This window comes from Andreprevotia lacus DSM 23236, from assembly GCF_900176275.1.
GTDB lineage: Bacteria > Pseudomonadota > Gammaproteobacteria > Burkholderiales > Chitinibacteraceae > Andreprevotia > Andreprevotia lacus.
In genome coordinates, this window is record NZ_FWXD01000019.1 from 1 (window position 1) to 56,812 (window position 56,812).

Annotated in this window: 55 protein-coding genes, 2 pseudogenes and 1 riboswitch (1 of these 58 cut by a window edge); of the genes and pseudogenes, 43 read left to right on the forward strand and 14 right to left on the reverse strand. The window is 64.1% G+C overall.

The window, feature by feature from the left end:
- Positions 1-240 precede the first annotated feature (240 nt).
- Positions 241-837 carry a hypothetical protein gene (locus tag B9A19_RS14950; RefSeq protein WP_084091631.1) on the reverse strand — a complete coding sequence of 199 codons (597 nt, stop codon included), beginning with the start codon at positions 835-837 and terminating at the stop codon, positions 241-243.
- Positions 838-971: 134 nt separating this feature from the next.
- On the opposite strand from B9A19_RS14950, the gene B9A19_RS14955 reads away from it, so the two are divergent.
- From B9A19_RS14955 to B9A19_RS15045, 19 genes are all read left to right on the forward strand, one after another.
- The gene (locus tag B9A19_RS14955; RefSeq protein ID WP_084091633.1) at positions 972-1,364 is read left to right on the forward strand and encodes a GntR family transcriptional regulator; all 393 of its coding nucleotides are present in this window, start codon (positions 972-974) and stop codon (positions 1,362-1,364) included.
- Positions 1,361-2,218: an ABC transporter ATP-binding protein gene (locus B9A19_RS14960; protein WP_084091635.1), complete on the forward strand. Its 858-nt coding sequence runs from the start codon at positions 1,361-1,363 to the stop codon at positions 2,216-2,218. Before B9A19_RS14955 ends, B9A19_RS14960 begins: the two co-directional genes overlap by 4 nt.
- Positions 2,219-2,268: 50 nt before the next feature.
- Positions 2,269-3,531 (forward strand): hypothetical protein, encoded by a 1,263-nt coding sequence (locus tag B9A19_RS14965; RefSeq protein WP_139798876.1) that lies wholly within the window; start codon positions 2,269-2,271, stop codon positions 3,529-3,531.
- A gap of 123 nt (positions 3,532-3,654) precedes the next feature.
- On the forward strand, positions 3,655-4,992 hold the full coding sequence (locus B9A19_RS14970; RefSeq protein WP_084091639.1) for an SWIM zinc finger family protein: 1,338 nt from the start codon (positions 3,655-3,657) through the stop codon (positions 4,990-4,992).
- Positions 4,980-6,548: a DUF5691 domain-containing protein gene (locus B9A19_RS14975; protein ID WP_084091641.1), complete on the forward strand. Its 1,569-nt coding sequence runs from the start codon at positions 4,980-4,982 to the stop codon at positions 6,546-6,548. Before B9A19_RS14970 ends, B9A19_RS14975 begins: the two co-directional genes overlap by 13 nt.
- Positions 6,545-7,639 carry an ATP-binding protein gene (locus tag B9A19_RS14980; protein WP_245804353.1) on the forward strand — a complete coding sequence of 365 codons (1,095 nt, stop codon included), beginning with the start codon at positions 6,545-6,547 and terminating at the stop codon, positions 7,637-7,639. The genes B9A19_RS14975 and B9A19_RS14980 overlap by 4 nt, the downstream gene beginning before the upstream one ends.
- A 14-nt stretch (positions 7,640-7,653) precedes the next feature.
- Positions 7,654-8,379 (forward strand): DUF4241 domain-containing protein, encoded by a 726-nt coding sequence (locus tag B9A19_RS14985; RefSeq protein WP_084091645.1) that lies wholly within the window; start codon positions 7,654-7,656, stop codon positions 8,377-8,379.
- Positions 8,379-10,724 carry a DUF5682 family protein gene (locus B9A19_RS14990; RefSeq protein ID WP_084091647.1) on the forward strand — a complete coding sequence of 782 codons (2,346 nt, stop codon included), beginning with the start codon at positions 8,379-8,381 and terminating at the stop codon, positions 10,722-10,724. Before B9A19_RS14985 ends, B9A19_RS14990 begins: the two co-directional genes overlap by 1 nt.
- On the forward strand, positions 10,721-11,884 hold the full coding sequence (locus B9A19_RS14995; protein ID WP_084091649.1) for a vWA domain-containing protein: 1,164 nt from the start codon (positions 10,721-10,723) through the stop codon (positions 11,882-11,884). The genes B9A19_RS14990 and B9A19_RS14995 overlap by 4 nt, the downstream gene beginning before the upstream one ends.
- Before the next feature lie 20 nt (positions 11,885-11,904).
- Positions 11,905-12,363 (forward strand): hypothetical protein, encoded by a 459-nt coding sequence (locus B9A19_RS15000; protein WP_084091651.1) that lies wholly within the window; start codon positions 11,905-11,907, stop codon positions 12,361-12,363.
- A gap of 29 nt (positions 12,364-12,392) precedes the next feature.
- On the forward strand, positions 12,393-12,908 hold the full coding sequence (locus B9A19_RS15005) for a macro domain-containing protein (protein ID WP_084091766.1): 516 nt from the start codon (positions 12,393-12,395) through the stop codon (positions 12,906-12,908).
- Between the two features lie 108 nt (positions 12,909-13,016).
- Positions 13,017-13,493, forward strand: a complete 477-nt coding sequence (locus tag B9A19_RS15010) for an OmpA family protein (RefSeq protein ID WP_084091653.1) — start codon at positions 13,017-13,019, stop codon at positions 13,491-13,493.
- A gap of 87 nt (positions 13,494-13,580) precedes the next feature.
- Positions 13,581-14,081, forward strand: a complete 501-nt coding sequence (locus B9A19_RS15015) for a MarR family winged helix-turn-helix transcriptional regulator (protein ID WP_084091655.1) — start codon at positions 13,581-13,583, stop codon at positions 14,079-14,081.
- A gap of 22 nt (positions 14,082-14,103) precedes the next feature.
- Complete coding sequence (gene pal, locus B9A19_RS15020; RefSeq protein WP_084091657.1) at positions 14,104-14,643, forward strand: peptidoglycan-associated lipoprotein Pal; 540 nt, start codon at positions 14,104-14,106, stop codon at positions 14,641-14,643.
- Between the two features lie 485 nt (positions 14,644-15,128).
- The gene (locus tag B9A19_RS15025; RefSeq protein ID WP_084091659.1) at positions 15,129-16,400 is read left to right on the forward strand and encodes a ferritin-like domain-containing protein; all 1,272 of its coding nucleotides are present in this window, start codon (positions 15,129-15,131) and stop codon (positions 16,398-16,400) included.
- A gap of 244 nt (positions 16,401-16,644) precedes the next feature.
- The gene (locus B9A19_RS15030; RefSeq protein WP_084091661.1) at positions 16,645-17,112 is read left to right on the forward strand and encodes a hypothetical protein; all 468 of its coding nucleotides are present in this window, start codon (positions 16,645-16,647) and stop codon (positions 17,110-17,112) included.
- A complete protein-coding gene (gene bufB / locus B9A19_RS15035) occupies positions 17,112-18,062 on the forward strand; it encodes an MNIO family bufferin maturase (protein WP_084091663.1) in 951 nt (316 codons plus the stop codon). The genes B9A19_RS15030 and bufB overlap by 1 nt, the downstream gene beginning before the upstream one ends.
- Positions 18,043-18,882, forward strand: a complete 840-nt coding sequence (locus B9A19_RS15040; RefSeq protein WP_084091665.1) for an HvfC/BufC family peptide modification chaperone — start codon at positions 18,043-18,045, stop codon at positions 18,880-18,882. The genes bufB and B9A19_RS15040 overlap by 20 nt, the downstream gene beginning before the upstream one ends.
- A 26-nt stretch (positions 18,883-18,908) precedes the next feature.
- Complete coding sequence (locus tag B9A19_RS15045; protein ID WP_139798877.1) at positions 18,909-19,439, forward strand: hypothetical protein; 531 nt, start codon at positions 18,909-18,911, stop codon at positions 19,437-19,439.
- Between the two features lie 24 nt (positions 19,440-19,463).
- Here the strand turns inward: B9A19_RS15045 and B9A19_RS15050 are convergent, their stop codons facing one another.
- Positions 19,464-20,075, reverse strand: a complete 612-nt coding sequence (locus tag B9A19_RS15050) for a response regulator (RefSeq protein ID WP_084091669.1) — start codon at positions 20,073-20,075, stop codon at positions 19,464-19,466.
- Between the two features lie 23 nt (positions 20,076-20,098).
- Between B9A19_RS15050 and B9A19_RS15055 the strand changes: the two genes are divergently transcribed.
- Positions 20,099-21,952 (forward strand): sensor histidine kinase, encoded by a 1,854-nt coding sequence (locus tag B9A19_RS15055; protein WP_084091671.1) that lies wholly within the window; start codon positions 20,099-20,101, stop codon positions 21,950-21,952.
- Here the strand turns inward: B9A19_RS15055 and B9A19_RS15060 are convergent, their stop codons facing one another.
- Positions 21,953-23,071 carry an NAD(P)-binding domain-containing protein gene (locus tag B9A19_RS15060; protein WP_084091673.1) on the reverse strand — a complete coding sequence of 373 codons (1,119 nt, stop codon included), beginning with the start codon at positions 23,069-23,071 and terminating at the stop codon, positions 21,953-21,955.
- 364 nt (positions 23,072-23,435) lie between these two features.
- On the opposite strand from B9A19_RS15060, the gene B9A19_RS15065 reads away from it, so the two are divergent.
- Positions 23,436-23,888, forward strand: coding sequence for an Hsp20 family protein (locus tag B9A19_RS15065; protein ID WP_084091768.1), 453 nt, complete (start codon positions 23,436-23,438; stop codon positions 23,886-23,888).
- Positions 23,889-23,943: 55 nt separating this feature from the next.
- On the opposite strand, the gene B9A19_RS15070 is transcribed toward B9A19_RS15065, so the two are convergent.
- The 3 genes from B9A19_RS15070 to B9A19_RS15085 all read right to left on the reverse strand — a co-directional run bounded on the left by B9A19_RS15070 (position 23,944) and on the right by B9A19_RS15085 (position 28,369).
- A complete protein-coding gene (locus B9A19_RS15070) occupies positions 23,944-25,077 on the reverse strand; it encodes an HD-GYP domain-containing protein (RefSeq protein ID WP_084091675.1) in 1,134 nt (377 codons plus the stop codon).
- 287 nt (positions 25,078-25,364) lie between these two features.
- The gene (locus B9A19_RS22630) at positions 25,365-26,975 is read right to left on the reverse strand and encodes a carbohydrate-binding protein (RefSeq protein WP_176216957.1); all 1,611 of its coding nucleotides are present in this window, start codon (positions 26,973-26,975) and stop codon (positions 25,365-25,367) included.
- 533 nt (positions 26,976-27,508) lie between these two features.
- Positions 27,509-28,369, reverse strand: coding sequence for an oxygenase MpaB family protein (locus B9A19_RS15085; protein ID WP_084091679.1), 861 nt, complete (start codon positions 28,367-28,369; stop codon positions 27,509-27,511).
- 125 nt (positions 28,370-28,494) lie between these two features.
- On the opposite strand from B9A19_RS15085, the gene B9A19_RS15090 reads away from it, so the two are divergent.
- From B9A19_RS15090 to B9A19_RS15100, 3 genes are all read left to right on the forward strand, one after another.
- Positions 28,495-29,436: an AraC family transcriptional regulator gene (locus B9A19_RS15090; RefSeq protein WP_176216958.1), complete on the forward strand. Its 942-nt coding sequence runs from the start codon at positions 28,495-28,497 to the stop codon at positions 29,434-29,436.
- A gap of 210 nt (positions 29,437-29,646) precedes the next feature.
- Positions 29,647-30,129: an NUDIX hydrolase gene (locus B9A19_RS15095; protein WP_084091681.1), complete on the forward strand. Its 483-nt coding sequence runs from the start codon at positions 29,647-29,649 to the stop codon at positions 30,127-30,129.
- A gap of 42 nt (positions 30,130-30,171) precedes the next feature.
- A complete protein-coding gene (locus tag B9A19_RS15100) occupies positions 30,172-30,774 on the forward strand; it encodes an acyl carrier protein phosphodiesterase (protein ID WP_084091683.1) in 603 nt (200 codons plus the stop codon).
- A gap of 320 nt (positions 30,775-31,094) precedes the next feature.
- Here B9A19_RS15100 and B9A19_RS23470 read toward each other — a convergent pair.
- The 3 genes and pseudogenes from B9A19_RS23470 to B9A19_RS15110 all read right to left on the reverse strand — a co-directional run.
- Positions 31,095-31,310, reverse strand: a pseudogene (locus B9A19_RS23470) (methyl-accepting chemotaxis protein); the annotation flags it as partial.
- A 381-nt stretch (positions 31,311-31,691) separates the two neighbouring features.
- Positions 31,692-32,798: pseudogene (locus B9A19_RS23350) on the reverse strand (PAS domain-containing protein); the annotation flags it as partial.
- Between the two features lie 410 nt (positions 32,799-33,208).
- A complete protein-coding gene (locus B9A19_RS15110) occupies positions 33,209-35,287 on the reverse strand; it encodes a glycosyl hydrolase family 18 protein (RefSeq protein WP_373278026.1) in 2,079 nt (692 codons plus the stop codon).
- 749 nt (positions 35,288-36,036) lie between these two features.
- Between B9A19_RS15110 and B9A19_RS15115 the strand changes: the two genes are divergently transcribed.
- The 16 genes from B9A19_RS15115 (at position 36,037) to B9A19_RS15185 (ending at position 50,725) form a co-directional block, all read left to right on the forward strand.
- Positions 36,037-37,311, forward strand: a complete 1,275-nt coding sequence (locus B9A19_RS15115; RefSeq protein ID WP_084091774.1) for an amino acid deaminase — start codon at positions 36,037-36,039, stop codon at positions 37,309-37,311.
- 8 nt (positions 37,312-37,319) lie between these two features.
- Positions 37,320-38,189 (forward strand): MurR/RpiR family transcriptional regulator, encoded by an 870-nt coding sequence (locus tag B9A19_RS15120; RefSeq protein WP_084091687.1) that lies wholly within the window; start codon positions 37,320-37,322, stop codon positions 38,187-38,189.
- A 7-nt stretch (positions 38,190-38,196) separates the two neighbouring features.
- A complete protein-coding gene (locus B9A19_RS15125; protein WP_084091689.1) occupies positions 38,197-39,669 on the forward strand; it encodes an N-acyl-D-amino-acid deacylase family protein in 1,473 nt (490 codons plus the stop codon).
- Positions 39,670-39,685: 16 nt separating this feature from the next.
- Positions 39,686-40,075, forward strand: a complete 390-nt coding sequence (locus B9A19_RS15130; RefSeq protein ID WP_084091691.1) for a RidA family protein — start codon at positions 39,686-39,688, stop codon at positions 40,073-40,075.
- Between the two features lie 17 nt (positions 40,076-40,092).
- On the forward strand, positions 40,093-40,998 hold the full coding sequence (locus B9A19_RS15135; protein WP_084091693.1) for a sugar kinase: 906 nt from the start codon (positions 40,093-40,095) through the stop codon (positions 40,996-40,998).
- 42 nt (positions 40,999-41,040) lie between these two features.
- Entirely contained in the window at positions 41,041-42,261 is a 1,221-nt protein-coding gene (locus tag B9A19_RS15140) for a hypothetical protein (RefSeq protein WP_084091695.1), read from the forward strand.
- 11 nt (positions 42,262-42,272) lie between these two features.
- Positions 42,273-43,289 carry a hypothetical protein gene (locus tag B9A19_RS22635; RefSeq protein WP_176216959.1) on the forward strand — a complete coding sequence of 339 codons (1,017 nt, stop codon included), beginning with the start codon at positions 42,273-42,275 and terminating at the stop codon, positions 43,287-43,289.
- A 303-nt stretch (positions 43,290-43,592) separates the two neighbouring features.
- Complete coding sequence (locus tag B9A19_RS15145; protein ID WP_084091697.1) at positions 43,593-45,137, forward strand: FAD-dependent monooxygenase; 1,545 nt, start codon at positions 43,593-43,595, stop codon at positions 45,135-45,137.
- A gap of 98 nt (positions 45,138-45,235) precedes the next feature.
- Entirely contained in the window at positions 45,236-46,015 is a 780-nt protein-coding gene (locus tag B9A19_RS15150; protein ID WP_139798879.1) for a substrate-binding periplasmic protein, read from the forward strand.
- A gap of 204 nt (positions 46,016-46,219) precedes the next feature.
- Positions 46,220-47,389 carry a DUF1963 domain-containing protein gene (locus tag B9A19_RS15155; RefSeq protein WP_139798880.1) on the forward strand — a complete coding sequence of 390 codons (1,170 nt, stop codon included), beginning with the start codon at positions 46,220-46,222 and terminating at the stop codon, positions 47,387-47,389.
- A 19-nt stretch (positions 47,390-47,408) separates the two neighbouring features.
- A complete protein-coding gene (locus tag B9A19_RS15160; RefSeq protein ID WP_084091700.1) occupies positions 47,409-47,885 on the forward strand; it encodes a hypothetical protein in 477 nt (158 codons plus the stop codon).
- 96 nt (positions 47,886-47,981) lie between these two features.
- Positions 47,982-48,506: a FixH family protein gene (locus B9A19_RS15165; RefSeq protein WP_084091702.1), complete on the forward strand. Its 525-nt coding sequence runs from the start codon at positions 47,982-47,984 to the stop codon at positions 48,504-48,506.
- A 28-nt stretch (positions 48,507-48,534) separates the two neighbouring features.
- The gene (locus tag B9A19_RS15170) at positions 48,535-49,356 is read left to right on the forward strand and encodes an undecaprenyl-diphosphate phosphatase (protein ID WP_084091704.1); all 822 of its coding nucleotides are present in this window, start codon (positions 48,535-48,537) and stop codon (positions 49,354-49,356) included.
- Between the two features lie 61 nt (positions 49,357-49,417).
- Positions 49,418-49,831 carry a DUF7684 family protein gene (locus B9A19_RS15175; RefSeq protein ID WP_139798881.1) on the forward strand — a complete coding sequence of 138 codons (414 nt, stop codon included), beginning with the start codon at positions 49,418-49,420 and terminating at the stop codon, positions 49,829-49,831.
- 10 nt (positions 49,832-49,841) lie between these two features.
- Positions 49,842-50,306, forward strand: coding sequence for a hypothetical protein (locus B9A19_RS15180; protein WP_139798882.1), 465 nt, complete (start codon positions 49,842-49,844; stop codon positions 50,304-50,306).
- A 23-nt stretch (positions 50,307-50,329) separates the two neighbouring features.
- A complete protein-coding gene (locus B9A19_RS15185; RefSeq protein ID WP_084091709.1) occupies positions 50,330-50,725 on the forward strand; it encodes a hypothetical protein in 396 nt (131 codons plus the stop codon).
- A 26-nt stretch (positions 50,726-50,751) separates the two neighbouring features.
- Here B9A19_RS15185 and B9A19_RS15190 read toward each other — a convergent pair whose 3' ends face one another.
- The 4 genes from B9A19_RS15190 to B9A19_RS15205 form a co-directional block, all read right to left on the reverse strand.
- Complete coding sequence (locus B9A19_RS15190; protein ID WP_084091711.1) at positions 50,752-51,120, reverse strand: ArsR/SmtB family transcription factor; 369 nt, start codon at positions 51,118-51,120, stop codon at positions 50,752-50,754.
- Positions 51,104-51,601, reverse strand: coding sequence for an SRPBCC family protein (locus B9A19_RS15195; protein WP_217807081.1), 498 nt, complete (start codon positions 51,599-51,601; stop codon positions 51,104-51,106). The genes B9A19_RS15190 and B9A19_RS15195 overlap by 17 nt, the downstream gene beginning before the upstream one ends.
- Positions 51,598-52,068 carry an SRPBCC family protein gene (locus tag B9A19_RS15200; protein WP_084091713.1) on the reverse strand — a complete coding sequence of 157 codons (471 nt, stop codon included), beginning with the start codon at positions 52,066-52,068 and terminating at the stop codon, positions 51,598-51,600. Before B9A19_RS15200 ends, B9A19_RS15195 begins: the two co-directional genes overlap by 4 nt.
- 181 nt (positions 52,069-52,249) lie before the next feature.
- A complete protein-coding gene (locus tag B9A19_RS15205) occupies positions 52,250-53,248 on the reverse strand; it encodes an LLM class flavin-dependent oxidoreductase (protein WP_084091715.1) in 999 nt (332 codons plus the stop codon).
- A gap of 138 nt (positions 53,249-53,386) precedes the next feature.
- Positions 53,387-53,528, forward strand: a riboswitch (TPP riboswitch).
- A 31-nt stretch (positions 53,529-53,559) separates the two neighbouring features.
- Here B9A19_RS15205 and thiM point away from each other — a divergent pair.
- The 3 genes from thiM to thiD are packed head-to-tail and all read left to right on the forward strand — an operon-like array spanning position 53,560 to position 55,879.
- Complete coding sequence (thiM, locus tag B9A19_RS15210; protein WP_084091717.1) at positions 53,560-54,405, forward strand: hydroxyethylthiazole kinase; 846 nt, start codon at positions 53,560-53,562, stop codon at positions 54,403-54,405.
- Positions 54,402-55,052: a thiamine phosphate synthase gene (gene thiE, locus B9A19_RS15215; RefSeq protein WP_084091719.1), complete on the forward strand. Its 651-nt coding sequence runs from the start codon at positions 54,402-54,404 to the stop codon at positions 55,050-55,052. The genes thiM and thiE overlap by 4 nt, the downstream gene beginning before the upstream one ends.
- Positions 55,049-55,879 carry a bifunctional hydroxymethylpyrimidine kinase/phosphomethylpyrimidine kinase gene (gene thiD, locus B9A19_RS15220; RefSeq protein ID WP_084091721.1) on the forward strand — a complete coding sequence of 277 codons (831 nt, stop codon included), beginning with the start codon at positions 55,049-55,051 and terminating at the stop codon, positions 55,877-55,879. The genes thiE and thiD overlap by 4 nt, the downstream gene beginning before the upstream one ends.
- A 229-nt stretch (positions 55,880-56,108) precedes the next feature.
- On the opposite strand, the gene B9A19_RS15225 is transcribed toward thiD, so the two are convergent.
- Positions 56,109-56,812, reverse strand: partial view of a transporter gene (locus tag B9A19_RS15225; RefSeq protein WP_084091723.1) — the 3' portion only. 166 nt of this gene lie beyond the right edge of the window; 704 of the gene's 870 nt are visible here — the last part of the coding sequence; the start codon falls outside the window, past its right edge; it ends in the stop codon at positions 56,109-56,111.

Genomic DNA, 56,812 nt, shown 5'->3' on the forward strand with positions numbered 1-56,812 from the left:
CCTGCGCGAATGGGCGTATGGGTGTGCCTATTCGAACTCGACGCAACGCCGGGCGGCCCTGCCCGTATGGACGCATTTCTACAACTGGCATCGGCAACATCATGGGATTGCTTGCAAGACGCCAGCGTCCCGTCTCCCACTCGCAGGAAACAACGTCTTGACTCTTCACAACTAGGCGTGCGAAACGCAGACAGTACAAGGCGTACGGCAAGTGAGCACAACACTGGCAGCAGGGTTTTGTTAGCCGCTCCAAGCCTGCTGATCTGCTCTGCGCGCTTGCCACATGGCCCTGCCCAGCAGCACCAGCAACCATGCAGTCAGCAGCAGATAGCCCGTGCATGCCAGCACCGCCAGCAAGCCACCCCAGCGCATGATGCCCAAGGTGGCCCAGAACCAGACCAGATAGCTCGCCCCTGCGCCTGCAGCCCCCTCAACCAGCAAGCGCACCACTTGCCAGCGACGCGAGCGGGGTTGCCGCCAAAGCGCGAAGACCGCCAGGCCGCCGAAGCACAGCACATATACCCAGTCGTCCATTGATCCGCTCACCGCCCTGGCAATGATCAGGTCGTCCTGGTCAGACTCGAACAAGCCGGTCACAAACTCACCAGGCCGCCATGGCGAGGGCGCATCGGCGATGGCGGATACCGGCGCGGCAAGCATTGCAGATGCAGCCCTTGCATCCATCGCTGCGACGGCCGGAGCGCTGGCATTCACGTTGATCGGTTTTTCTTTCTTGCTCACCGAGCAATGCGAGAGCGGCAGGAAAAAGCACAACGCCAGCAACAACGCTGCCAACTGGCGCAAGCGTTGCAGTCGTTCCGGCGAAGGTTTGGGCATGAGGTGCGCCATCCGGTCAGTCTTGCGAAAAATCTACCGCTGTTGTGCACCGCTCGCAACATGCGCCGCATTACCGCTTGACCAGACAGACCGCCCAGCCTAGTGTATTAGTCAACCAATACACAAATACACTTATGTCGCTGCTGGCCGCCCTTTCCATCTCACCCGGTGCAGGTGAGCCCATCTACCGCCAGTTGATGGAGCAGATCCGTCGGCTGGTGGCCGGCGGCCAGCTGGCGCCGGATACCGAGCTGCCGTCGGTGCGCGAGCTGGCGCAGGCGCTGGCGGTCAACCCGATGACCATTTCCAAGGCCTACAGCCTGCTGGAACTGGAAGGTGTGCTGGTGCGGCGGCGCGGCATCGGCATGGCGGTGGCAGCCGGCCCGGCCAGCCAGGCGGCGCAGGCCGAGCGCCTGCAGCTGCTGCGCGGCACGCTGGAACGCGCAGCACGCGAGGCGCACGAGCTGGGCCTGCCGGCCGATGCGGCCCTCACCCTGTTTGCACAATTGCTGGAGCAACACCCATGACGAGCCCTGCCATCACGGTCAACGGTTTGCATAAATCCTTTGCGTCGCAACGCGTGCTGATCAATCTGGACTGGCAGGTGCAGCCGGGCCGCATCGTTGGCCTGCTGGGCCGCAATGGCGCCGGCAAATCCACCTTGCTGGAAACGCTGCTCGGCTTGCACCAGCCCGAGTTCGGCGATATCCGCCTGCTGGGCGATGCGCCGGCCGCCTTCAGCGCCGGCACGCTGGCGCGCATCGGCTACGTGCCGCAGCAGACCGAGCTGTTCGAGTGGCTGACCACGCAACAGCTGCTGGACTACTTCGCCGGCTTCTATCCGCGCTGGAACCACGAACGCTGCAATGCGCTGCTGGACCGCTGGCAGATAGCCCGCGAGCAACGCATCAGCAAGCTCTCGGTCGGCACGCGGCAGCGGCTGTCCATCGTGCGCGCGCTGGCACACGAGCCGGATTTACTCGTCCTCGACGAACCGGTCAGCAGCCTTGACCCGCTGGCGCGGCGTGATTTTCTGCGCGAGCTGATTGGCGACGTGCTCGACCGACAAACCACCGTGGTGCTGTCCACCCACATCCTGTCCGATCTGGAGCGGGTGGCCATGGACGTGGCCTTTCTGCACCAGGGCCGCATTCAGCTGCAGGGTGCGCTGGACCAATTGCAGGAAGAAGTCCGCCGCGTGCACGCTCCGGCCGCCACCCTGCAGCAACTCGGCATACGCCCGCTGCGCGGCGGCGCGCCGGACAGCGATAGCGTGATCGCCCGCCTGAGCGAGCAACAGCTGGCGCTGCTGCAAACCAAGCCGGATGCTTTGTTGACGCCAGTCAGCCTGGAAGACCTGTTTGATGAGGTGACGGCATGAAGCTGGTGTGGTTGACGTGGCGCATGGCCGCGCGAAAAAACGCGCTGACGATGCGACGCCCATTGACCTTGCTGACGTTGCTGCCGTTGTTCCTGCTCGGGCTGCTGAGCTTGAACTTTGGCAAGCACGATGGCGCGCTGATGTACCTGTTGTGTGTATTCGTACCGGTCGCCGTGCTGCTGATGACGGGCTGGTATGCGCTGTGGACCAGTCTGGCAACCGCCAGCAACATCACAGCATTGCTGCCACTGCATAGGCAGACCGCCAGGTACAGCGTGGCGCTGGGCTGGCTGCTTTTGGGGGCGATTTCTTCACTGCTGGCCTTGCCCTTTGCCAGCGATAAACCGTCACTGGCGCCGATCATTCCACTCGTGGCCCTGTTGTTCACGCTGACCATCACGCCCTGCAGCAACCCTATCTTGTGGCTGCGCTTTCTGGCTCTTGGGGCGGGTTTTTGGGCGATGTCGCGCCCGGAAACGGGCAGGCTGCTCTGGCTACCAATGGCCTATACCCTGCTGACCTTGCCATTGTTCCTGCTGCCGCTGAAACAAGCGGTCAAGGTCGTCAACGGGCTGGTTAACGAGCAATGGCCAAACTGGATAAAGCGCCGACCGCGCCATCCTGTCGATCTGGCCAATTCTGCGGCCAATGCGGCCTCCGGCCCCTCAATCATGTTGCTCATGGCATTGATTGATCTGATCTGGAATGGCGCAGCGCAGCGATTTCATGTCGCTTTGCCTGGCACCAGCGCACGCGGTGCATATGGCTCGCTCCCCATGTTGCTGATCCTGCCTGCCATCCTGCTCTGGCGCATGCGCGCCACTTTGCTGCAGCAAAAATCCGCTCAGACGCTGCTGCGCCTCACTCCACAGGCAGCAGATAGCAACGTGTTCAATCGCCGCCTGGCCCTGCGCCAACTCGCCTTGTACGCAGCTTGCAGTGCGGCAGCCAGCGCGCTGGCACTCATCGTGACCTGGACGCCCCAGCCGCCGCTGATCTGGCAGCACTGCGCCTATTACCTGCCGGCGCTCTGCGTGCTGGCAGCACCGCTAGCGGTGCCAGACTTCAGCCAGCTACGCCAGATGGGCTTGATGCCGGCAGTCGCACTCGGCATTGCGCCTTTCCTGCTACCCAGTGTGCTCTATTGGCAACCCGCCGAGATCGAATTCTGGGTAATCAACGCGTTGTGCATCGTCGCCGGCGTGGTGCTGATGCTGCGCCGGCTGGATCTGCAGGAAAAAGCCCCGCTGGCCTTCCCGGTGGGCTATCGCAGCGATGGCATGTTGTGGAATGCACGCACGCCGCAGCAATAGCGATCACATTTCATAAAAAGTCAGCAAAAGCCGTTACTTTCTTGCACCATCTCGCGCGCCTGCATTCATATGGCGGGGCAAAGCGTGCTAAGGTCAGCGCTTCGATTTTGCCTCTAGCACGCAATGCAACTGACCGAACAGCAAGTGCTGGCCCTGGCGCCCGATAGTGGCTCGGCCGGCAATGGCAAGAAGCTGGCGCAGGCCAAGAACTGGCCCACCCTGGGGCGCAGTACGCGGGCGCTGTGGGGCGAGTGCCAAGGCAGCGGCTCCAAGCCGTATCAGGTGCGCGTCGATCTGGCGGACTACGCCAGCAAATGTTCGTGCCCCAGCTTCAAGTTTCCGTGCAAGCACGCCATCGGCCTGCTGGTGCTGACCGCCAACCAGCCCGGCCTGGTGCAGGAAAACGGCGAGCCGGAATGGGTGGGCGACTGGCTGGACAAGCGCGGCGAAACCGCCGCGAAGAAAGAGGCCAAAGCCGCCGCCAAGGCCGAAGCCCCCGTGGACGAAGCCGCGCAGCAAAAGCGTGCCGCCAAGCGCAATGAGCGCGTGGGCGATGGTCTGGCCGCGCTGCAATTGTGGCTGGAAGACCAGATGCGCAACGGGCTGGCCCGCCTGCCGGCCGAAGGGCCGGGGCTGTTCGAGCAACAAGCCGCCCGGCTGGTCGATGCGCAGGCCGCCACCCTGGCCGGCCGCGTGCGCGCACTGGCCGACTTGCCCGGCGGCCCGGCCGACTGGCCGCAGCAATTGCTGAGCGAGCTGGGCCGGCTGGCGCTGACCATCCGCGCGTTCGAGCGCATCGACAGCCTGCCGCCCGAGCTGCAGCACAGCCTGCGCGCCGCCGTGGGTTTCACCGTCAAGGAAGAAGACGTGCTGGCCGCCGCCACGCCACAGCGTGACGAATGGCTGGTGATCGGCCAGGCGCTGGACGAAGACGAACGCGTGCGCGTACAGCGCAGCTGGCTGCAAGGTCGGCACAGCGGGCAGATCGCGCTGCTGCTGCAGTTTGCCGTCGGCACCCAGCCGTTTGCGCAACGCTGGCTGCCCGGCAGCAGCTTTGCCGCCGAACTGGCCTTCTGGCCCGGCGCCCTGCCGCAACGCGCCATGCTCAAGGGCACGGCCGAGCCGGCCGCCGCGCCCACAGCGTTTACCCACCGCCACAGCATCGACAGCCTGCTGCAGCACGCCGCGCAGGCGCTGGCCAGCCAGCCGTGGCTGGAACGGGTGGCGCTGGTGCTGGCCGACCTGGTACCTGTGCATCAAAACGAACGCTGGTACGCCGTGCAGCCCGACGGGCAGGCCCTGCCACTGGCAGCCGGCGATTACTGGCACTGGCTGGCCATGGGGGGTGGCGTGCCGCGCGATACCGCCGTCGAATGGGATGGCCACACGCTGCGCCCGCTGGGCTGGTTTGCCGATGGCCGCTATTACCCGCTGGGGGAGCAAGCCACATGGAACAACTGACCCGCCTGGCCTTGGTCGGCACCGCCAACGCACCGGTCGATGCCGCCAGCCTGCCCGCCATCACCGCGCTGTTGCCCGAGGGCAGCCGTGAACAACGCCTGCTGTGGGCGGCCGGTGCCGATGCGCTGTACCGGCAGGCCGGGCAGCGCGCAGCAACCGTCATGCCTGCCAGCCCCGCGCCGGCCGAAACCCGCCGTCCATTGCCGGCGGCGCTGCGCCCCGTTGTGGCCGAGCTGTTGTCCGGCCGTCTGGAAGAATTGCAGCCATGGGCCAGCACGCATCTGGCCGAATGCGGCTATGTGCTGCCGCCCGAATCGCTGCTGACCGTACTGGCCTTCAACCACAAGGCCCAGCGCGCCGCGTGGTTGCCGCTGCTGGGCGAGCGTGGCCGCTGGCTGGCTGCACAGAACCCCGACTGGCAATGGGTGCTGCAAGCCGCCCCTGCCCCGGCCGATGCCGCCGAGCTGGAACAGCAGTGGCAGGAAGGCACGCCGGCCGCCCGCAAGACAGCGTTGACCGCCCAGCGCCAGCGCGACCCGGCGCTGGCCCGCGACTGGCTCGCCGCCGCGCTGCCGCAGGAAAAAGCCGAACAGCGCCAGGCATTGAGCGAAGTGCTGGCAGATGGCCTGAGCAGCGACGACGAAGCACTGCTGAACCAGCTGCTGGGTGATCGCAGCCAGGGCGTGCGGCAACAGGCCGCCGGCTTGCTTGCGCAACTGCCCGCATCCGCGCTGGCGGCCCGCGTGCGCGAGCGCGTGGCGGCATGCGTGCAATGGCAGGTGCCCGATGCGCCGCAAGGCACGGTGGCCAAGGTCGGCGCCTGGCTGAGCGGCAAACGGGCCGTACCCGCGCTCAGCATCAACCCGCCCAACGAGCTGCCCAAGGACTGGGAGCGCGACGGCATCCTTGCCCAGCCGCCGCACGGCACCGGCGCGCGCAGCTGGTGGCTGGCGCAGCTGCTGGGCCTGCTGCCACCGGATGCATGGACCGCCCCGGCCGGGCTGACGCCTGCCGAGCTGCTGCCGCTGCTGAAAAAACAGGAATGGGACGACGCGCTGCTCGACGGCGTGGCCCGCGCCGCCGTGCGCTTTGGCGCGGCCGATTGGGCCGCAGCACTGCTGGCCCAGCCCGCCCTGCTCTACCGCGACCCGGCACTGGCCGATGCGCTGTGGCAAACGCTGGGTGACGAACAGCGTGGCAGCCTGATCAGCAATCTGCTGCAGGCCGACAACCTTGATGCGCTGGAGCGGCTGCTGGGCAGCCGACCCGCGCCGTGGCCGGCCACATGGTCACCGCTGCTCTTGCAAACGCTGCGCCGGCTGGACTTCCTCAAGCTGCCGACCAAGCGGCTGTCGCCCGCGCTGGAACTGCTGGGCATGGCAGCCCGCCACGCGGCGGCAGGTGACATCCCGGCAGTGGTGCAGGTGATCGAAAACGAAATCGGCCAGCTTGCCGGCCACACCGAATGGCAATACCAGCAATTGCGCAGCCGCGCCGAGCGCCTGGTGGCGCTGGCCCGCACCCGACATACCCTTCTTCAGGAGACCGCCCAGTGAACGCACCTTCCTTGAATGCCGTCCTGCGGCAGCATGCCGAACACCAATACGCCGAAGAACTGGCCGAGCTGGCCCGCCAGGACGACAAACCCAAGCCGCCCAACTGGCAGCTATCGCCGTGGGCGGTCAAAACCTATCTACTGGGTGGCAAGCTGGCCAACGGCTTCGAGGTCAGCGCCAAATACATCGGCAGCGCCCGTTTGATCGAAATCGCCGTCGCCACACTGGCCACCGACCGCGCGCTGCTGCTGTACGGCGTGCCGGGCACGGCCAAGAGCTGGGTGTCCGAGCATCTGTCTGCAGCCATCTGCGGCAACTCCACCCTGCTGATCCAGGGCACGGCCGGTACCGATGAATCGGCACTGCGCTATGGCTGGAACTACGCGCGCCTGCTGGCCGAAGGCCCGTCCGAACACGCGCTGGTGGCCAGCCCCATGCTCAAGGCCATGCGCGACGGCAAGCTGGCGCGGCTGGAAGAAATGACCCGCGTGCCGAGCGAGGTGCAGGACACCCTGATCACCCTGCTGTCGGAAAAAACCCTGCCCATCCCCGAGCTGGGCATCGAGGTGCAGGCACAGCGCGGCTTCAACGTGATTGCCACCGCCAACAACCGCGACAAGGGCGTGAACGAGATGTCGTCGGCGCTGATGCGCCGCTTCAATACCGTCATCCTGCCCACGCCAGACAGCTTTGATGAAGAAGTCGCCATCGTCAGCCGCCGCGTGGCCGAGCTGGGCCAGGCACTGGCCTTGCCGGCCGAAAAACCGGCGCTGGAGGAAGTACGCCGCGTGGTCGCCATCTTCCGCGAGCTGCGCAACGGCGTGACCGAGGACGGCAAGACCAAGCTCAAGTCGCCCAGTGGCTCGCTGTCGACCGCCGAGGCCATTTCGGTGATCGGCCACGGCCTGGCCGTGGCCGGTTATTACAGCGACGGCGTGCTGCGCGCCGGCGACATTGCCGCCAGCATCACCGGCGCCATCGTGAAAGACCCGGTGCAGGACAAGGTGGTGTGGCTGGAATACCTGAAGACCGTTGCCAAGGAGCGCGATGGCTGGAAAGACCTCTACCGCGCCTGCATGGACGTGGTCTGAACCGGAGCCGCCCCATGACGCAACGCTACCCCATCCACCCCGACCGCTGGCTGGCGCTGGCCAACCGCAGCGCCAGCTGGCAGACCGATGAAGGCCCGGTGAGCTATACGCTGCGTACCGTCGATTGCGGCACGCTGTGGCTGCAAAGCGGCCGGCTGGTGCCGTGCGACCCGTTCGTGACACTGGACCGGCACGACAATATCCAGATTGCCGTGCCACCCGGCCGCTACCCGGTGACCGTGACGGTGGCCGACGTGAGCGACGAGCAGGATGGCTCGCACGAGCGCGAGGCGTATCTGTCGCTGCAGTTGTCGAACGCCGCCAGCGTGAGCTGGTCCTTCCTCGCCCCGCTGGCCGAGGGTGAAACCGCGCCGGAGACCGAGCCGGGCGAGTTCGTCGGCGTGCCGGTCGATGCCGGCACCATTGCTTTCGTCGATGCCGATGCGGTGGCAAGGCTGATGCCCGACCCGGCCGCCACCAGCTGGTACGAGCACTTGTTCGACAACGGCGACGAGGACAGCTGGTTTGCGCTGATGGACGACCCGGAGCACCTGCGCGCCGGCAGCGCCAATATCGTGCTGCCCGATGCGCGCGATGGCGAAAACCTGATCCTGGCGCACTCGGGCTGGGGCGATGGCGTGTATGCGGTGGTGGGCACCTATGCCGCCGACGGCCAGCTCACTGGCGTGCACATCGATCTGGCCGTGGTGCCGGTGAACCTGCTGCCGGAGTGGGATTGATGGCGGTGCACTACTTCGGCATCCGCCACCATGGCCCCGGCTGCGCACGAGCGCTGCAGGCGGCGCTGGCCGAGCTGCAGCCCGACCTCATCCTGCTGGAAGGCCCGCCCGAGGCGGACGAACTGCTGGCCATGGCAGCCGACCCGGCCATGCAGCCGCCGGTGGCGCTGCTGGTTTACCCGCTGGATGCACCGCGCCATGGCGTGTTTTACCCCTTTGCCGAATTCTCGCCCGAGTGGCAGGCCATCCGGCACGCGGCCTTGCAGCAAGTGCCTATCCGCTTCATGGACCTGCCGCCGACGCATGGTTTTGCCGATGCGATAGCGCGCGAGGCTGCTGCCGAAGCGGCTACGCCGGAATCCGGAGCGGAAGGCGCCCCTGAATCCGGAGCGGAAGGCGCCCCTGAATCCGCACCGGAAACCGGCAGCGAGGCCGCCGACGATGCTGCCCCGCTGGATGTGACCGAAGACGATTTCGCCCATTGGCGCATGGACCCGGTGGGCGAGCTGTCGCGCGCGGCCGGCTATGACGACAACGAGCTGTGGTGGGAAATCGAGATCGAACAGCGGCGCGATGCACGCGAGATGTTCACCGCCATTGCCGAAGCCATGAGCGCGCTGCGCGAGCACGCCCCGCCGCCCGATCAGCGCGAGGCCCGCCGCGAAGCACACATGCGCCAGTGCATACGCGAGGCGCAGAAAGCCGGTCACGAGCGCATTGCCGTGGTGTGCGGCGCCTGGCACGTGCCGGCGCTGCAACAGCCGACCACCATCAAGGACGACCAGGCGCTGCTCAAGGGCTTGGCCAAAACCAAAGTCGCCGCCACCTGGGTGCCGTGGAGCAGTGATCGCCTGGCCTACGCCAGCGGCTATGGCGCGGGTGTGACCTCGCCGGGCTGGTATCGCCACCTGTGGCACAGCCCCGATCGCGCCGGCCTGCGCTGGATTACCGAAGCCGCACGGCTGATGCGCAAACAGGGTCTGGATGCCTCGTCGGCCAGCGTGATCGAAACCGTGCGCATGGCCGATAGCCTGGCCGCGCTGCGCGGCCTGCCGCTGCCGGGTCTGACCGAAAACCGCGATGCCATGCTGGCCGTGCTGTGCCACGGCAACGACGCGCCGCTGGCACTGATCCACCGTGAGCTGGAAGTAGGCCACCTGATCGGCAAGGTGCCGGCATCCGCCACGGCCGCGCCGCTGCAGCGCGATCTGGAAGCGCAGCAAAAACGGCTGCGCATGAAAGCCACCACCGAAATCAAGCCGCTCGATCTGGACCTGCGCGAAGACGGCGGACGCGAACGCAGCCGCCTGTTGCACCGCCTGCGCGTGCTGCAGGTGGACTGGGGTACCCTGCAGCGCGACAACAACCGCACCGGCACCTTCCGCGAGAGCTGGTCGCTGCAGTGGCGGCCCGAACTGGCCGTCGAGCTGATCGAGGCCAGCCGCTACGGCAACACCATTGCCGAGGCCGCCGGCAACCGCCTGCGCGAAGCCGCACTGCAGGCCGCCGCCCTGCCCGAACTGACCGACCTGCTGGACGACGCCGTGCTGGCGCAATTACCGCAAACCATCACGACCCTGCTGGGCTGCGTGCAGAACCAGGCCGCCGTCGCCGCCGACCTCGGCCACCTGATGGATGCGCTGCCGCCGCTGGTGCGCGTGGCACGCTATGGCGATGTGCGCGGCACGCAAAGCGGCAGCGTGCAGCCCATCATCGAATCGCTGGTCGAGCGCATCACCGTCGGCCTGGGTGGCGCGGCCAGCCATATCGACGAGACCGCGGCCGAAGTGCTGCTCAAGCGCATCGACACCGTGCAGGTGGCGCTGGATACGCTGGAGCTGCCCGCGCTGCGCGATGACTGGTTTGCCACCCTGCAGCGCATCAGCACGCAGGATGGCATTGCCGCGCTGGTGCGTGGCGGTGCGCTGCGCCTGTTGTTCGACCGCCAGCGCGTCGATGCCGCTGCGCTGGCGCAGCAAGCGCAACTTGCGCTGTCCGGCGCGGTGCCGCCGCAGCATGCCACCGGCTGGCTCACCGGCCTGCTGCGCGGCAGCGGGCTGTTGCTGCTGCAGCACGATGCGCTGTGGCAGATCATCGACGCCTGGCTGAGTGGCCTCGGCACCGAAGTTTTCATGGAACGGCTGCCGCTGCTGCGCCGCGCCTTTGCCGGCTTCAGCCGTGCCGAGCGCCGGCAGATGGGCAACAAGATCAACACGCTGGGCAGCACGCCGGTCGCCGCCGCGCAGGACGACACCCTGGACGACAGCCGCGCCGCACTGGTGCTGCCGGTACTGGCCTTGCTGCTGGGCCCGGCCACCGCGCCAACTGACGAGATCACCGCATGAGTACCACACCCGACTCCACCGATATCGACCGCCTGCAGCGCTGGCGGCTGGTGCTGGGCGAGGCCGCCGACGACAGCTGCGGCACGTCGCTGAGTGACAGGCTGCTGCGCGCCGATGCCTCGCTGGCCGCGCTGTACGACAGCGACCGCAAGGGCGGGCTGGGTTCATCCAGCCCGCATGTGGCACGCTGGCTGGGCGACATCCGCGAGTTTTTCCCCACCTCGGTGGTGCAGGTAATGCAGCAGGACGCCATCGAGCGGCTGAACCTGCAGCAACTGCTGCTGGAGCCCGAGTTGCTGGAAATGGCCGAGCCGGATGTGCATCTGGTGGCCAACCTGATGTCGCTGTCGCGCATGATGCCGGCCAAGACCAAGGATACCGCGCGCCGCGTGGTGCGCAAGGTAGTGGCCGAGCTGGAGCAGAAGCTGAAAGAGCCAATGCGCCAGGCCGTCAGCGGCAGCCTGAACCGCGCCGAACGCAACCGCCGCCCCAAGCTGAGCGAGATCGACTGGCACCGCACCATCCAGGCCAACCTCGGCCGCTATCTGCCGGAAAAGCAGACCGTAGTGGCCGAAAAGCTGATCGGCCACGGCCGCAAACGCAGCGCACTGCGCGACATCGTGCTGTGTGTGGATCAGAGCGGCTCGATGGCCGCCTCGCTGGTGTACGCCGGCATCTTTGCCGCCGTGCTGGCCTCGCTGCGCGCGGTACGCACGCGCATGGTGGTGTTCGACGACAAAGTGGTCGACCTGACCGACGAAACGGCTGACCCGGTCGACCTGCTGTTCGGTGTGCAACTGGGCGGCGGCACCGACATCAACCTCGCGCTGAGCTACTGCCAGCAGGTGATCGACCGGCCGGACAAGACCATCATGGTCTTGATCACCGACCTGTACGAAGGCGGCAATGCGCGCGAAATGCTCAAACGCGCCGCCGCGCTGAAGGCTGCTGGGGTCAACCTGATCTGCCTCTTGGCGCTGGCCGACGACGGCGCCCCCGGCTACGACCACCAGCACGCCGCGCAATTTGCCGCGCTGGGCATCCCCACCTTCGCCTGCACACCGGATCAATTCCCCGCCCTGATGGCCACCGCGATCCAGAAGCAGGACGTAGCACTGTGGGCCGCCAAGCAGGGGTTTGTGGCGCAGCGGGGGGAGTAAGGCCCCCAAAGGAGACCAGCATGCCCTTAGCCCTCGCCACCTCCCTGCCCGCGCTGCTGCCCCAAGCCATCGCCTGGGCCAGCGCGCGCGAAGCCGAAATCCTCGCCAGCGGCATCGCGCTGACCGATGCAGAATTGGACCTGGCACGCCGGGTGGGCGTGCAGGCACCAGAGCGCATCCGGCTGGCATTGGTCGAGCGCGTGCCCATGCCGGACGACCCCATGCTGCAACTGGCGGTGGAAACCACCGAGCTGCTCGGCGCCAATACGCTGGGGCTGACCCTGGGTTACGGCATCTATCTGTGCCAAGGCGCGCGCGATGCGCGGCTGGTCTCGCACGAATGCCGCCATGTGCAGCAGTACGAAGCTGCTGGCGGCATTGCGGCCTTCCTGCCGCTGTATCTGCAGCAGATCGTGCGGCACGGCTATCTGGATGCGCCGTATGAGGTGGATGCACGGCGGCATGAGATTGATGCGTAGCCCACATGGCTGACGGCGGGAGTTTGCCCATGCTCCCGCACCCCACCATCGAGGTCGTGGACGGCGATCTGCTCGATCAGCCGGTCGACGTCATTGTCAACGCCTGGAACCGCAACATCATCCCCTGGTGGCTGTTGTTGCCACAGGGGGTATCGGGGGCGATCAAGCGCCGTGGCGGCTATCGCCCTTTCATCGAACTGGGCCGGCATGGCCCGATCCCGCTGGGTGGTGCGGTGCTGACCGGTGCCGGCCGCTTGCCGTATCGCGGCATCATCCATGTGGCGGGCATCAACATGCTGTGGCGGGCCAGCGAATATTCCATCCGCCAGTCGGTGCGCAGCGCGCTGGATATCGTGCGGCGTGAGCAATATGCCTCGGTGGCCTTTCCCGTCATCGGCGGCGGTACCGGTGGCGTGCAGCAGGCCAGGGCGCTGGCATGGATGCTGGAGACGGTGAGCGACACCCGCTGCGAGGCCAGCGTGCGTGTCGTGCGATACCGGCGGAGCAGCGCCCGCGCCTTGCCGGAAACATCACACCCCGGATAGTCCGGCAGCAACGACAGCAGACGCTGTATCGAAATCAATACATTTGCATAAACATTTTTGCAAATATAGACTCCGATTCGCCTTCCGCCCGATCCCCGAGGAGTTCCGATGCACCGTTCCATCCCCATTTCCCTGCTGCTGGCGACCATGCTCGCCGCGTGCGCCCAGACCGGGCAACACCCTGCCGCCGCGGTCCAGCCCACCCCGGCACCAGCACAGGCTCGCCCTGCCCCAGCTGCGGCTCCGGCGGCTGCCACAACCAGCACGTCGGTCGCGCCGACCCCTGCGCCCGTTGTGCAAGCCGACGAACCCAATGTCGTGGCATTTGCCACCGGTAGCGACAAGCTGGACGATGCTGCCAGCGCGAAAATCACCGACCTGGTCGAGCAAGCCAGGCAGGCTAAAAAAGTCGAAGTACTCGGTTCGGCGCAAGTGAATGGCAAATTCAACAAGAAACTCGCGCTGTCACGTGCATTCGCCGTCAAGAGAGCGTTGGCTCACGCCGGGGTGCGTCCCGGCAAGATCATGGTTCGCTACAGTACAATCGAGTCGCGCGACGTCGCCACCATTACGTTCAAGCCCTGATCTGCCCCGGCCGGATCGCCGGAAGCGGGGTGTAACGTGACAGACGCCGCGCAGCATCACGCTTCCACGCCATTCCGGATCACTACCATGTCGTCTGCCACACCCCATCCGCCTGCTTCCCGGCCACTGTCTCCCGACCTTGAGGTGCTCAAGCAGTTCCGCATCATCTTCAAGTCGATTCGCCGCCATTTCGACCATATCCGCGAATACAGCGGGCTGAGTGGCGCGCAACTGTGGGCGCTGTCCTGCATCAAGGACAACCCCTGCCTGCGCGTGTCCGACTTGGCCCGGGCCATGACGGTGCATCAATCCACCGCCAGCAACCTGGTGGAAAAACTGGTGAGCATCGGGGCAATTTCACGCCAGAAATCCAGCGAGGATCAGCGCGTGACCACGCTGGTGGTATCCGGACTGGGCGAGCGCATGCTCAGCGATGCCCCCGGCCCGGTGCAGGGCATTCTGCCCAATGCGCTGGCGCGAATGGAGCCCGATACGCTGCGTGCGCTGCACGCCAATCTGGAGGCGCTGCTGGCGGTGATGGACGACCTGGAGGCCGAGGCAGCGAACATTCCCCTGTCCGACATCTAACCCCGTTCGTGGAGAGCATCCAATGAAGTACCTCGCCCCTGCCCTGTTGGTCACCCTGATCCTTGGCGCCTGTGCTACCCAACAGCAACCGGCAAACCCGCCCGTTGCCAACAGCAACAAGCAAGATAGCGGCGACAAGGTTGCCAGCGTGGACCTGACCAAGACCCAGCCGGTAAACAACACCGGCACCGACCCGCTGCACGACCCGAAAAGCCTGTTGTCCCAGCGGCTGGTGCAGTTCGACTACGACGCCTTCGTCGTAAAAAGCGACTACCGCGACCTGTTGGCCGCACATGCCCAGTATCTGGCCACCCATCCTGCAGCGCGGCTGGTCATTCAGGGGCATGCCGATGAACGCGGCAGCGCCGAGTACAACCTGGCGCTGGGACAAAAGCGTGCCAATGCCGTGCGTGAAGTCCTCAATGCCCAGGGGATTGCCGACAAGCAGCTGGAAACGGTGAGCTTTGGCGAAGAAAAGCCGCTGGATGCCGGGCATGATGAGGCAGCCTGGGCGCGCAACCGCCGTGCACAACTGGTGTACAGCGGCGAAGTCGCGCAGTAACGCCTTGCAGGACAACCGGGCACTCATGGGCGCCCGGTTGAATGCTGTTTTGCGCAAAGAACAAACAGCGCGCTGAAAGGCGCTGCATGACCAAGAGCGGCTCTGCGCGGCTCGCCACCGGTATCGCCCCCATGGCAGGCCCGTGCACACAATGCGGCACGCCAAATGCATCTTCATAAATGGAATTGGCCTTATCTCACAAGGGCCAGGCAGAAGCAGCTCCTTGGTTGTCAGAATGACCGCCTGCGACGAGCGTATCTCGCCCATTTCCGCCAATAGCTTGCATATGCCATTGCCGCCGGGTTGATACAAGCTGAATGCCGACACGGCTGTTGCAGCCAGCACACACCGTTTAAAACGACAGTGCAATTGCAAAAACCCTGTCCTAGTATGCGTTGGAAGCTGAATGGCAATGTCATCATCCGGCCGCTGCCGCCTGCAGGCACAGCGCCCGGCCTCGCCCCTCCCAACGCCGGAACCCGCTCATGAGTCCAGAACTTCGCCAGGCGCTGTACACCCATCTGCAGACTGCCATCGAGATCGAGCTGTCGACGATTCCGATCTACCTGTACACCTATTACTCGATCCAGCGCCAGCCGCAGCACACCGACAGCCTGCCCAACGGGCAGCAGATCGCCACCTTTGCCAACAAGGCGGGTGGCTTGCTGATGAGTGTGGCGGTGGAGGAAATGCTGCACATGTCGCTGAGCTGCAACGTGCTGCGCGCGCTGGGCGGCCAGCCCAAGCTTTATTGCCGCTCGCCGGGGGCGTACCCGACCAATTTGCCGCACCACAAGGCCGGTTTCAGCGTGGGACTGACCGCGCTGACGGCCGGGCAGCTCGACCTGTTCATGGGCATCGAGGAACCCGAGCAACCCGGCTCGCCGCCGCAAGGCGACAACTGGACCTCGATCGGCCAGTTCTATCGCTACATCCTCGGCCTGATCGAGGAAACCAGCGACGAGGATTACCACTACGCCGACGATCAACTGGCGGCGCATCGCGGCTATTACTCGGCCAACAACGTCGATACGGTCTACCCCAAGGATGGCTACTACATCAAGCAGCCGGAGAACCCGTTCAACCCGGTGGAGCGCGGCGCATCGCAGGCGCAATATCCAAACAACCGCGACAGCGGCAAACTGATGCGCATCCGCTGCAAGGACGATGCGCGCCGCGCCATCCATTCCATCATGCTGGAAGGTGAAGGCTATACGCACGACCCTGCGCACAAACGCGACGACCCGGAGAACAACGAAGTCTCGCACTGGTACAAATACGCCGCGCTGCGCAAGGAAATCGCCGCCTTCAGCGCGGACGACCTCGGCCAGTTCATCCTGCCCTTCCCGAGCAACCCGACCAGCGCTGGCTACCCGGCGGAGGTACTGCCGCTGGTGACGCTGGCCAATGCGGTTTATTCCTACCTGTTCCTGCTGACCGAAACCGCCTATCGCACCGCGGGCGATGCGCAGGAATCGATTTTCTACATCGGCATGCACAAGGGCATGATCTTCATCCTCGACAAGATCATCGGCGGCATGCGCTACAACACCTGTACCGACGCGGCCGGCAACAGCGTGGCGCTGGCGCCGACCTTCGAGAACTACGCGTTCGACAGTCTGGCCACCGCCAAACAAGAGCTGATCGCGCTGTGCCAGGCGGTACCGGCCAGCCTGAACCTCGATAGCAACATCCTCGGCCGCATTCAGGATCTGCCGGATGTGAACATTCCACCGGATGGCATCGTCCGATTCTGAGCACCTCCAATGCCCAAGGCACCGATAGTGATGGCGAAACGGCACCAGGAACCCGGCCAAGCCGGGTTCGCACGGATATCGGCAAGTGGCAGCACGGTGCTCCTTGTTCGATTCCACACCCCCCGCCCTCGCCGCCGCGAGGGAGCCTCGCTATTGCTCGTCAGCGGTACCCACACCTTCCCGGAAATCTGACACTGAACAAGGCTGGCGCTGAAACACCCCGCCCACCATTGCGAGATCGATCATGACCAATACCACCACACCGCTTGAACTGCATGCCTGCATGGGCCTGAACGCCTGCAAGGGGCATGACCGGCTGGGCAGCAACGAATGCGCCGGCAGCGGCAGCTGTGCCACGGCGGCAGCGCACTCCTGCCACACCCTCAACAACTGCCGCAACCAGGGCGGCTGCGGCCTGTATGGCACCGGCGAAGAGCAGGACCACCCCGGCGACAACCCGTGCGCCTGGCTGGGCTCGTGCGCGGTGCCGATCAATGCCGAGCGCTTCTCCACCGACGGACCCAATCAGGGCAAGAGCGTGTGGGTACGTGCACGCCAGCGCTTCGAGGAACGCATGAAGGCCGCCAAGCGTCAGGTGCATCCGTCGCCATCGCCCACCGGCCCGACCACCGAATGGCTGAAGGCCAACGTCAATGCCGATTACACCGCCTGCGGCGCCAGCGGCATGAGCGGCGGGGGCAGCTGCATCTGATGCCGGGCACTGCATTGCCACAACTCGGCCTGGGGCTGCGCCATGTGCACGTCGAGCACATCCTGCAGCACCAGCCCGAGGTGGACTGGTTTGAAATCATTTCCGAGAACTTCATGTTCTCGCACGGGCGGCCACGCCATGTGCTGCGGCAGGTGGCCGAGCGCTATCCGCTGGCCATGCACGGCGTGTCGCTGTCCATCGGCAGCAGTGACCCGCTCGACATGGCTTACCTGCGCGCGCTCAAGGTGCTGGCCGACGAGATCAAGCCGCGCTGGATCAGTGACCACCTGTGCTGGACCGGCGTGCACGGCCACAACACGCACGACCTGCTGCCGCTGCCGCTTACCGATGAAACGCTGGCCCACGTCGCCGCGCGCGTGCGCACGGTGCAGGATGTGCTGCAGCGCCCGCTGCTACTGGAGAACCCCAGCACCTATCTGCGCTACGCCGCCTCGACCTGGAGCGAGCCGGCCTTTCTGGCCGAGCTGGTGGCGCAGACCGGCTGCCAGCTGCTGTTCGACGTGAACAACTGCTATGTGAGCTGCTTCAACGCCGGGCAAGACCCGCAAGACTATCTGGCCACCCTGCCCTGGCACGCCATTGCGCAACTGCATCTGGCCGGCCACCAGCACTGCGGCACCCACATCATCGACACGCACGACCGGCCGGTGGCCGCGCCGGTGTGGGAACTGTTCCGCCAAGTGTGGGCGCGCAGCCCGCAACCGGGCGTGCTGCTGGAGTGGGATGCCGACATCCCCGATTTCGACGCCTGCCTGGCCGAGCTGCACAAGGCACGCCGCTATCTGCACGAGGACATTCCGGCCGACGCAGCCCGCCCGGCCGCCCGCCACGAGGCCATCTCCACCCCGGTCGATTTCCTGATTGCCCCGGTGCTGCAGGACGCCGCCACCCACACCACGGAGCCGCGTCATGCCCAGCCCGTGCTCTGAAGCAGCACCGGCCGCGCTGACCGAGCTGCAGCACTTCATGCAGCAGGTCTTGATGAGCAGCGATAACCGGGGGCGTGAGGCACAGATTGCCCGCCATATTGCGCCTGGCCCGCGCTTGCCGGCTGCCGAGCATCTGGCCATTTACCAGCGAGCCTATCTGGCACGGCTGCTGCAGTGCATGCAAGGCCAGTTCAAGGCACTCAACCACGCGCTGGGGCCGGCACTGTTCCGTGATTTTGCCGCCGACTACCTGCGCGAACAGCCCTCCAGCAGCCCCACGCTGGCGCATCTGGGGGCCGGTTTTGCCGACTATTTGCGCCGCAACCGCCCCGATGCCGACGCGCCGGAAGACTGGATCGATTTCATGATCGAACTGGCCGATTTCGAATGGTCGCTCTACACGCTGTTCGACGCCCCCGGCGCCGAGGGCAGCGGCTACGCCAGCGTAGACGACCTCGCCAACCCCGCGCTGCGCCTGCAACCGGCGCTGCTGCTGCGTCAGTATCGTTTTCCGGTCAACCACTATTACCAGCAAGTGGCCGACGAGCAAGACCCCGACCACCCCGACCCGGCCCCCGTCTGCGTGGCGCTGGTGCGCAGCCACTACCGCAGCGGCATTTTCTCGCTGCGGCCACTGCAATACGAGCTGCTGCAGCGCATTGCGCTACTGCAGCCCGGCCAGCCCTTCCAGCTTGCGGTGCGCCACACGCTGGACCAGCTCGGCCCCGCTGGCCACGCCACGGTGCAGCAGTGGCTGTTGGCCTGGGTGCAGGCGGGGTTTCTGGTCATCAATCAACCGTATACAACCAGCTGCCGATGACCACACTGCATACGCCCGACCGGATCATGAGTACCCTGCTCGGCCGCGAATTCCGTTACGACCACAGTTCGCCGCTGGCTGACCTGCCACCCGACGTTGCACGCGCGCTCCAGTTCTGGACCATTGATGACGATGATGTGCTGGAAGACTTCCTCTTCTCGACACTACTGGCCGATCTCCATCCTGCGAGTAGCGACCTGCCGCCAGGCTATGCACCGCTGCTGGCAGTGCTGGAATTCGAGCGTCACTGCAACTTCAGCGGCTGGCTCGCAGTCAGCAACGAAGGGGCGGAGCAAATGCAATGCATCGTCGATAGCTACCGCACTCTGGGGCTGGAAGATGAAGCCCACGCACTGGCCCGCGTCTGCGACGCATGGTCCCACATGGACCGCGGCAACGAGGAAGCCTATTTCGCCCAACTGGAAGACGTCTGTGCCCGTGCCTATGGCGCCGAACCCAACGCAACCAGCGATACCCGGATCAGGCTCAAGACCATCATGGCCTTTGTGCGTCGGCATCCCGAACAATTTGCATCGCCGCTCGACGCCAGTACCTGATGCCGTCCAAACGAGCTTGCCATGTCATAACCGCGCATCCAGCAAGCCCAGCAAGCGCGCCTTGTTAAGCAGTTGTGCCACGTTGTTCACGTCCAGTTTGCGGAAGATGTGCTCGCGGTGTTTGTCCACGGTGCGGGCAGACAATGCCAGCCGCTCGGCGATTTCCACACTGCTCTGGCCAGCGCAGATTAGTTGCAGCAGCTGTGATTCGCGCGCGGTGAGCTCGATGCCGGCATCCTGCAGCCGCTCGCGCGCCAGCGGCGACAGGTAGCGGCGGCCGGCAGCGACGCTGCGGGCGGCGTCGAGCATGACTTCGGGCGCTTCGTCCTTCAGTGCCAGTCCGTCAGCCCCCTGATCCAGCAATTGCTGCAGCAGCCCGCCCGACTGGGCAGCGGTCAACATCAGCACGCGCAGGCCAGGGTGGCGCTGCTTGAGGTAGCCCAGTACCGCCATGCTGTCATCACCGGGCATGTGATAATCCATGATCAGCACATCGGCCTCGTGCTGTTGCAGCAGCGCCTTGAGGCTGGCGGCATCGCCGGCTTCGGCCTGCAGTTGCCAGCCGGGCAACTGCCCAAGCAACAACTTGAGCCCGGTGCGAAAAATCGCGTGATCATCGGCAATGATGAAGCGCATACAGCCTGATTCCTGATGAGAGCATGCACATCCTACTGCGTTTTCTGCTTGTCCTGCTGCTGACCCTGACCGCCCTGCCGGCAGGGGCCGCTGCGGTGCACATCGCCGCGCTGGATGACTATGCCGGCCCGGCGGGCGGGGCCGCCACGCTGGATGCCGTGCTGGCCGCCGATGCCCGCTTTCATCCACTGGCACGGCACCGGCCAACGCCCGACAGTGCGCGCTGGCTGCGCATCCGTATCGCCAACCCGCAAGCGCTGCCACAGTCACGGGTGCTGGCACTGGGCGTGCCGGATCTGGAAATGCTCGATGTGTATCAGCTTGACCGCACTGGCCTGCAGCAGCGGCTCAGTCTGCCGTATGCAGCCCCATATGCGGCACGCCCGCTGGCGGCAAGACAGCTGGCGATCCCGCTACAATTGCCTGCCGGCGACAGCACGCTCTACCTGCATTACCGGGTGCATGGCGATACCCCCTTGCAAGCGCAGCTGACCGACGAGGCCAGCTTCCGCACCACCCTGGGCCACGGCGACCTGCTGAACGGGCTGGTGCTGGGCATGCTGCTGGTGATGTTGGGCCTGGCAGCCACGCAGTACTTGCTGAGTCAGCAGCAGGCCTATGCCTATTACGCCGTGATGGTGGCGCTGGTGATGGCATTCATACTGCAGATCGAGGGCTATCTGTTTGCCTGGTTGTGGCCCGCGCAGGGCCGCTGGAACCAGTTTGCCCCGATCGCGCTGCAGGGGCTGGCCTATCTGGGCCACGCGGCCTTCACGGTCAGCCTGTTCGATCTGCGCCGCCAGCAGCCGCGCCTGTTTGCGGCCTATGGCGTGCTGGCGGCAGGGGCGGTGCTGAGCATGCTGGTACGTGCCTCGGGCGGGCCGTTGTGGCCGCTGGTGCTGGTGTCGCTGTGCTACATCCCCTTGCCGTTGCTGGCGGGCTGGCAAGGCTGGCGTGCGCGCCAGGCTGTGGCCGGGCTGTTTCTGGCCGGGGCGCTGTGCGTCACGCTGTGCGTGAACCTGTTGTTCGGGCTGGCCGTGCTGGGCGTAGTGGGGGGCGATCCGTTCCTCTATCCCAAACTGGGCTATCTGCTGGAAGCGCTGTTCTTTGGTGCGGCACTGATCCATCAGGTGCAGATGCTGCAGCGCAGCCATGAGAAACACTTGCAGGCGCGCTTGCGTGAGGCCGAGCAACTGGCGCAGGTCGAGGCCGACAAGACACGCCTGCTGGAGCAGGCCCAGCAACAGCAGCTGCAACTGGCAGCTGCCGGGCATGATCTGTCCCAACCGTTGGCTGCGCTGCGTTACGGCTTGGCGGCATTGCGCCAGCACAGCGCAGCGGAGGACATCTCGCGCCACCTTGACCAATCACTCAGCCATACGGAGAGCCTGCTGCGCGAGCTGATCAGCGACGCAAGGCAGGGCTATGCGCTGCATGCCCAGCAGCTCATGCTGGAGGACCTGCTGATCGCCAGCCTGCAGCGTTACCATGCCCAGGCGGCGGCCAAGGGGCTGCAGCTGCGCTACCGGCCGTGTGACGCACAAATGCTGGCGTCACGTGTGCTGCTGGAACGCATCATTGATAACCTGCTGGGCAATGCCGTGCGCTATACCGAGCGCGGCGGCGTATTGCTGGCAGTGCGCAAGCGGCGCGGCATGCTGGTGCTGCAGGTGTTCGATACCGGCCCCGGCATCAGCGCGCACCTGCAGCAGCGGCTGCTGGCACCGTTCACGCAGAGCGGCCAGCTTGCTGCAGAACGGCAAGGCCACGGGCTGGGGCTGCATATCGTGCAGACCCTGTGCCAGCAGGCCGGCTACACCTTGCAGCTGCGCTCCCGCCCCGGCCGTGGCAGCTGCTTCAGCGTGTGGCTCGGTTGATCAGGCCTGCACCAGCCGCAGGTCAAAATCGTCCACGGCCTGACCGAAGCAACGCGGTGCCGGCAGCGCAAACCCGGCCTCGGCAAACGCATTGGCAACGCGGGCCATGCGCACATCGTCCACCACGAACCAGTCTACCTGGCGCAGTGCGCCCTGCCGCTGCAGGTAGATGGCATGGTAGAGCGCCATTGCTTCGGCAAAGCAACCGAATACGACGCCGCGTGACAGCATCAGCATGCGCCAGGACAGCGGGCCCAGCACATAGTGCAGCCGGCGACTGAAGGCATTGCCGGCATCCTGGCGGATCACATCGCGCTGCACCTCGGCATACACGTCGACATCCAGATTGGCCGGTTCGGCCACATCGATCACCAACAGTTTTCGTCCCAGCCGGCGCAGGCTGGCCACGCCATCGGCATTGAGTTTGGCGGCACTGCTGTGCGTGCAGGCCACTACGGCATCCACCTTGCCGACAGCGGCGACGTCGGTATTCACGGCAATGCGGTATTTGAGCGCGGTCTCCGCCAGCGCGCTGGCGTTGCCGCCGTAGCCGACCACCTCATAGCCGGCGTGAACCAGCTGGCGCGTCATGCACTCGCCCAGGATGCCGTAGGGGCCGACCACCAGCACCCGGCCACGCTGTGACAGCCCGGCCGATTGCAGGCCACGGCAGACATCGGCCCACAGCATTTGCGCCGTGCCATTGTCACCGATGGTGAAATGCAGGTTGGGAAAACGCGCCTTGAGCTGCGCGCCATCGCGGCCGAAAAGCCGCTTGGTCGAGGCCGCCAGCAATACCACCCTGGCGCCCTTGCGCTCGGCCCATTCGCACGCAGCGATGAAGTGCGCCTGCGCCAGCCGGCGGCCCTCCTTGGTGAGCATTTCTTCGGCCGTCACATCAATGCCACGGATGCGCCCCGCCACGCCATTCAGGTAAACGCGCGCGCCGTTGGCGTGGCCACTGCGCGGGCGGCGGCGGCCAAAAAAGCGCTGGCGTTCAGCCTCATCACGCAAGTTGCTGATGAACACCACATCCAGCAATGGTTGCCCGGTGAGCATGCGCAGCCAGCCCCGCCAGTCACACAACGCCACCACCACCCGCCATAGATCGCCCCACATAGTGCCCCCTAGTATCGTGTTGTCATCGGGGCAAATTCTAGGAAGCCGGGCATGGCAGATGAATACGCGAAATTGCGTAACTTGCCGGGCTACGTTCAGTGGCATGCAGACCGCACCCTCAGGGAAGCGGCACTGAGGGCCCAGCAACAAGTTCTGAATAAACAAAGGCATATATGTCCGGCCCAGCCAGTTTCAAGCGCAAAAATTTACACATACCGCCTGTGTTGAAAGCCCTGCATGGCCCCCTATCTTCCCCCCAGAAGCTGTTTGTTTGTGGCATGGGCCAACAAAGGCAGCTTCCCGGCGGGTGCTCACGTTGAGGCCCGCGAACCCATATTGCTTGTGAAATGAAGAGGATATGACCATGCGTAGTTTTGATTTTGCCCCCATCTACCGTTCCGCCATCGGCTTTGACCGCATTGCCCATCTGTTTGACGAAGCGCTGCGTGCCGAGCAGGCACCAAGCTATCCGCCGTACAACATCGAGCTGGTGACCGAGGACGAATACCGCATCACCATGGCGGTGGCCGGTTTCAACCGTGCCGAGCTGGATCTGGAAGTGGCCAACGAAGTGCTGAAGGTCAGCGGCCGCAAGCAACGCGGCGACAAGCGCCCGACCTATCTGCACAACGGCATTGCCGCACGCGATTTCGAGCACAGCTTCCGCCTGGCCGACCATGTGCGCGTGGTGGGCGCCAGCCTGGAAAACGGCCTGCTCAACATTGAGCTCAAGCGCGAAGTGCCTGAGGCACTGAAGCCGCGCAAGATCATCATCGGCAACGAGCCGACGGTGCAACTGCTGCAGCAAGCGGCCTGATACGGCATAGCGCACTGCCAGCAAAAAGCCGGGCCTGTGGCCCGGCTTTTTCACGTCATTGGTCGGCAAAGCGCACGGCGATCTGCCTGCGCTCTACCTCGTCGGCCAGCAAAGCGGCCACGCACTCGCCATCCAGCCGGCCAGCACAGACTTCCTGCTGCAGCTCGGCAGCCACGTCGGCCTCGCGCCACGCGTGTTTATAGGGGCGGCGATTGCTCAGCGCATCGTATACATCGGCCACCGCAACGATGCGCGCCTCGAGCGGTATCTGCGCCATGGTCAGGCCACGCGGATAGCCCGAGCCGTCGCCGCGCTCGTGATGGCCGGCCACCACGTTGCGCATCACCTGCAGGGCAAGTCCGTCGGTCAGGCCCAGGCTGTCCACCATTTGCTCGATCAGCGTTTCTCCGATCTCGACATGCCGGCGCATGATGGCCCACTCCTCGTCATCCAGCGGGCCGGGCTTGAGCAAGACCCGATCCGGGATGCCCACCTTGCCGATATCGTGCAACGGCGCAAACAGATGCAGGTACTCGATGAATTCGTCCGGCAAGCCGTGGCGCGGCGCCAAGGCCCGCCCCATCAGCCGCGCATAGGCGGCCATGCGCTCCAGATGCTGGCCGGTTTCCACATCGCGGATGCGAGCGAGGCCGCTGGCCACATGCACGGTGCCGATCAGGCCGCGCACCGTGCGCAGCTGTAGCAGATAGAGCTGGGCGATCAGGTCGGCAAACACGTCGAGAAAGCGCGTCACCTCGCTGTCGAAACCGTCCGGCTCGGTGGAATCGAAAAACAGGAAAGCCGCCAGCTCCGTCCCCTGGTACACCGGAATGGTATAGCTGGCGCGATAGCCCTGCTCGCGCAGCCATTGTGTGTGGGTGCTGTCACTGTCATTGAAGGTGTGCGCCACATCGCGCACCAGCCGCGTTTGCCGCAGGCTGGCCAGCTGCAGCAGCGAGGGCACATCGTGCAGACGTGCCTCATAGGCGATCAGTGCCTGACCGTTGCGGTTGCTGCTGGCAAAGGTCTTGAGCATGTCGCTGGGCGGGTCGTAAATCGCCATCGCCACCCGGTGCACTTGCGGGTAGCGCAGCGCAATCACCGCGTGCACGGCCTCGACACGCTCGGTCAGGCTGCGCGCGCTGGGCCCGAGCGTGTGGTACACGTCGTCGCCGGGCGGGATGGACATTCCGCTTCCGTTCATTTCATCACATCGCTTCATGGATGCATGTTAGCGTCTGCTGATACAAGCAACCTTGCGCCAGATCAGTGTTGGTGCGGCGGCACCAGTCTTGCGGGCGCCGTCACCCTGACTCCATATTAGCCGTCATCCGGCGTTTACCCAGCTGCCAGCATTCACACCTGGCCTGCCGTGTGCACATAGGCGGTCCAGCCCATGCTGCCGCATGACAAACGGCCGGATGCCCCGACCATTTGTGCATTGCGCGGGCGGCCATGCCGCCCTGCCAGTAGCGCCTAGTCCACCGTCACCTGCACCGGCGTGGCACTGACCACGTGATCCCAGCCATTGGCATCCACGCCATCAATCACCACCAGATACAGGCTGTGTGACCCCTTGGACAGGCCGCCGGTATTGAGCTTGACCTGGATATCGCCGTTCCAGCTCGTCCAGTCCTGCAGCTCGCGCACGCTGGCGCCCTGCAGGTCGACACTATCGCGCAGCTCTACCCGCTTCCAGCCAGCTTCGCCGTCATTGCCGACCAGCACGCGGCTGTCATCTGAATACAGCTCGCGCACTTGCGGCTTGGGCAGTGCATTGTCCACACCATCTTCGATCTGGCCGAAATTGCCGAAGTAGTTCTGCTCGACAAAGTAGCGCAGGCGCAGCGTCGGGTCGGCGTAGATGGTTTCCGGCTGCTTGTTCTGGCTGATGTAGGTGTGGCCGTTCTTGTGTACGCGGGTAATCAGCTTGCCATCGGCCTGGCCCTGCGTACCGGTGAACACCAGCATTTCCAGCAGCGCCCAGTCACCATTGGTGTCGGCGGCCTTGCCACCCCAGTAGGTGCTGCCATTGGTGGCCGAGCGGTTGATGATGGTCAGTACGTCCATGCCCTGCCAGTTGTGCACCTTGATTTCGCATGCACCGTCGCTCACCGAGTCTTCCCAGTTGATGCGCTCGTGCTTCCACTGGTAGCTCTTGGTATAAGGCTGGCCATCCAGCAACAGCACGTTGCGCACCCAGTGCGCCTTGTAGATGTAGCGCTGCTCGGGGATGGGGAAGCCCACATCGAAGCGACGGGTGGCGTTGTAGTTCTGGCTGTCCTCCGGGGTATAGAGCACCTTGCCGCGCACCGGGTCGATGCGCACCGAGGTCGGCCCGCCCAGCTTGTTGAAGGTCCAGCCGTTACCGCTGGGCATCAGCACCCCGTCGGCCACGGTCTCGATCGGACCGCCTGCACCACCCAGGAAAGTTTTGCTGACATTGTTGCTGCCATAGTTGCCCGGCAGGGTGACCAGATCGCCATGCCGGTACGCGCCGCCGGCAGCTACCGGCGTCGGCGTGACCGTCGGCGTGGGTGTTGCGGTGGGCGGCAGCGTGGGGATGGCCGTCGGTGGCGCCGTCGGCACCGGGGTGCTGGTCGGGATGGCGGTAGGCGCTACGGTTGGGGCCAGCGTTGGCGGCAATGTAGGCAGCGGAGTCGGCACCGCGGTGGGCTTGGGTGTCGCAGTAGGACGTGGTGTTGCGGTAGGCCGAGGGGTTGCCGTTGGCCTTGGTGTTGCAGTCGGCTTCGGTGTCGCAGTCGGCTTGGGCGTGACGGTCGGCCTGGGGGTTGCAGTGGGTTTGCGGGTCACACGCGTGCTGGCCGGCGGCGTCACGCCGTCAACCACGGCCGTGTCTACCCGTTGCCAGAGTGCCGGCACGGCGGCCGGGTTCCAGCCTGCGCCAACATATGCGGTGTGGCTGACTCGTGCCTTGTATTCGTGCCCCTGATACTGCACCACGCTATCGATGCCGTAGCTGGCGCCCTCTGTCCATTCAGCGGGTGCGGCCAGTGCCGAAGCGGCGAGCAACAAGCCGGCCATCAGGCCCGCGCAGCGGGCTGCGGCTTTTTGTAATGTGAACATGCACATCCTTCCCTGACGTTAGGCTGCCACGCAGCGTATTTGTCATGGTAAAGACATGTGCCGGCAGGTAAAGGTGGCAGCAGGGAATAATTGCAGCGGCAAGCGCGGCGGCATGGTGCGGGTATTGCCCGTGCGTCAGCGCTTTGCCCGCCCGCGCCGGGACAGGTGCTGGTGCGTACTTATTCTTACCAGACGAGATGCCGAAGGGGCCGCAGCTGGCAGCAGTAAAGGCCGTAAAACAGTTCGATCCCGGCTGTCTGGCACGCCCAAGCCGGCGGACCAGAGGCCACCAATGGCTGACAACAGACTTAAAAAATTGCCGCGTCGCTGCAGCGAGCGGACCAGACGTCCAGCGCGCCGGATTGATGCATATTAACCATACCGATCAGTACGGATGAGCCATCCATCCACACCGCTTGATGCGGCGCGCACACCTGCAGTCTTGCTCGTGACGCAAAACCCGCCACCACCCCGCAAAAGGGGGGCGTTATATCCATTTAACTACGGGATACAGCGGCCTCAGCGCAGCACCCTCAAGCCGGCACCGCCAGCGCCCGCTGCCGGGCAATGGCGGCCACACCATACGGGGCCAGCGCCCAGCGTGCACCGGCACCAGCGGTTTTCAGGGCTGCCTGCAAGGCCAGCTGCTGCAATACCCCCAGGCGTGGCGCCTGCAGCAGCTCGGCCGCCCATGGTGGCAGCAGTTGATAGGCCGCCTGGATGAAGACCTGGCTGGCGCTGCGCGGGGTAAAACTGTTGAGCACGCGGATGACCTCGTGCGTGCGCTCCGATGCCAACAGTTGCCCGCGCTGCGCGGCCAGATATGCGGCCATGGCAGCGCGGTTGGTCGGCACATCAGTGGCGCCCAGCTTGATGGCGACCTGTGCCATTTCGGCGTAGTAACGGTCTTGCTCGGCCCCGCTCAGGCGCGGGTCGACATGAGTGAGATAGGCTTGCAGAAAGCTGGATACCTCGCTGGCGTGCACCCAGGTCAGCAGGTCGCCGTCTTCGGCCGAATAGGCGCTGCCGTCCGGCGCCACGCCGCGCACGCGGGTGTGGATGTGCCGCACGTGGGCGATGGTCTGCTCGGCCAGCGCGGTGCCGCCATAGGTGGTGCAGCTGATGAAGAAGGAGGTACGGCCCAGCCGGCCTTTGAGGTCTTCGCGGAAGTTGGAGTGGTCCCACACCCCGGCCAGCGCACGCGGATGCAGCGCCTGCAGCATCAGCGCTGCCACGCCGCCTATCATCATGGCGGTGAAGTCCTGATGGATGCGCCAGCACACCGCATCCGGCCCGAACAGGCCGGGGTCGCCCGCCGGCACTGAAAAATCCACCGCCGGCGCACCATTACGCGTGACCGAACGAATCTGCTCAAACAAATACCGTCGCAGCATGCTGCGGCCACCCCCGCGTAAACCAATGGCCGCAGCGTAGCAGAAGCCGGCTCACGCGGCACTTGCCGGCGCGGGCCGCCATCGCCTATCGTGGCTGCGCCCGCCCAACAGCCCTCGTTGCCATCGTGTCCGACCCCAACAGCCCCCTCGCCCGTCAAGAGTACGCACGCCGCTTCAACCGCGTGCTCGATCACATCGACCAGCATCTGGCCGAGCCGATCGATCTGGCACAACTGGCGGATGTAGCGCATTTCTCGCGCTTTCACTTTCACCGGCTGTTTGCAGCCTGGATGGGCGAAACGCTGGGCGACTATCTGCGCCGCCGCCGGCTGGAGCGCGGCACCTTCTTGCTGAGCTGCCAGCCCGAGCTGAATGTGCTGTCTGTAGCACTGGCCTGCGGCTTTGGCTCGGGCGAGGCGTTTGCGCGCGCGTTCAAGCTGCACTTCGGCAGCACGCCCACCGCATGGCGCGCTGCAGCCGCCGTGCGGCGCGAAGCAGCAAAGCGCAATCCTGATCAGGCCGCCCGCAATGACGATCAGGCCCCGCAATGGCCACCAGCGCATCATGGCTGCGCTGACCAACACACTGCGGAGCCTTCCGATATGCAAGTCCAACTGAGCAACCTCAAGCCGGTGCGCGTGGCCTACCAGCGCCACATCGGCCCCTACGGCCCGGCCATTACTGCCTTCTGGCAACAGCGCGTTACCCCGTGGCTGCAATCGCACGGGCTGGAGCGGCAAACCTGCTACGGCATCGGCCACGATGCGCCGGATGTGACACCGGCGGCCAAATGCCGCTATGACGCTTGCGTGGCGCTGCCCGACGGCGTTACGCCCAGCGGCAACATCACCACGCTGCCCGGCGGGCGCTATGCGGTGGCCGAGTTCGCCGGCCCGCTGAGCGAAATCCCCGCCGCGTGGACGTGGCTGCTGCGCGACTGGCTGCCCGGCAGCGGGCTGCAATGCGACGACCGCCCGTGCTTTGAGCAGTTCGAGCCGCACGCGGCGTTCGATGCGGCGAGCGGGGTATTCCGCTGCCAACTGTGCATTCCGGTGCGGCCGCTGTAGACCGCTCCACCCTGCTGCCAGCAATACACCGGCACACCGGGCGCGCTGCCTGCGCCCGGTGTGCCTTGCCTGCAGCAACTGGCTTTGCTGGCAACGCCATTCCTCCATCCAGATGAGTAGCTACGACAGCCCCGCCATGGGGTTGTCTGCCATTTGTACAAAGCAGCGTACCTGCGCATAAAATCGCGGCCCCACCACCGAGGCCACGCCATGCTCAGCTTCCAGATCGACCAGCACCGTTTCAACTGCCGCGCCGCCGCCATCATCGAGCGCGACGGCATGGTGCTGCTGCACCGTGTCGAAGGGGATGATTTCTGGACCTTGCCGGGCGGACGGGTCGAGGCCGGAGAGGATGCGGCTCACACGGTCGAGCGCGAGATGCTCGAGGAACTGGGCATCGCCGTCACCGCCGGCCCGCTGCGCTGTCTGGTGGAAAATTTCTTTGAATACCAGAGCCAGCCCAATCATGAGCTGGGGCTGTACTTCCTCGCCCAGCCGGCCGATCCCGCACAGTTGCAGCCGGGCACGGGCATGCTGGAGGGGCGCGAGGGCCACCTGCGGCTGGAGTTCGCCTGGTTCACGCGCCAGCAACTTGCGCAACTGGTGGTGCTACCCGGCTGCCTGTACGACATCCTGCTGTCGGGCGATGACCGCTTCCAGCACATCGTCAACCGGGATGCGCCTGGCACCTGAGCCGCCGCAGACAAGCAGTGGTACGGGTGCTATCGTAGCCGCATGAACTACCTTGCCCACATCCTGCTGGCCCAACACAGCGACGAGGCCATGCTGGGCGCGTTGCTGGGCGATTTCGTCAAGATCGCCGATACCCACAGCTATCCGCCCGAAATCGCGCGCGACATCGTGCTGCACCGGCAGGTGGACGAATTTACCGACAGCCACCCGCTGGTGCTGGCCGGCAAGGCGATGTTTGCCGGGCCAGAGCGGCGCTTTGCCGGCATCCTGCTCGATGTGTTCTATGACCACGTGCTGGCCAGTAACTGGGCCAGCTATAGCGACGTGCCGCTGGACGCCTTCATCGCACGCTTTTACGCCACGCTGGAGCGCCACCGCGATATTCTGCCCGAGCGCCTGCAGCAGATGTTGCCATGGCTGATCGGCGAAGACTGGCTGGGCTCCTACCGCGAGTTTGCCGGCGTGGATACCGCGCTGCGCCGCATCGCCACGCGGCTGTCGAAGAACGGCCACCTGCTCACCGATGGCATTGCCGGGCTGCAGACCCACCACATCGCACTGGCCGATGGTTTTGCCGGTTTCTTCCCACAGCTGCAGGATTTTGTGGCGTACACGCGCGCCGGCAGCGAAGCTAGGGCCTGTTAACACTTATTTCGCGCTTGCGCTGGGCTGCAAAAAGGTCAGCTACAAGGCACGCAACGCAGGCAATAACCGGTTATTGCCAAGGCGCGTAACGCCGTAGATGGCCTCTTTGCGGCCCAGCCCTGCGGGTTCGGGGGATTTCGGGCGGTTCGCTGCGTTGCAAACCGCTTGCGGTACCCGTACCGCGGCGCGTTCTGCGCCTTGCGCTCCATCCCGAACTACCCCGAACGCAAGCGTGAAATAAGTGTTAACAGGCCCTAGCCGTTGACACTGCTGAGCTTGCGCAGCGAATCGGCCAGGTTTTCCACCCGCAAGCGGGTGTCGCCCACCAGATGGCTGATTTTCTCGGCCGAGCCGGCTGATTGCTCGGCCAGCTTGCGCACTTCATCGGCCACCACGGCAAAACCCCGCCCCACCTCGCCGGCCCGCGCAGCCTCGATGGCGGCGTTGAGCGCCAGCAGGTTGGTTTGTGAAGCAATCTGGTTGATCACCTCGATGATGTGCTTGATCTGGTCGGTAGACCCCAGCACCTCGGTCATTTCCTCGTTGGTCACGCGCTGGGCCTCGACCTTGGCGCTGACATCGGCCCCATAGGCGGCCACGCAACGGATGCCGCCCTCGCCGTCCGGGATGGGGCTGAGCGAGCCGTTGAAATGGTGTTGTTCCTCGTTGGCGCCCAGCAAGATGTACTCGCCCACCACCTGCTCGCCGCGCAGCAACTGCTGATAGCCCTGCTCGCCAACGATCTGCTGCAAGGTGCGCGTGCGTTGCAACAGATCGGGCAGGCTGCGATACCCCAGGTGCTTGATGATGTAGTCGTTGGCATCAACCAGCTTGCCGGAGGTGTCGAACTCACCCACGCCATTGTGCAGGCCGATGGCGTCGAGGCGCTTGGTGTATTCGACCGCCCGCTCCTTGGTCTGCGAGATGTCGGTCTGCACGCAGATGTGGTTGATGACCTTGCCGCTCGCGTCGGTCACCGCGTTGAGGCTGACCGAGACCCAGTAGTGCTTGCCGCCCTTGCCATAGAACAGCAGCTCGTCGAAAAAGGGTTGGTGGTTATCCAGCGCCTGCTTGAAGCGCCGGAATACTTCCGCATCGGTAGCCGGCCCCTGCAGCGCATCTCCCAGCCGCGTGCCCAGTGTTTCGGCAATGCTGTAGCCGGACATGTGCGCATAGCCCCGGTTGGCAAACACGACCACCCCTTGCGCATCGGTGACCAGCGCCGCGCTGTCGGTGCCGTCCACCACCAGTGACATCAGCCGCGCCTGCTCGCGCTGCTGCACTTCGCGGGTGATGTCGCTGGCGTATTTCACCACCTTGATCACCTGTCCGTCCGGCGTGCGGATGGGGTTATAGGTGGCGTGTATCCACACCTGCTTCTTGCCCTTGGCCAGCCGGCAGTATTCCGAGGTCTGGTATTCGCCACGGCGCAGCCTGTCCCAGAATTGCTGGTATTCGGGGCTGCCGGATTCGCGCGGGTCGACAAACAGGCGATGGTGCTGGCCTTTCACCTCGGCCAGCGTATACCCCATCAGCTGCAGGAAATTGTCGTTGGCATCGATGATGGTGCCGTCGGGGCTGAACTCGATCACCGCCTGTGCGCGGCGGATGGCGGCAATCTGCGAGGCGTAGTCCGCGTTGCGCAGCACGTCCTCGGTCACATCCGAGGCAAACTTGATCACCCGGCTGACCTTGCCACCGGCCATGATGGGCACATAGGACGCCTGTATCCACACGTCGTGACCGTCCTTGGCGATGCGGCGAAAACGCGCCGTCTGTGCCTCGCCCTGGCGCAGCTTGTCCCAGAAGCGCGCATATTCGGCGCTGGCCGCTTCCTTTGGGTCAACAAAAATCCGGTGGTGCTGGCCGCGTATCTCGCTGAGCTGATAACCCATCAGGCGCAGAAAGATGTCGTTGGCCTCGTCGATGGTGCCATCCACCCGGAACTGGATCACCGCCTGGGCCGCATTGAGTGCGCTCACGATATCGGCAGCGCCACGCCCCCCGAACAGATTGGCCAGCATAGATTTCCCCTGCAGAAAAACCCCGCCACGCACCCAGGCAGCATGGCCCACACGGCGCCAACAACAGTCTGTCGCGGCGCTGATTCACTTGATTATATGAACCGGTCTCAGGATCGCCAGCGAATATGCCAACACCATGAGGCCTGCGGGGTGACGCTGCGATCTGGAGGCGGTTGCACACGAAAATGCCGGATCTGGGGTCATTCATGGCACGGGCAAATGGTGCGGGCGCCCTTGCGACAGCGCGGGAAAAACGCGGCACAAGGCCAGGGAAGGTCGCAGCGTCAGCGGCAGAACCCGGGGATGGCCTGCACTGCCGGGGATGTGATGCCGCGGGCCCGTCGGGCGCCGGGACGAAAAAAAACCTCCCGGCGAACCGGGAGGTTTCAGTACTGCGAACTACGGTTTGATTACTGGCGGATCTTGCTCAGCGCAGTCATCAGGGTAGCAGTGCTGTCGTCACCGTCGAGCGACCAGCTGAACATACCGCCCAGACCGTTGGCCTTGGTGTAGTCGATCTTGGTCTGGATGACTTCCGGCGTGTCGTACGACCAGAAGGTGCTGCCGTCGAACTTCCACGACTGCTTGGTCACCGGGTGGACGTAGATCGTACCAGCGGCGTTCTTCAGGACCTTGAAGTCTTCGATACCGTTTTCATAGGTGCCGTGTGCCGGTGTGGTGGCTTGTTGATACAGGCCGTTGTTCACATTCGGTACACCGGTCCAGCCACGGCCGTAGAACGGCACGCCCAGCGAGATCTTGCTGGCCGGCAGACCTGCAGCAACCAGGTTCTTCACAGCGTCGTCGATGTTGTAGTACGAAGCAACACCGCGCTGGCCGGTCTTCGGATCCAGATAGTTCGGGCCGTTCGGGTCCACATACAGGTTCGAGTGGAAGTCGGTCTTCGCAGCAGCATTGGCGTGGTTTTCGCCTGCAGCGTCCATGTAGGACGTGCTGGTGTATTCCCAACCACCGTGGAAGTCGTACGTCATCAGGTTGACGAAGTCGAAGTACTGAGCGTAGTTGACCGGCTCGGTATTGTCGATCTTGTCCTTGCCTGCCGACAGGGCTGCGGTCAGGTAGTAGTGCTTGTTACCGTTGGCAGCACCCAGCGCGTTCAGCTGCGTGCGGAATTCCTTCATCAGCAGCGTGAAGTTTTGCTTGTCGGCTGCGCTGAAGGTGTTGTACGGCTGACCGCCACCGCCCGGGAATTCCCAGTCGATGTCCACGCCATCAAACACGCCGGCCAGCGAACCTGCACCGCCACGGCCGCTATACGAAGGCAGGTTGCCCTTGATATAGATGTCCAGGCACGACGAAACCAGTTGCTTGCGCAGTGCGTCGGTAGCCGAAGCTGCCGAGAACCACTTGGACCAGGTCCAGCCGCCCAGCGAGATGAAGACCTTCAGGTTCGGGAACTTGCCCTTCAGTGCCTTCAGTTCACCGAAGTTACCAGCCAGCGGCGAATCCCATGTGTACGGCTTGCTCGGGTCGACCAGGCGAGCCGGAGTGCGGCCGTAGTCAGCCCATGCGTCGCCGCCGGTACCGGCGTCGGCTGCGTTCGGGTTGGTTGCACCTTGCTCGAGTTTGTCGATGCCGGCGCCGCATTCGTAACCACCGTTCTTCTGGTAGATGTTGCCGAAGGCGTAGTTGACATAAGTCATCTTGGCGGCGGAGCCGTTGGAGACGAAGTCAGCCACTTCGAATGCACGGCCATACACGCCCCACTGAGCGAAGTACGAACCGAGTTCCTTGCCGCCAGCCGACGGTGTCGGGGTAGCAGTCGGGACGCCGGTGGTCGGGATCGGAGTAGCGGTCGGCTTCGGTGTAGCGGTCGGAGTACCCGGGACCGGAGTTGCGGTCGGGGTGCTGGTGACCGGAACCGGGGTAGCAGTCGGCTTCGGTGTAGCGGTCGGGGTGCTGGTGACCGGAACCGGGGTAGCAGTCGGCGTACCGCCGTTGCAGGGGCCGTTGTCGGTCCACGGCTGGCCATCACCGGTGCTGGACGACGGCACGTTGCCTTGTGTCCACCACTTGGCGGTGTAGTTGCGACCGTTGTAGGTCACTTGCGCGCCGCCGTTGTACGAGGTGCTGGCGCTCCACACTTGGTAGCAGCTGCTGGACGGAGCCGGGGTCGCTGTCGGAGCGGTAGTCGGAGCCGCAGTCGGCTTCGGTGTCGCTGTCGGTGCGTTGGTGACCGGAACCGGTGTAGCGGTCGGGGCGGCTGTCGGGGCCGGGGTTGCAGTCGGTGTGGAACCGCTGCTCACGCCCAGATCCTTCCACAGGGTCGGGGTGGAGGACGGAGTCCAGCCAGCACCAACATAAGCGGTGTGGGTCACGAGGGCCTGGTAATCGTGGCCGTTGTAGCTCACGTAGGTACCAGCGGTGTAGGTATTGCCTTCTTGCCAAGCCGGGTATGCAGCATAGGCGCTGACTGCCAGCAACGCTGCGGGCAGCGCGGCCAGAGCAAATCGATTGAATTGCATCATACGGTCTCCGTCCATCATCTTTTTTAGGTGGTAATTCAAACGCATCACCGTTGCGTCCGACTCGCCCAAGAAAGTAAGCATTACGAAAGCAATGCGGTATTTCCTGCACGCCCCAACTGGTTGGCCGGGGTCACACGCCACGATGGGGGTCATTTCTGCCCGCAGCCCGTTTTTGTGTCAATACCCTTGGCCACTACTTTTTCGTGAGCTGCGGCACAGCATTTTTTTCTTGCGGTTTTGACTACAGAAAACCCCTTATTTTCGATTGACGCATTGCAACAATTACCTAAAAACCAGCCTTTGAACCAAGAAAATCAATAGTTCTTTATTTATTGCAATGCAACATAAACTACTGCTGTTGTACGTAATAATGCTTCATGGTTTGTAGTTTTCTACAAAAAACTACACAAAAAATTTCAGAAAAGTACAGCTAGTCACCCGTATTTGCGCTGCAACATTGCATAAGCATTTTATTATTTGTCTAAAACAAAACAAACAACGAAAGAATTAAAAAAGAATCAGAAAGAAATATTCAATAAATTGGTCTTATTGATTGCACGGCAATGCGCTTGTCGCCATGCAGCCGGAATGGCCTGCGTGCGGTGGCCACCGGGGGCGCGCCGGTTAAATTTTCACAAAAACACCACAAAACACCATTTGTTGAAAATTATTTTCTTGTGGCATGGCATGAAGCAACGTAGCCTAGGCAGCAGACTAGCTGGCCCGCTCCGGGCCAACCCGGAGTGCATGTGACCCACCTTCAAGCCCCTGCATCTGCCCTGCCGCTGGACCCCTGCGGCAAGGGGCTGGGTGCGTTTGCCACCGGCCAGACCGGCAACAATGCAGCCAGCCTGCAATGGAACATCCTGCGCGAGGACGTGAGCCTGCCGGTGGCGGTACTGCGCGAGGCACGCATCGAACACAATCTGCAGTGGATGCGCCGCTTTATCGATGCCTATGGCGTCAAGCTCGCCCCCCACGGCAAGACCACCATGAGCCCGGCCTTGTTCCGGCGCCAGCTCGCGTCCGGCGCATGGGGCATTACCCTCGCCACTGCGCCGCAGACGCAGGCAGCCTATCACCACGGTGTGCGCCGCGTAATGCTGGCCAACCAGCTGGTGGGCCGCGCCAATATGGCCATCATCGCCCGCCTGCAGGCCGACCCCGGTTTTGATTTCTGTTGCATCGTCGACAGCGCCGCCAATGTAGATCAGTTGGGCCGCTTTTTTGCCGAAGCCGGCCAGACGCTCAAGGTATTGCTTGAGCTGGGCGTGCCCGGCGGGCGTACCGGCGTGCGCAACGCCGATGAAGAAGCCGCCGTGCTGGCCGCCATCGCGCGCTGGCCGCAAGCGCTGGCGCTGTGCGGTGTGGAGTTGTATGAAGGCGTGCTCAAGGACGAAGCCGCCATCCGTGCGCTGCTGCGCCGTGGCGTGACCACCCTGCAAGGACTGCAGCAGCAAGGACAACTGGCCGACGGCACCGCCATCCTCACCGGCGCTGGCTCGGCCTGGTTCGACGTGGTGGCCGAGGAATGGCGTGATGCTGATATCGGCCGCCCGCTGGACGTGGTGCTGCGCCCCGGCTGCTACCTCACCCACGATGTGGGTATCTATAAAGCAGCGGAAACGCGCATCCAGACCAACAACCCGGTGGCGCGCGACATGCACGCCAGCCTGCTGCCGGCGCTGCAGGTATGGGCCTATGTGCAATCGCGGCCCGAACCCCACCTGGCCATCATCGGCCTCGGCAAGCGCGATGCCGCCTTCGATGCCGGCCTGCCCGTGCCCGCCAGCTACTACCGCCCCGGCACCGCAGCCCCCGGCACCGCACCGGCCCACTGGCAGGTGACAGCCATGATGGACCAGCACGCCTTCATGCAGGTCGATGCCGCCGACGATGTACAGATCGGCGATCTGATCGCCTTCGACATTTCGCACCCCTGCCTCACCTTCGACAAATGGCGCCAGCTGCTGTTGGTCGATGAGGCCGGCAACGTGACCGACGTGGTCGGCACGTACTTCTGAGCACAACCATGCACAGCGATATCGTTTACCACCTGCGTGCCAGCCACGCGCAATTGTCGGCCACCGAGCGCAAAGTGGCCGATGCCATCCTCGATGACATTGCCTTTGCCGCCGCCGCCAGCATCGATCAACTGGCCGACAAGGCCGGTGTTAGCATGGCCACCATCTCGCGCTTTGCCAAAGCAGTGAATTGCAGCGACATCCGCGACCTCAAGCGCAAGCTGGCGCAGGCCGGCGCGGTGGGCAGCCGCTTTCTGGCCGACCAGTTGCCCAACCGCGAAGAGCATTCCTTCTATACCCGCATCTGCAACGACATCGAACAGACCTTGCACCGCAACCTGGCCGGTTTTTCCGAGGCGCAGTTCCGCGCGGCCACCGGCCTGCTGAGCGATGCACGCATGATCTATATCGCCGGCATGGGCGGTGGCTCGACCATGCTGGCCGACGAGCTGCAATTCCGGCTGGCGCGGCTGGGCTTTGCCGTGGCCGCCTATCACGACCCGGTGCTGCTGCGCATGATGGCTGCCACCATGACACCGCAGGATGCCTTACTCATCCTCTCGGTCAGCGGCGTTACGCCCGAGCTGCAATCGGCTGCCGATATCGCGCGTGAATACGGTGCGCGCATCGTGGTGATTACCGATCCGGCCTCACCGCTGGCCAGCCGGGCCGATGTGCTGCTGCCGCTGCAGCACGACGAAACCGACTTCATCTACAAGCCGTCGGCATCGCGCTACGCCATGCTGCTGGCCATCGATATCCTCGCCACCGAGCTGGCACTCAGCCGCCGCGACAGCAGCAAGGACTTGCTGCGCCGGGTAAAGCTGGCGCTGGATGACTATCGCGGTGGCGACAACCGCCTGCCACTGGGGGACTAAGCCCGCCATGCAATACGATCTGATCATCCGCAATGTGCAGCTTTACGACGGCAGCGGCAGCACGCCCCATGCTGCCGACGTGGCGGTGCAGGGTGGCCGCATAGCCGCGCTGCAGCGGCGCGATACAGGCAAGCCACTGCCCGCCAGTGCCGGCGTAGTGGTCGATGCCGGCGGGCTGGCATTGGCGCCCGGCTTTATCGACGTGCACACGCATGACGACACCAATGTGATCAGCCAGCCCGACATGCTGCCCAAGATTTCGCAGGGCATCACTACCGTCATCGTCGGCAATTGCGGCATCAGCGCCAGCCCGGTGCTGCTGCGTGGCACACCGCCAGACCCGATGAATCTGCTGGGCGATGCCGATGCGTTTCGCTACCCCTGCTTTGGCGACTACCGCCGCGCGGTCGATGCCGCCCAGCCTGCCGTCAACGTAGCGGCACTGGTGGGCCACACAGCGCTGCGCAACAACCATATGGACCGGCTGGACCGCTGCGCCACGCCGGGCGAGATCAATGCCATGCAGGTGCAACTGCGCGAGGCACTGGAGAACGGTGCACTGGGCCTGTCCAGCGGCCTGGCCTACAGCTCGGCCGTGGCCAGCAGCACCGACGAGGTACAAATGCTGGCCGAGGTGCTGGATGAATACGGCGGCGTGTACACCACCCACCTGCGTACCGAGTTCGACGGCATTCTCGACGCGATGGACGAAGCCTTCACCATTGGCCGCCATGCCAAAGCGCCGGTGATCGTGTCCCACCTCAAGTGTGCCGGGGCCGGCAACTGGGGACGCAGCACCGAGGTGATCCGCAAGCTGGAAGGCGCTGCCGCCAGCCACCCGGTCGGCTGTGACTGCTATCCCTATGCCGCCAGCTCATCGACGCTGGACCTGAAGCAGGTCACCAGCGATTTCGACATCGTGATCACCTGGAGCACGCCGCACCCCGAGATGGGCGGCCGCAAGCTGGCCGACATCGCCATCGAATGGGGCAGCAGCCTGCTGGACACCGCGCGCCAGCTGCAGCCGGCCGGTGCGGTGTATTACGGCATGGACGAGAACGACGTGCGCCATATCCTCGGCCACCCGCTCACCATGGTCGGTTCGGACGGCCTACCCAACGACCCGCTGCCGCACCCGCGCCTGTGGGGCGCCTTTCCGCGCGTGCTGGGCCATTACAGCCGCGATGTGGGCTTGTTCCCGCTGGCCGAGGCCATCCGCAAGATGACCAGCCTGTCGGCCGACCGCTTCGGCCTGGCCGACCGGGGCCGCATTGCGCCGGGGCTGGCCGCCGATCTGGTGCTGTTCGACCCCGCCACGGTACGCGATACCGCCCGCTTCGACGACCCGGCCCGCCCGGCCGAGGGCATCCACGCGGTGTGGGTGAACGGCGTACTCAGCTACCAGCAACAACAACTGACCGGCCACCGCGCCGGGCGTTTCCTGCCGCGCTCACGCGATTTGCGTGCCGGCTTTCATTGATCCGAGGGTACGCAATATGTCCGATATCAAACGTTATGGCGTCGAAGGCGGCAAGGGCACTGGCGGTCAGCATCTGCCCTTTGCCCGCGCGGTCGAAGCCGATGGCTGGCTGCATGTGTCCGGCCAGGTGCCGATGGTAAATGGCGAGATCGTGGAAGGCGGCATCGTCACGCAATCGCACCAGGCCATCCGCAACCTGCTGGCAATCCTGGCCGAAGCCGGCTACGGCCCCGAGCACGTGGTGCGCTGTGGCGTGTGGCTGGATGACCCGCGCGACTTCATGTCGTTCAACCGCGTGTTCATGGAGTACTTCGGCGCCAATCCGCCCGCCCGCGCTTGCGTGGTGTCGAGCATGGTGGTCGACTGCAAGGTCGAAGTCGATTGCGTGGCCTACAAGCGCCCCTGAGCGGAAGGAGAGCGGCAATGCAGATTGCAGCACTGGGCGAATGCATGATCGAGCTGTCGGGCGCACCGCTGCGCAAGACCTATGGTGGCGATACGCTCAACACGGCAGTGTATCTGGCACGGCTGCTGGCCGGCGGCGCTCACGCGGTGCATTACCTGACCGCGCTGGGGCAGGACAACCTGTCTGACGAGCTGCTGGCCGCGTGGCAGGCCGAGGGCATCAACACCGCGCGCGTGGTGCGGCTGGCGGCGCGCCAGCCGGGGTTGTATCTGGTCGAGACCGATGCAGCGGGCGAGCGGCGCTTCCACTACTGGCGCAACGATAGCGCCGCGCGCGCGTGGTTTGCCAGCGGCATCGACTTTGCCACCCTGCTGGCCGGGCTGGATGCGGTGTATCTGTCCGGCATCACCCTGGCGCTGTTTCCGCACTCCGAACGCACCCATCTGATTGCCGCGCTACGTGCGTTCAAGGCGGCCGGTGGCGTGATCTGGTTTGACAACAACTACCGGCCCGCACTGTGGTCACCCGCTGCCGCGCGCGAGGCCTATCCGCAGCTGTATGCACTGGCTGACGTAGCCTTGCTGACCGAGGATGACGACATCGCTGTCTTCGGCCCGGCCGACGCCGACACCATGCTGCAGCGCGCACTGGCTGCCGGTGCTGCCGAAGTGGTCATCAAGCGCGGCAGCCTACCCTGCCTGATTGCCAACGCACAGCAACGCCACGAGGTTGCCCCGGCAGCGGTCAGCCGCGTGGTCGATACCTGCGCGGCTGGTGATTCATTTGCCGCCGGCTACCTCGCCGCGCGCTTGCACGGGCTGGCGCTGCCCGCTGCTGCCGCACAAGGCCACCTGCTGGCCGGCACCGTCATCCAGCACCCCGGCGCCATCATGCCGCAAGCCGCCATGCCGGCCTTGCCCTGAACCAGCCGATTACACATACCTATATAAAGAAAAGGACACGTCATGAAGTACACCAACCCGCAGCGCTCGCTCTACACCTACGCCTGGGACGTGGCCGGCCGCAATGTCGCCGGCTTTGTCGATGAAGTGCTGGCCCACGGCCTGGATGGCGTCAAGCTGGCTGCCAGCTACCACGCCGGCAAGTTCATCCGCCCGCCACGCCCCGGTCAGCTGGGTGGCCGCGTAGTGTTTCCCGAGGACGGCGCGCTGTATTTCGAGCCGACGGTATCGCGCTACAAGACGCTGCCCGCCCACCCGCACAGCGACCCGGCGCAACGCCGCGTGGCCTACGCCCTGGCCGAAGACGGCCGGCTGGCACTGTCGGCGTGGACCATTCTGTTCCACAACTCGAAGCTGGGCGAAGCCCACCCCGAGCTGGTGACGCGCAATGCCTGGGGCGATGGCTATGTGTATGCACTGTGCCCGATGCAGCCGGCGGTGTTCGACTACGGCATCACGCTGGCCACCGACATCGCGCAGACCCTGCCATGGCAAAGCCTGACGCTGGAAAGCCCCGGCTGGGCACCGTATGGCCATGGTTACCACCATGAATTTGCCCAGGTACGCAGCAATGTATGGCTGGATACCATGCTGGGCCTGTGCTTCTGCGATGCCTGTCGCAGCGCCGCCAAGGGCAAGGGCATCGATGCCGATGCACTGGCCGGCCGCGTGCGCACGCGCGTCGATGGCTATCTGAGCGCCAACGTCGATGCAGCCCCCGATCAGGCCGGCGCATGGCTGGCCGCCGATCTGTTCGAGGACACTGAGCTCGCCGCCTTCATCAAGCTGCGCCAGGCCCGCGTGACCGAATTCGTGGCCACCCTGCGCCGTGAAATGAAGCAGGACGTCGCCCTCTACGTCATCCCCACCGTGCAGCGCCCCACCGCGCAGACCTGGCTGGAAGGCAGCGACCTGGCCGCACTGGCACAGGTATCGGACGGCGTGGAAGTGCCCTTCTACGAACCGAACGCCGGCCGCGTGCTGGCCGACGCCGTCGACACCATCCGCCGCATCGGCGACCCGGCCAAGGTGCGCGCCATCCTGCGCCCCGGCGTACCCGACCTGGGCGATGGCGGCGACATCGGCGCCGCCTATCACGGCCTGCAGGCACTCGGCATCAACGCGTTCTCGTTCTACAACTACGGCATGCTGCGGCCGGATGCGCTGGTGAAGTTGCGCGGGCTGGGTTGCAGAAGCATAGTTGGATTATTCACTTCGGCTTAATTGAAAATTTGGTGAGGAAGCAGCTTGGACCAGCTTCCTCCACAAAATCACCAGCACTACTCCAACTTAAATTTTTGGAAATTTTCAAGCACCAGTTTACACGAAAAGGCAAATACATTAAGCCACAACACGTAAAACAAGGTCTAACAATGGAAAACGGCCCCTGTCTTCTTTGCAACAAAGAATCCGAGCTACAGCTAAGCCACATTATTCCTTCATTTGTTTTTCGGTGGTTAAGGGAGTCAGCTGGCAACGGTCATCTCCGCATGGGAACCCAGCCCAACCTGAGAGCACAAGATGGATTAAAGCGTTATTGGCTATGTTCTTCATGCGAAGGAATATTTAGCCAATCAGAAAGATACTTCGCGAACCATATCTTCTATCCATATTTGAAAAACTCTAGCTCTCGGTTTAACTACGATTCGTGGCTCATCCATTTTTGCACCTCCATCTCTTGGCGGGTTCTTTGCTTTTTTCTTACGGAGGGGCACGTAGCCAGCTATCCATCTGCAGCAATTGAGCAGATGAAAAAAGCAGAGATCATTTGGAGAGAACACCTCCTAGGAGAACGCCTACATCCAGGCCCACACCAGCAACACTTACTTCCCATGGACCAAGTAGCAAGTGTACAGGGAAAAATAGCACCAAATATAAACCGCTATCTCATGCGCGCAATTGATATAGATCTATGTCATAGCCATCAGTCAATCTTTACCTACGCAAAATTGGGCCGCTTTATTATTTTAGGCTTTATCTCAGAATCAACACCAAATCGATGGCGCGACACCAAGGTAAATGCAAAAAATGGGACAATCGAGCCAAAATCTTACACTCTTCCGGCCGCCTTCGGCGACTACATCAATCACAAAGCACAAAGAATTTCAATTCTACTTGGCGAAATTTCTGAAAAGCAAAAAAGAAAAATAGATGCTTCATTCAGAAAAAACATCGACAACTATATTGGCAGTGACGCACACAAAGCAATGGTTGCAGACATTGAGCTATTTGGAGAAACCGCGCTAAAATGAAAATAGGAAGTATTCCATTTTTATTTTTTCTTTCAAGGCGAATACTTTTCGCCAGCAGGACACCGAAAAATGGATCCACGGTTTCGGATAAATTATACATTGCCACCCCTACCTCAGCAGTGATATAAACCCTTGTCGGAAAAGGCAGACTTGGTTTGGTAAGCCCAAGTCCTTTCGGTAACGAAAGCTCTGGTCTTTGGCCTCGCGCACAAGATCCCCACGTCGAACATCCAGCCATGTTCGTCCGTGTCGGGTTCCCAAGGTGAGAAACGCTCCGGTCGAACACAGACCCAGGAGCTTTTCATGCCGCACCCGTATTCCCCTTCCCCCATCCATGACGTGATCATTGCCGGCGCCGGCCCGGTCGGTTTGCTGCTTGCTTGCGAGCTGTGCCTGCAAGGCGTTGCCGTGCTGGTGCTGGAGCGCGCCACAGACCCGCACACGCCGCTGAAGGCCCTGCCCTTTGGCCTGCGCGGGTTGACGGTACCCAGCATCGAGGCGCTGCACCGGCGCGGCTTGCTGGACGAGCTGCTTGCCATCCAAGCGGCAGAGGCAGCGGATAAAACCGCCGCCGCCGCACATTGGCTGCAACAGCCGCGCCGCCCGGCCGGCCACTTTGCCGGCATCCAGTTCTATCAGGACGATGTGGACAACACGCGCTGGCCCTACCATCTGCCCGGCCCGGCCGGGAACGGCATTGCCGTTACCATGCAGGCACTCGAAACCGTGCTGACCCACCGCGCTGTCACACTGGGCGTGGCTATCCGGCGCGGCGCAGGCGTGGCTGGCTTTAGTGCAACGGATGATGGCGTAACGGTGCACGCCGGCAACGAGACCTTTCATGCCAGCTGGCTGGTGGGCTGCGATGGTGGCCGCAGCACGGTGCGCAAGGCGGGCGGTTTTGAGTTTGCCGGCACCGATGCGGAATTCACCGGTTATTCGATCGAGGCCGAGCTGGCCGACCCACACGCGCTGCAACCCGGCCGGCACCATACCGCCAACGGCATGTATACCTATGCGCAGCCCGGCACCATCGCACTGGTGGATTTCGACAGTGGCGCCTGCCACCGCAGCCAGCCCGTTACATTGGCACATGCACAAGCGGTGCTGCGCCGCGTATCCGGCACCAGCGTTACGCTGACCGCACTCAAGCTCGCCGCCACCTGGACCGACCGGGCCCGGCAGGCCAAGGCATATCGCCACGGCCGGGTGCTGCTGGCGGGCGATGCCGCGCACATCCATTCGCCACTGGGCGGCCAGGGGCTGAACCTGGGGCTGGGCGATGCGATGAACCTGGGCTGGAAGCTGGCCGCCGCTGTTCGGGGCGATGCACCACCCGGCCTGCTCGACAGCTACCATGCCGAGCGCCACCCGGTCGGCGCACAAGTGCTGGACTGGTCCCGCGCCCAAGTCGCGCTGATGCGACCCGACCCCGGCGCACGGGCGCTGGCAGCCGTCATGCGCGAGCTGATTGCCACTCGCGACGGCGCCACCTACTGCGCCGAGCGCATCTCCGCCGTCACCTTGCGCCATGATCTTGGGGGAGACTACCCGCTGATCGGCCGCAGCATGCCCGACTTTGAATTTGCCGACGGCACGCGGGCTGGCACACTGCTGCGTAATGGCAGAGGCCTGCTGCTGGATTTCAGCGCAAATACGTCGCTGCCGGTGCTGGCCGCGCGTTGGGGCGAAAGGATCGACCATGTCGCCCGGGTGCCTGAAGATGCACTGGGCCTGCAAGCGTTGCTGGTAAGGCCGGACGGGGTGGTTGCATGGGTCGACACGTCCCCCGACCAGCCGCAAGACCTCGCGGCGGCGATAACACGATGGTTTGGCGAAGGTGCTTGACCCTGCCTTGACTGGCTGCACCGTTGCCCAGTCAGCCTGAATGTTGCTATACCTGCACTTCGGGCTGGCAAAGCAGCTGCAGGCTCCACGGGGGGGAAATGCAACACGCAAAACGATTGCTTCTGGCGCTGGGTCTGATTTTGCTCGGCATGCAGAGCGCCCGGGCGGCGCAAGTCATCGAGGCGTGGAGCTATTACCCTGCACCGCCGTTCCAGACCGACCCGGCCACCAATGCCGGACTGACGGCTGATCTGGTGAGCTATCTCAACAAGGCACTGGCCGGGCGCTATGAAATCCGCCTGGTGCTGCTGCCGCGCGCGCGGCTGAACATGATGCTGGAGAACGGCGGCAAGGCCATGATCGTGTTCGCGCCTTCCGCCATATTCGGTGGCCCCGGCGGGGGCCGCTATTTGTGGAGCAGCCCGCTGCTCGATGATCGCCAAGAGCTGCTATCCCGCACCAACCGCCCGTTCGAATTCACCGGCCCGGCCTCACTGTTCAATATGCATTTCGGCGCCATGCTGGGCCATGCCTACCCGGTAATAGAGAAAGAACTGGAAACCGGCCAGATTCACGCCGACCGCGCCACCAGCGAAAGTTCGTTGCTCAACATGCTGTTGGCCAGCCACGCGGATGTGGTCACCATCCCCGCCACGGCGGCGCGTTATTTCGTGCGCGCCCATCCAGTCTACCGGCAAAGGCTGCACTTTTCCCGCCAGCACCTGGGCAGCTATACGCGCCACCTCATGTTCCAACAGGGCATGAAAAAAGAACGCGATGATGTCGAACTTGTGGTGCGCCGCATGAAGACCGACCCGGCATGGATTGCCACGCTTAAGAAATATGGCCTGGAACCGGCGGAGAGCAAGGCAGAGTGAGGGGGTGGGCTGCCGTCGGCAGGAGTTTGGCCTTGCACCGCCGGATTGTGCTTGACTGCCAGTCTGCACCCCGCGAACCGACAATTCGCACGGTAACATTCCTACCATTTCGCCAAACCGGGGTACTTGATGGTCAGTTGCACTGTTGATGAATTCATCCACGCTTGTTTCAGCGGTGCACGGCCCAGCAAAGAAGCCTACGCCATGTTACCTGAGTTCACGCAGGCACCGGCTGACGATCTGATCTCCTTCATCAACACCAGCTTGTTGCGTTCGCCGCGCCATGGCTACTTTGTCGAGGAATTGCTGCCGTACGTCCCGGAAGCTGCGCTGGATACCCTTGCTGCACGCTGGGTAGCAACACTGGCTAGCGAGGGCTCCACGCCTGCCATCGATCTGCTTTTCGCCCATTTGAGCCTGCAGCGCCCCGGTGCCTTGCAACCTTATCTTGGCAGCCTGTTTGATTTACCACCGAACGAAGGCTGCTACCCGGAGAACTGGCCCTGGCGAGAGGCACCAGACGACGCCGTAGACAGCTTGGCGGTGCAGCTGCACGAGACCACCGATCCGGAAGTAAAGAACAAAGCGTTCAATTGCCTGCTGGAAACCCGCAGCCCGGCCGCGCTGGCCATCTGCGCGGAATATGCCGGCCAGAACGAGCTTGTATATCCTTTCTACCTTGAAGAAATCGGCTACGGGGCCGATCAAGAGGCGCTCTACACAAGCGCCAGCAGCCACCTGATTTTTCCCGACGGCTATTTTGATCCGCCGACATACCCTGGCAGCCTGCGAGGGTTGCATCCAACCTGGCATCTGGGTCAGCAAGGCCAACCGTTGCGCTTTGGTGGCAATGGCGCTGGCAGTTGCGGTCTGTGCCAACACCCCTTGCACCATTTGCTGGATATCCCGGAAGACCGGGTTGGCATTTCCAACCGCCAGCAAGTCATCGCCTTGCAAACCTGCCTGTCTTGCCTTGGCTGGGAAAATGCGGAGCTGTCTTACCAATACGACGAGGTTGGCGGGATTGCATCATTGAATCAAGGGGTGTGCATTCCGCAGTTCCCGGCCCGGCCCCTCAAGGAATGCCATCTCCATCTGGCAAACACACCTTCACGCTGGCGCTGGCAGGACTGGGGCTTGAGCAATAGCAACGAGAACCTGCACCGGGTAGGCGGTTACCCAAGCTGGATTCAGAGTGCAGAATACCCCTCATGCCCAGTCTGCCAGCAGAAAATGCATTTCATGCTGCAACTCGATTCCGGCCTGCCCACAGCCCAAGATGGCTATGATTGGCTCTGGGGCAGCGGCGGGATTTGCTACGGCTTCAGTTGCGCAAGCTGCCGTGTGGTGGCTTATGCATGGCAATGCACCTGATTTCACTCCAAGCGATAACATGACCTGCTTTATCCAGCCCACTACCCCGCTGCAAGCCTTCAGCCCCGACGACCCCAGCTATGGCGAGCTGATCGCTGGCGGTTTGCTGTGTGCAGTCTGGTTCTTGCGCGAGCACCATGCCTTGCTGGCCGGCAGCCTGCTGGCGGGAGTGGCGCTGCTGGTGCTGCTACTGTGCGTGCGGCGTTGCGTGGTGCTGGATGAGGATACGGGCAGTTTGCAGGTGCGCTATCTGCTGTTGCGTCTGCCCCTGTATCAAGGCAGGTTGTTACCGCTGGCGCGGTTTACCCAGTTGCAGGTGCACCATGGCCTGCTTGGCACCCAGCTCTATCTGTCCAGCCGCAGCCACGGGCCATTGGGTCTGGGATGGCTGCAAAGCAAGGATGGCACGCTGGATGATGCGGCCAGCCAGCGGGTGGCGGCGTTGGCGGCGCAGCTGGATTTGCCGGTGGCACAATCGCGTCATGGTCTGGTGTAGATAGCGACATCCTGCTGGCCGTAGTCAACGCAATAGCCCGCTGCAGCGTTGTTGGGTATCCGTGCCGCTGGCACTGCTCTCGCTCGTGCCTGCCTCATGCAACACCCCTCCCCGCCCCCTTGGTACAAACAGCTCGCACCGTGGCTGTTGATTTCGATTCCCGCGCTGGCCGTGGTGCTGAGCAGCATCGGCGCGTGGCTGGCCGTCAGCCGGCCTGATCCAGTCACCGACAACGATTACTACAACACCGAAACGCATCTGAACCAGCAGCTGGCGCAAGACAGGCAAGCCGCACAGCACAAGCTGCGCGGCAGCTTGCTGTTGAACGCGGCCAGCGGCGTAGCCCACCTGCAAGTGCACGAGGCCGATACCGCCGCCCTGCCGCCGGTATTGCGCCTGCAACTGCACCACCCCACGCTGCCGGCGCAGGATCGCAGCAGCGAACTCAAGCTCAGCCCGCAGGGCGACTATGTGGGCGAATTTGCGCCCAGCAACGCGCAGCGCTGGCAGGTGGATATCGCTGTCGGCCCCAGCTGGCACCTGTATGGCGACTGGGATGCCAAGGCCAGCGGCCCGCTGGCAGTCACGCCCGGCCAGCAGCTGATCAGCGCCGATCAATAATTCCACTCCAACAAGCAGAGCCAAATCCATGAATCTGTTGCAAACCATCTTGCTGGCCATCGTGCAGGGCATCAGCGAATTGTTCCCCGTCTCCAGCGTGGCGCATGCCGTGCTCACGCCGTGGGCGTTTGGCTGGCAATTGTCGCCCGAATTCCTCAAGCAGCACTTCCTGCCCGTGGTGGTGTTGCTGCACCTGGGCACTGCAGTGGCGCTGCTGCTCTACTTCCGCAGCGACTGGCTGGCCTATGCGCGCGCCATCGTCTCGCCGCGTGATGGCGTAGCGCGGCGCGAGCTGCTGCTGGTACTGATCGGCACCGTGCCGGCTGCCGTGTTGGGGCTGGTGTTCGAGAAAATGCTCAAGGGCATGTTTGCCAATGTGACTTTTGCGGCGATCTTCCTCATCGCCAACGGCTTTGTGCTGTTCTTTGGCGAGCGCGTGCAGCGCGGCGGCAGCAAGCAGGTGGCCGACCTGCGCCCGCGCGAGGCGCTGGCCGTGGGCCTGGCCCAATCACTGGCGCTGATCCCGGGCTTTTCGCGCTCGGGCGCCAGCATGGTAGCCGGCTTCTGGGCCGGCCTGAGCCACGCTGCGGCGGCGCGTTTTTCCATGCTGCTGGCCACGCCCATCATCGTTGGCGCCAGCGTGCTGGAGCTGCCCAAGCTGGCCCGACAGGCCGACGCCGCCACCTTGCAGCAAGCGGTGATCGGCGGCCTCGTGGCCGGCGTGGTCGCCTATCTCAGCGTAACCGCGCTGATGCGCTGGTTCAAACGCCACGAAATCAACGCCATGCGACCGTTTGCGCTGTATTGCTGGGTGGTGGGGGCGTTGGTGCTGGGGTTGACGGTGCGCTGAACCACGCGCCACCTCGAGGGGCTTGGGTTAGCATGGCGGCATCGCGTCCAGATGCTGCACCATGCTGCTCTCGCTACCGCCCCTGCCACTGATCCGCCTGCAACACCCCACAACGGATAGCCGATTGCAACTACCACCAGCCAACGGTTATTTCGGCTGCCTGCTGGTGACGCATGCCGAACCCGACGGCCATGCCGCTGCGTTGATCAATGCGCTGCTGGATCACGGCTGCGTGTATTTTTGTTGCTGGGGTGTGGCATGCGAACAGTGGCACGATGGTATCGATGACCGTATCGTGGCGCGCGGACTGGGCGCTCCCGATGAGCCATGCATCATGACCACATGGCATTACGATAAGCCGCTAGAAGAAGCCGTATGGTTCCTGCAAAATGCCGCCTTCCCTGATGAGACTTTCGAGGTGGATTACCTCTGGCAATTGGAGCTGGAGATTTGCGCCGGACCATCAACAAATTGACACCACGTTAATGACTACCCGATTACTCCATGAAGAAAGCGGTGCCCTCGAGATTGGCTTTGGCGCGATGGCCCTCGGCTTCCTGATGAACGGGGCAATTGCCTTGCTGCACCCCCGAGGTGATGGGAGCATCATGGGCCTGCTGACCGTTGCGATGCTCTTTTGCGCCTTCGCGCTTGCCCTAGGTCATCGCAAGGCAGTGTACTTTGATCGCGATACGCAAACGATACAGATGGCACAAAGCCTCTACGGCCATAGCTATGGCAGCAGCAAGACGCTGCCGCTGAGCAAATTCTCTTATGTCTATGCAAGCCTGCAACGCGGACACGTGCGCGCTTATCTGTTTGGCCCCAGCACAGGCGAAATTCATCTGGGCAGTCTGCAAGCTACGATGACCACCGATTTCCGGGATGCGCTGGCTAAGCTGGAAGTGTTGGCGACCGAGCTGGGTCTTCCCAGCCGGGGCAGGATCTAGCTCCGCATTCAGGATAAAAATTCGTGAAACCGTGCCGCTACGCACTCCTGATCCTGCTATTTACCCTATTGCTCGGCTGCGATTTTCAGAAAGAAGCCGATGCCAAGTTTGGCGATCAAAACTTCAAAACCGCCATTGCCTTGATCGAGCTGCACAAGGTCCGCTACGGTCACTATCCCGAGCAGCTGAGTGATATCAAATACGCCGGGGACTGGGATGGCATCGGCACGAGCAGTGTGGAATACAAACGCATCGGTAACGGCTACGAGCTGAACATCACGCGCGGTTGGGTCGGGGCACCCACCTTATCGTATCCGCCGGATTTCTGGCAGGGGCTCGGCATCGTCGCAACGAATGTTGGCGGCCTGACCAAACGGCAGGCTGCGTCAGCAGCATCGGCAGCCCAGGCTGCCCGCTAACATCGGCAATGTAGCTTGCCGCTGCTTCATCGCTGCTCCACAAACACCTTCAGCTTGTTCAGCGCCACATCCCAATGCTGACCGATGGTGCCCAGCGTCTGGCGGGCCAGTTCGATTTGCGCGGGGTCGAGCTGCCACAGGCGTTCGCGGCCAGCCTTGATGTCGCGCACCACGCCGGCTTCGGCCAGCACTTGCAGGTGCTTGGTCACGCCCTGGCGGCTGATGTCGGTGCTGGCAGTGAGCTGGGCGATGGAGAATGCGCCGCCCGCGCACAGCAGCAGCACCAGCCGCAGCCGTGTCGGGTCGCCCAGTGCGGCGAAGATGCGCGCCAGCGCGTCGCTTTGCTGGGCGAGCGCCGGCGTGCCGGTGGTGGCTTGATCAGACTGCAGTGACATATCGCGCAATGCGCTCCAGTTGAAAATTCCAGCCGTTGTTGTTGGCGCGGAAGGCTTCCAGGCGGCGGTGCGGCGGCACGTTGTCGAAGCCACTCTCCTCCACCGTCAGCACTGTGGCGTTGCCATCGGCATCGGCCAGCTTGAACACCACCAGCGTGGGCGTTTCCAGCGAGTAGTCCACGCTGGCGTCCTTGGGATAGGGGTGCCAGCGATAGGACATGAGGTGCGGGGCTTCGATGCGCTCGATCACCACGTCAAACGCCATGTGCTCGCAGCCGGGGATGGTGATGGGGCCGCGCGTGCGCTGGCCGGCGGCAAAGGTCTGGCCGCTGAGGTCGGCCCCGAACCACTGGCCAAAGGTTTCAGCATTCGCCAGCGCGGCCCACACGCGTTCGCGCGGGGCGTTGATGACGATGTTGCGGGCAATGCGGTCGGTTTCCACTGCGGTATCCATGGTTGCGATCTCCTTGCTGGCGTTCATTGCGCGGCTGCTTCGGCGCAGCTGCTGGCGGCGGGCGTGCCCTGCCCGGTTTGTGCGTATTGCTGCAGGCTGGCCAGGAAATGATCCCAGCCGCCGCTGCACAGATCGTAGCATTCCAGCGTGGGCGTCAGGCCGATATGCTCGAAATCCAGCCGCGTGCGGCCGTCATCCAGCCCGGTCAGGCGGAAAGACAGCTCGGTGCCCACCCATTCGTCGTGGCGCTTGAGAGTATCGACGGCCAGATGCGCCACGGTGCAGCGCCAGCGCACCTCGCGCGCCGGGTCGAGCTTTTCGATGCGCATGTGCTTGTAGTGCGCGCCAAAGCGGAAGCGCAATTCGCCGCCCACGCCGGTGGCAACGTCGCAATCAGCCGTCCACCAGCCACGCAGGCCGTCGGCGGTGGTGAGTGCAGCGTAAACGGTGGCCGGGCTGGCCGCAATGATCAGACTGCTTTGGTAATGACTCATGATGGCTCCTTAAGGCAACCAATTGGTTGCGTAAATTCATCATGCGCCAGCAAAACCGAAAAAGCAACCAAATAGTTGCATTAAGTTTCTGTGCATCGTCAGGATGAAGAAAAAAGCCCGCGCATGGCGGGCCCGGAACGAATATCGGCAAAGTGCAAGACTGCAGACAGAGGTCTAGCCATCAACCCCGCGCCTGCATCACCAGCTCGAACGACCTCAGCCGGTCGGCCGCTTCGAAGGTATCGGTGCAGATAATGATTTCATCCGCCTGCGTCTGATCGACGAAGGACTGCATCTTGGCCCGCACCGTCGCCACGTCGCCGATGGCAGTGGCGGCCAAGCGGGCGTTCACCAGCACCTCCTCACGCTCGTTCCACAGGCCGTGCATGCTGTCCACCGGCGGGTCCAGCGGGCCGCGCTGGTCGCGGATCACGCGCAGCCAGCGCTGCTTGAGCGAGGTGGCCAGGTACTCGGCATGCGCCAGGGTATCGGCGGCGACAACGTTCATGCCCACCTGCACATAGGGCTGCTGCAAAGTGGCCGAGGGGCGGAAGCTGCGGCGATACAAATCCAGCGCGGGCAGCACGTTGTCGGGTGCGAAGTGGCTGGCAAAGCCGAACGGCAGGCCCAGCGTGCCGGCCAGTTGCGCGCTGTAGGCACCCGAGCCCAGCAGCCACACCGGCACGTCCAGCCCTTCGCCGGGGATGGCACGCACGTGCTCGCCCGCGCGCTCAGGCTTGAAATAGCCGCGCAGCTCGGCCAGCAGTTCGGCCATTTCGTTTTCGTCGGCAGACAGGTGCCGGCGCAGCGCGCGGGCGGTCAGGCCGTCGGTGCCGGGGGCGCGGCCCAGGCCGAGGTCGATGCGGCCGGGATAGAGCGAGGCCAGCGTGCCGAATTGCTCGGCAATGATCAGTGGCGCATGGTTGGGCAGCATTACGCCGCCCGAGCCAACGCGGATACGCTGCGTCAGCGAGGCCACATAGCCGATCAGCACGCTGGTGGCCGAGCTGGCCACGCCAGCCAGATTGTGGTGCTCGGCCAGCCAGTAGCGCGTATAGCCCAGCGCCTCGGCATGGCGGGCCAGCGCGGCGGTGCGGGCGAAGGCTTCGCTGGCGTCGCCGCCACGGCGGATGGTGGCCAGATCGAGCACCGACAGCGCGACGTCCGACAGTTGTTTCATGATGCAGCTCCCACAGGCAGATATGCCTATACTGCGGCCGCTGGCGCGGGATTCAACCGCGCTGGCAACAGGGGTTTTGCGCGCGGTCAAAAGCACGCCGCAGCAGCATTGACAGCACCGCCCACGCATGCGAACTTGCAACATCGCTCGGGGTGTTTGCTGCGGCAGACTGAGAGGCCGCCGGGCTTGCCTGCACGGGAATGCGCGCAGACAGGCTCATGACCAACCCGTTGAACCTGATCCGGATCATGCCGGCGTAGGAAAGCCGCTACCGCCCCTGCCCCGCATGCCGGTCCACACTGGATGCCGACATGTCTGCTACCACCCCCACCGAACAAGCCATCGATCTGGTCTGGCAGGATATCTATGCCGTACGCAGCCGCGCGCCGCTGGTGCACAACATCACCAATTATGTGGTGATGAACATCAGTGCCAACGCGCTGCTGGCCGCCGGGGCGTCGCCGGTGATGGCGCACGCACCTGAAGAAGTGGCCGATCTGGCGCGCATTGCCGGCGCGCTGGTGGTAAATATCGGCACGCTGTCCAGCCACTGGGTGGCGGCCATGCAGACCGCCATCGAGGCCGCACATATGGCGCGCACCCCCATCGTGCTCGACCCGGTGGGCGCCGGCGCCACGCCGTTCCGCGATGCCACGCTGGTCACCCTGCTTGATACCGCCCCGCCTACCGTGATCCGTGGCAATGCCTCCGAAATCATGGCGGTGGCCGGTTTTGATGCCAACACGCGCGGCGTGGACAGCACCACCGCATCACACGACGCCATCGAGGCCGCCAGCCAGCTGGCTGCCCGCACTGGCAGCGTAGTGTGCGTGAGTGGCGAGATTGATTACGTGATCGACGCGGCCGGCCGCGTGGCCGAGCTGGCCAATGGCGATGAATGGCTGACGCGCATGACCGGCACCGGCTGTTCCGCCAGTGCGCTGATCGGCGCCTTCTGTGCCGTGCAGGGCGACCCTTGGCGCGCCACCGTCTCGGCCATGAGCCTGGTGGCCATTGCCGGCGAAATTGCCGGCGGCAAGGTGCGCGAGCGCGGCCAGGGTGTAGGCAGTCTGCAAGCCACGTGGCTGGATGCGCTGCAGTTGCTGACGCGCGATCAACTGGCGGCCTTTTTGCGCGTCGAGGGCTTTCCGCAATGAGCGCGGCGCCCCGCATCACGCGCGCACAGCTGGGCCTGTATCTGGTAACCGATGAGGCCGCCTGCAACGGCCGCGACCTGCTGGACGTGGTGGCCGAAGCCGTGGCCGGCGGCGTGCGCTGCGTGCAGCTGCGCGAAAAACACCTGGGCACGACCGCCTTTCTGGCCCGCGCCCGCGCCATGAAGGCGCTACTGGCGCCACTGGGCATTCCCTTCATCATCAACGACAGCATCGATATCGCCATGGCGGTGCAGGCCGATGGCGTGCACGTGGGCCAGCACGACGCGCACGTGACCGACATCCGCCATATCTGGCCCGATGCCATCATCGGCCTGTCGGTCGAGAACCCGGCACAACTGCAGGCGGCGACGGCGCTGGATGTCGATTACCTCGGCATCAGCCCCTTGTTTGCCACCGCCACCAAACCCGATGCTGCCCCGCCCTGGGGGCTGGACGGCTTGCGCCATATCCGCGCGCAAACCACGCTGCCACTGGTTGCCATCGGCGGCATCGATACCGATAACGCTGCCGATGTGCTGGCCGCCGGCGCCGACGGGCTGGCCGTGGTCAGCGCCATCTGCAGCGCCCCCTCGCCCCGTGCCGCAGCTGCGGCACTGGCTGCCTCTCTTTCCGGAATCACTGCATGACCCAGCAACACTATCCCCGCGTGCTCACCATTGCCGGCTCGGACAGCGGCGGTGGCGCCGGCATCCAGGCCGACCTGAAAACCTTTGCCGCGCTCGGCTGCTTCGGCATGAGCGCCATCACCGCGCTGACCGCGCAGAACACGCTGGGCGTGACCGCCATCCACGCCGTACCGGCCGACTTCCTCGCCGCGCAAATCGATGCGGTGTTCAGCGATATCGGTGTCGATGCAGTCAAGATCGGCATGCTGCACGCGCCCGAGGTGGTCGATGTCGTTGCCACCAAGCTGCGTCAGTGGCGACCCGCCACCGTGGTGCTCGACCCGGTGATGGTAGCCACCAGCGGCGCCAAGCTGATCGAAGACGCCACCATCAGCCGCATGGTGGCCGAGCTGTTCCCGCTTGCCACCGTCGTCACCCCCAATCTGGACGAGCTGGCGCTGCTGGTCGATGCCGCGCAGATCAGCGATGCCATGCAACTGGAAACCGCCGCGCTGCGCCTGCTGGGCATGGGCTGCCGCGCCGTGCTGGCCAAGGGCGGCCATCTGGACGGCGCCACCGTCACCGACGTGCTGGTGCGCAACGACGGCCACCGCCACGCCTATACCTCGCCCCGCATCGCATCGAACAACCTGCACGGCACCGGCTGCACGCTGTCGTCGGCCATCGCCGCACACAGCGCCCTCGGCCTGCCGCTGGAAGACGCCATCACCGCCGCGCGCAGCTTCATTGCCGGTGCGATCGAACATGGCGCCACAGTGAAAACCGGCCAAGGGCACGGGCCACTGAACCATGGTTATGCGCCACGGGTTATGCGCATCCTCGATTGAGTCGGGTCGGGCTTCGCATCAGGTCTGCCTCAGCATGCCTTTTGTAAAGGCTGGCTTCATGCCGCTGACGAGCGGCAGCGAGGCTCCCTCGCGGCGGCGAGGGCGGGGGGCGTGGAATCAATCAAAGCGCGCCGCGGCTTCGTTCGCAGCTATCCGTAAGCGCACGGCTTGGCCGGGTGCTTGATGCCGGTTTATCTGCTGATAACGGCCAGAGATACATGGCAGGCGCTCACCAGCGATAGCGCAATTCCAGATATGCCGTGCTGGTGCGTGGCGCATGCAGCGGGGCGGCAAGCGTGGTGTTGTAGGCCAGCTTGAGAATGCGGTCCGGGCTCAGGCGCCAGAGCAGGGTGCTGCCCGCCTGCCAGTTGCGCAGCGCCCTGTCCTGCGTGCGCCCGTTCAGCTCGGTGTCGCCGCCTTGCTGGTAGGCCACGTCGAGCGATACCCAGCAGCGCCGGTCGAGATCGGCGCTGGCGTGGCCCTCCAGCGTGTAGAGCGGCGACTGGTGCAGCGCAGCCCCGCCACTGCCCTGGCTATCCAGATAGAGCGTGCTGTTGCCCAGCAACTCCAGCAACACTGGGCCACTGCGGCGGGCAAACTGCAGCTCGCCGCGTGCCGCCCAGCGCCCTTGCCCCGGGTTGGCCTGCCGGCGCGGGTCGTAATCGCCGGTGGGGACAAACAGCGATAGCGATGCCCCGCTGGACCAGCCCTCCTGGCTGAAGTTGTCGAATGCCACATTGCCCAGCGCGGGGCTGTTCCACAAGCCACGCCCGTAGGTGACCACCACATCGCCCAGGCCCGCGGCGCTGCGATCAGGCAGGCCGTTGTCGAAACGCATGCTGCTGTCCGCATACGGCACCAGAATCTGCAGCAAGCCCAGCTGCCCGGCGCTGTCGAAATAGCGGGTAAAGCGCAGCTGGGAGCTGTAGTTGG

Coding starts and splice junctions, on each gene's coding strand:
- B9A19_RS14950 (WP_084091631.1), bottom strand. CDS start 837: ATGCCCAAACCTTCGCCGGAACGACTGCAACGCTTGCGCCAGTTGGCA.
- B9A19_RS14955 (WP_084091633.1), top strand. CDS start 972: ATGTCGCTGCTGGCCGCCCTTTCCATCTCACCCGGTGCAGGTGAGCCC.
- B9A19_RS14960 (WP_084091635.1), top strand. CDS start 1,361: ATGACGAGCCCTGCCATCACGGTCAACGGTTTGCATAAATCCTTTGCG.
- B9A19_RS14965 (WP_139798876.1), top strand. CDS start 2,269: ATGCGACGCCCATTGACCTTGCTGACGTTGCTGCCGTTGTTCCTGCTC.
- B9A19_RS14970 (WP_084091639.1), top strand. CDS start 3,655: ATGCAACTGACCGAACAGCAAGTGCTGGCCCTGGCGCCCGATAGTGGC.
- B9A19_RS14975 (WP_084091641.1), top strand. CDS start 4,980: ATGGAACAACTGACCCGCCTGGCCTTGGTCGGCACCGCCAACGCACCG.
- B9A19_RS14985 (WP_084091645.1), top strand. CDS start 7,654: ATGACGCAACGCTACCCCATCCACCCCGACCGCTGGCTGGCGCTGGCC.
- B9A19_RS14990 (WP_084091647.1), top strand. CDS start 8,379: ATGGCGGTGCACTACTTCGGCATCCGCCACCATGGCCCCGGCTGCGCA.
- B9A19_RS14995 (WP_084091649.1), top strand. CDS start 10,721: ATGAGTACCACACCCGACTCCACCGATATCGACCGCCTGCAGCGCTGG.
- B9A19_RS15000 (WP_084091651.1), top strand. CDS start 11,905: ATGCCCTTAGCCCTCGCCACCTCCCTGCCCGCGCTGCTGCCCCAAGCC.
- B9A19_RS15005 (WP_084091766.1), top strand. CDS start 12,393: ATGCTCCCGCACCCCACCATCGAGGTCGTGGACGGCGATCTGCTCGAT.
- B9A19_RS15010 (WP_084091653.1), top strand. CDS start 13,017: ATGCACCGTTCCATCCCCATTTCCCTGCTGCTGGCGACCATGCTCGCC.
- B9A19_RS15015 (WP_084091655.1), top strand. CDS start 13,581: ATGTCGTCTGCCACACCCCATCCGCCTGCTTCCCGGCCACTGTCTCCC.
- pal (WP_084091657.1), top strand. CDS start 14,104: ATGAAGTACCTCGCCCCTGCCCTGTTGGTCACCCTGATCCTTGGCGCC.
- B9A19_RS15025 (WP_084091659.1), top strand. CDS start 15,129: ATGAGTCCAGAACTTCGCCAGGCGCTGTACACCCATCTGCAGACTGCC.
- B9A19_RS15030 (WP_084091661.1), top strand. CDS start 16,645: ATGACCAATACCACCACACCGCTTGAACTGCATGCCTGCATGGGCCTG.
- bufB (WP_084091663.1), top strand. CDS start 17,112: ATGCCGGGCACTGCATTGCCACAACTCGGCCTGGGGCTGCGCCATGTG.
- B9A19_RS15040 (WP_084091665.1), top strand. CDS start 18,043: ATGCCCAGCCCGTGCTCTGAAGCAGCACCGGCCGCGCTGACCGAGCTG.
- B9A19_RS15045 (WP_139798877.1), top strand. CDS start 18,909: ATGAGTACCCTGCTCGGCCGCGAATTCCGTTACGACCACAGTTCGCCG.
- B9A19_RS15050 (WP_084091669.1), bottom strand. CDS start 20,075: ATGCGCTTCATCATTGCCGATGATCACGCGATTTTTCGCACCGGGCTC.
- B9A19_RS15055 (WP_084091671.1), top strand. CDS start 20,099: ATGCACATCCTACTGCGTTTTCTGCTTGTCCTGCTGCTGACCCTGACC.
- B9A19_RS15060 (WP_084091673.1), bottom strand. CDS start 23,071: ATGTGGGGCGATCTATGGCGGGTGGTGGTGGCGTTGTGTGACTGGCGG.
- B9A19_RS15065 (WP_084091768.1), top strand. CDS start 23,436: ATGCGTAGTTTTGATTTTGCCCCCATCTACCGTTCCGCCATCGGCTTT.
- B9A19_RS15070 (WP_084091675.1), bottom strand. CDS start 25,077: ATGTCCATCCCGCCCGGCGACGACGTGTACCACACGCTCGGGCCCAGC.
- B9A19_RS22630 (WP_176216957.1), bottom strand. CDS start 26,975: ATGTTCACATTACAAAAAGCCGCAGCCCGCTGCGCGGGCCTGATGGCC.
- B9A19_RS15085 (WP_084091679.1), bottom strand. CDS start 28,369: ATGCTGCGACGGTATTTGTTTGAGCAGATTCGTTCGGTCACGCGTAAT.
- B9A19_RS15095 (WP_084091681.1), top strand. CDS start 29,647: ATGCTCAGCTTCCAGATCGACCAGCACCGTTTCAACTGCCGCGCCGCC.
- B9A19_RS15100 (WP_084091683.1), top strand. CDS start 30,172: ATGAACTACCTTGCCCACATCCTGCTGGCCCAACACAGCGACGAGGCC.
- B9A19_RS15110 (WP_373278026.1), bottom strand. CDS start 35,287: ATGATGCAATTCAATCGATTTGCTCTGGCCGCGCTGCCCGCAGCGTTG.
- B9A19_RS15120 (WP_084091687.1), top strand. CDS start 37,320: ATGCACAGCGATATCGTTTACCACCTGCGTGCCAGCCACGCGCAATTG.
- B9A19_RS15125 (WP_084091689.1), top strand. CDS start 38,197: ATGCAATACGATCTGATCATCCGCAATGTGCAGCTTTACGACGGCAGC.
- B9A19_RS15130 (WP_084091691.1), top strand. CDS start 39,686: ATGTCCGATATCAAACGTTATGGCGTCGAAGGCGGCAAGGGCACTGGC.
- B9A19_RS15135 (WP_084091693.1), top strand. CDS start 40,093: ATGCAGATTGCAGCACTGGGCGAATGCATGATCGAGCTGTCGGGCGCA.
- B9A19_RS15140 (WP_084091695.1), top strand. CDS start 41,041: ATGAAGTACACCAACCCGCAGCGCTCGCTCTACACCTACGCCTGGGAC.
- B9A19_RS15145 (WP_084091697.1), top strand. CDS start 43,593: ATGCCGCACCCGTATTCCCCTTCCCCCATCCATGACGTGATCATTGCC.
- B9A19_RS15150 (WP_139798879.1), top strand. CDS start 45,236: ATGCAACACGCAAAACGATTGCTTCTGGCGCTGGGTCTGATTTTGCTC.
- B9A19_RS15155 (WP_139798880.1), top strand. CDS start 46,220: ATGTTACCTGAGTTCACGCAGGCACCGGCTGACGATCTGATCTCCTTC.
- B9A19_RS15160 (WP_084091700.1), top strand. CDS start 47,409: ATGACCTGCTTTATCCAGCCCACTACCCCGCTGCAAGCCTTCAGCCCC.
- B9A19_RS15165 (WP_084091702.1), top strand. CDS start 47,982: ATGCAACACCCCTCCCCGCCCCCTTGGTACAAACAGCTCGCACCGTGG.
- B9A19_RS15170 (WP_084091704.1), top strand. CDS start 48,535: ATGAATCTGTTGCAAACCATCTTGCTGGCCATCGTGCAGGGCATCAGC.
- B9A19_RS15175 (WP_139798881.1), top strand. CDS start 49,418: ATGCTGCTCTCGCTACCGCCCCTGCCACTGATCCGCCTGCAACACCCC.
- B9A19_RS15180 (WP_139798882.1), top strand. CDS start 49,842: ATGACTACCCGATTACTCCATGAAGAAAGCGGTGCCCTCGAGATTGGC.
- B9A19_RS15190 (WP_084091711.1), bottom strand. CDS start 51,120: ATGTCACTGCAGTCTGATCAAGCCACCACCGGCACGCCGGCGCTCGCC.
- B9A19_RS15195 (WP_217807081.1), bottom strand. CDS start 51,601: ATGAACGCCAGCAAGGAGATCGCAACCATGGATACCGCAGTGGAAACC.
- B9A19_RS15200 (WP_084091713.1), bottom strand. CDS start 52,068: ATGAGTCATTACCAAAGCAGTCTGATCATTGCGGCCAGCCCGGCCACC.
- B9A19_RS15205 (WP_084091715.1), bottom strand. CDS start 53,248: ATGAAACAACTGTCGGACGTCGCGCTGTCGGTGCTCGATCTGGCCACC.
- thiM (WP_084091717.1), top strand. CDS start 53,560: ATGTCTGCTACCACCCCCACCGAACAAGCCATCGATCTGGTCTGGCAG.
- thiE (WP_084091719.1), top strand. CDS start 54,402: ATGAGCGCGGCGCCCCGCATCACGCGCGCACAGCTGGGCCTGTATCTG.
- thiD (WP_084091721.1), top strand. CDS start 55,049: ATGACCCAGCAACACTATCCCCGCGTGCTCACCATTGCCGGCTCGGAC.